This is a genomic window from Pannonibacter carbonis (genome assembly GCF_003012935.1).
In the GTDB taxonomy this organism is placed as follows: domain Bacteria; phylum Pseudomonadota; class Alphaproteobacteria; order Rhizobiales; family Stappiaceae; genus Pannonibacter; species Pannonibacter carbonis.
Genome location: NZ_PUDR01000013.1, coordinates 55,603 through 113,273 on the forward strand (window position 1 = coordinate 55,603; position 57,671 = coordinate 113,273).

41 protein-coding genes (1 of these 41 running past the window's edge) are annotated in these 57,671 nt (G+C 64.8%); 23 read left to right on the forward strand and 18 right to left on the reverse strand.

Features of this window, described 5'->3' with window-relative positions:
• Window positions 1-84 precede the first annotated feature (84 nt).
• The 14 genes from C8348_RS22440 to C8348_RS17385 all read left to right on the forward strand — a co-directional run bounded on the left by C8348_RS22440 (window position 85) and on the right by C8348_RS17385 (window position 13,732).
• Entirely contained in the window at window positions 85-1,317 is a 1,233-nt protein-coding gene (locus C8348_RS22440) for a DUF3363 domain-containing protein (protein ID WP_268877523.1), read from the forward strand.
• Window positions 1,318-1,492: 175 nt separating this feature from the next.
• A complete protein-coding gene (locus C8348_RS17325) occupies window positions 1,493-3,481 on the forward strand; it encodes a conjugal transfer protein TraG (protein WP_106754606.1) in 1,989 nt (662 codons plus the stop codon).
• Between the two features lie 14 nt (window positions 3,482-3,495).
• Window positions 3,496-3,957 carry a ribbon-helix-helix domain-containing protein gene (locus tag C8348_RS17330; protein WP_038146325.1) on the forward strand — a complete coding sequence of 154 codons (462 nt, stop codon included), beginning with the start codon at window positions 3,496-3,498 and terminating at the stop codon, window positions 3,955-3,957.
• A 146-nt stretch (window positions 3,958-4,103) separates the two neighbouring features.
• On the forward strand, window positions 4,104-5,096 hold the full coding sequence (trbB, locus tag C8348_RS17335) for a P-type conjugative transfer ATPase TrbB (protein WP_038148842.1): 993 nt from the start codon (window positions 4,104-4,106) through the stop codon (window positions 5,094-5,096).
• The gene (locus C8348_RS17340) at window positions 5,093-5,425 is read left to right on the forward strand and encodes a TrbC/VirB2 family type IV secretion system protein (protein WP_009450539.1); all 333 of its coding nucleotides are present in this window, start codon (window positions 5,093-5,095) and stop codon (window positions 5,423-5,425) included. Before trbB ends, C8348_RS17340 begins: the two co-directional genes overlap by 4 nt.
• Window positions 5,425-5,706 (forward strand): VirB3 family type IV secretion system protein, encoded by a 282-nt coding sequence (locus tag C8348_RS17345; protein ID WP_009450537.1) that lies wholly within the window; start codon window positions 5,425-5,427, stop codon window positions 5,704-5,706. Before C8348_RS17340 ends, C8348_RS17345 begins: the two co-directional genes overlap by 1 nt.
• A 10-nt stretch (window positions 5,707-5,716) precedes the next feature.
• On the forward strand, window positions 5,717-8,224 hold the full coding sequence (trbE, locus tag C8348_RS17350; protein ID WP_038148840.1) for a conjugal transfer protein TrbE: 2,508 nt from the start codon (window positions 5,717-5,719) through the stop codon (window positions 8,222-8,224).
• Window positions 8,221-9,003, forward strand: a complete 783-nt coding sequence (gene trbJ, locus C8348_RS17355; protein ID WP_038148837.1) for a P-type conjugative transfer protein TrbJ — start codon at window positions 8,221-8,223, stop codon at window positions 9,001-9,003. Before trbE ends, trbJ begins: the two co-directional genes overlap by 4 nt.
• Before the next feature lie 20 nt (window positions 9,004-9,023).
• Entirely contained in the window at window positions 9,024-9,311 is a 288-nt protein-coding gene (trbK-alt, locus tag C8348_RS17360) for a putative entry exclusion protein TrbK-alt (RefSeq protein WP_106754607.1), read from the forward strand.
• Window positions 9,312-9,314: 3 nt separating this feature from the next.
• A complete protein-coding gene (trbL, locus tag C8348_RS17365) occupies window positions 9,315-10,682 on the forward strand; it encodes a P-type conjugative transfer protein TrbL (protein ID WP_038148834.1) in 1,368 nt (455 codons plus the stop codon).
• Window positions 10,679-11,368, forward strand: a complete 690-nt coding sequence (gene trbF / locus C8348_RS17370) for a conjugal transfer protein TrbF (RefSeq protein WP_038148833.1) — start codon at window positions 10,679-10,681, stop codon at window positions 11,366-11,368. The genes trbL and trbF overlap by 4 nt, the downstream gene beginning before the upstream one ends.
• Complete coding sequence (trbG, locus tag C8348_RS17375; RefSeq protein ID WP_038148831.1) at window positions 11,365-12,378, forward strand: P-type conjugative transfer protein TrbG; 1,014 nt, start codon at window positions 11,365-11,367, stop codon at window positions 12,376-12,378. The genes trbF and trbG overlap by 4 nt, the downstream gene beginning before the upstream one ends.
• Window positions 12,379-12,407: 29 nt before the next feature.
• Window positions 12,408-13,508, forward strand: a complete 1,101-nt coding sequence (locus tag C8348_RS17380) for a TraB/TrbI/VirB10 family type IV secretion system protein (RefSeq protein WP_162178908.1) — start codon at window positions 12,408-12,410, stop codon at window positions 13,506-13,508.
• Between the two features lie 2 nt (window positions 13,509-13,510).
• Window positions 13,511-13,732 (forward strand): DUF2274 domain-containing protein, encoded by a 222-nt coding sequence (locus C8348_RS17385; protein ID WP_038148826.1) that lies wholly within the window; start codon window positions 13,511-13,513, stop codon window positions 13,730-13,732.
• Here C8348_RS17385 and C8348_RS17390 read toward each other — a convergent pair.
• On the reverse strand, window positions 13,727-14,356 hold the full coding sequence (locus C8348_RS17390; protein ID WP_038148824.1) for a TetR/AcrR family transcriptional regulator: 630 nt from the start codon (window positions 14,354-14,356) through the stop codon (window positions 13,727-13,729). The two genes, C8348_RS17385 and C8348_RS17390, sit on opposite strands and share 6 nt — an antisense overlap.
• 207 nt (window positions 14,357-14,563) lie before the next feature.
• Here C8348_RS17390 and C8348_RS17395 point away from each other — a divergent pair, with 207 nt between their 5' ends.
• Window positions 14,564-15,535 carry a LysR family transcriptional regulator gene (locus C8348_RS17395; RefSeq protein ID WP_038148823.1) on the forward strand — a complete coding sequence of 324 codons (972 nt, stop codon included), beginning with the start codon at window positions 14,564-14,566 and terminating at the stop codon, window positions 15,533-15,535.
• A gap of 60 nt (window positions 15,536-15,595) precedes the next feature.
• Here the strand turns inward: C8348_RS17395 and C8348_RS17400 are convergent, their stop codons facing one another.
• The 5 genes from C8348_RS17400 to C8348_RS17420 are packed head-to-tail and all read right to left on the reverse strand — an operon-like array spanning window position 15,596 to window position 30,332.
• Window positions 15,596-18,892, reverse strand: a complete 3,297-nt coding sequence (locus tag C8348_RS17400) for a DUF499 domain-containing protein (protein ID WP_106754608.1) — start codon at window positions 18,890-18,892, stop codon at window positions 15,596-15,598.
• Between the two features lie 13 nt (window positions 18,893-18,905).
• Window positions 18,906-21,710 carry a DUF1156 domain-containing protein gene (locus C8348_RS17405; RefSeq protein WP_100237045.1) on the reverse strand — a complete coding sequence of 935 codons (2,805 nt, stop codon included), beginning with the start codon at window positions 21,708-21,710 and terminating at the stop codon, window positions 18,906-18,908.
• Window positions 21,694-25,923 (reverse strand): sacsin N-terminal ATP-binding-like domain-containing protein, encoded by a 4,230-nt coding sequence (locus C8348_RS17410; RefSeq protein WP_106754609.1) that lies wholly within the window; start codon window positions 25,921-25,923, stop codon window positions 21,694-21,696. The genes C8348_RS17405 and C8348_RS17410 overlap by 17 nt, the downstream gene beginning before the upstream one ends.
• A complete protein-coding gene (locus tag C8348_RS17415) occupies window positions 25,920-29,423 on the reverse strand; it encodes a protein NO VEIN domain-containing protein (protein WP_106754610.1) in 3,504 nt (1,167 codons plus the stop codon). The genes C8348_RS17410 and C8348_RS17415 overlap by 4 nt, the downstream gene beginning before the upstream one ends.
• Window positions 29,424-29,447: 24 nt before the next feature.
• Window positions 29,448-30,332, reverse strand: a complete 885-nt coding sequence (locus C8348_RS17420) for a BrxR family helix-turn-helix transcriptional regulator (RefSeq protein ID WP_100237048.1) — start codon at window positions 30,330-30,332, stop codon at window positions 29,448-29,450.
• Window positions 30,333-30,553: 221 nt separating this feature from the next.
• On the opposite strand from C8348_RS17420, the gene C8348_RS17425 reads away from it, so the two are divergent.
• From C8348_RS17425 to C8348_RS17450, 6 genes are all read left to right on the forward strand, one after another.
• Entirely contained in the window at window positions 30,554-33,208 is a 2,655-nt protein-coding gene (locus tag C8348_RS17425; RefSeq protein ID WP_106754611.1) for a PD-(D/E)XK nuclease family protein, read from the forward strand.
• Window positions 33,208-36,618 carry a UvrD-helicase domain-containing protein gene (locus C8348_RS17430; protein WP_106754612.1) on the forward strand — a complete coding sequence of 1,137 codons (3,411 nt, stop codon included), beginning with the start codon at window positions 33,208-33,210 and terminating at the stop codon, window positions 36,616-36,618. Before C8348_RS17425 ends, C8348_RS17430 begins: the two co-directional genes overlap by 1 nt.
• 4 nt (window positions 36,619-36,622) lie before the next feature.
• Entirely contained in the window at window positions 36,623-37,801 is a 1,179-nt protein-coding gene (locus C8348_RS17435) for a DUF6361 family protein (protein ID WP_100238644.1), read from the forward strand.
• On the forward strand, window positions 37,791-39,647 hold the full coding sequence (locus C8348_RS17440) for a phospholipase D family protein (protein ID WP_198647109.1): 1,857 nt from the start codon (window positions 37,791-37,793) through the stop codon (window positions 39,645-39,647). Before C8348_RS17435 ends, C8348_RS17440 begins: the two co-directional genes overlap by 11 nt.
• Window positions 39,637-42,786 carry a helicase-related protein gene (locus C8348_RS17445; protein WP_106754614.1) on the forward strand — a complete coding sequence of 1,050 codons (3,150 nt, stop codon included), beginning with the start codon at window positions 39,637-39,639 and terminating at the stop codon, window positions 42,784-42,786. Before C8348_RS17440 ends, C8348_RS17445 begins: the two co-directional genes overlap by 11 nt.
• Window positions 42,787-43,052: 266 nt before the next feature.
• On the forward strand, window positions 43,053-43,283 hold the full coding sequence (locus C8348_RS17450) for a helix-turn-helix transcriptional regulator (protein WP_100237053.1): 231 nt from the start codon (window positions 43,053-43,055) through the stop codon (window positions 43,281-43,283).
• A gap of 228 nt (window positions 43,284-43,511) precedes the next feature.
• Here the strand turns inward: C8348_RS17450 and C8348_RS17455 are convergent, their stop codons facing one another.
• The 12 genes from C8348_RS17455 to C8348_RS17510 form a co-directional block, all read right to left on the reverse strand.
• A complete protein-coding gene (locus C8348_RS17455; protein WP_100237054.1) occupies window positions 43,512-44,447 on the reverse strand; it encodes a plasmid partitioning protein RepB C-terminal domain-containing protein in 936 nt (311 codons plus the stop codon).
• The gene (locus C8348_RS17460; protein WP_106754615.1) at window positions 44,440-45,342 is read right to left on the reverse strand and encodes a plasmid partitioning protein RepB C-terminal domain-containing protein; all 903 of its coding nucleotides are present in this window, start codon (window positions 45,340-45,342) and stop codon (window positions 44,440-44,442) included. The genes C8348_RS17455 and C8348_RS17460 overlap by 8 nt, the downstream gene beginning before the upstream one ends.
• Window positions 45,342-46,910 (reverse strand): recombinase family protein, encoded by a 1,569-nt coding sequence (locus C8348_RS17465; protein ID WP_268877522.1) that lies wholly within the window; start codon window positions 46,908-46,910, stop codon window positions 45,342-45,344. The genes C8348_RS17460 and C8348_RS17465 overlap by 1 nt, the downstream gene beginning before the upstream one ends.
• A gap of 326 nt (window positions 46,911-47,236) precedes the next feature.
• Window positions 47,237-47,938, reverse strand: coding sequence for a VIT1/CCC1 transporter family protein (locus C8348_RS17470; protein ID WP_038148821.1), 702 nt, complete (start codon window positions 47,936-47,938; stop codon window positions 47,237-47,239).
• Window positions 47,935-49,815 carry a heavy metal translocating P-type ATPase gene (locus C8348_RS17475; protein ID WP_038148819.1) on the reverse strand — a complete coding sequence of 627 codons (1,881 nt, stop codon included), beginning with the start codon at window positions 49,813-49,815 and terminating at the stop codon, window positions 47,935-47,937. The genes C8348_RS17470 and C8348_RS17475 overlap by 4 nt, the downstream gene beginning before the upstream one ends.
• Window positions 49,816-49,820: 5 nt before the next feature.
• Complete coding sequence (locus C8348_RS17480; protein WP_106754616.1) at window positions 49,821-50,801, reverse strand: FAD:protein FMN transferase; 981 nt, start codon at window positions 50,799-50,801, stop codon at window positions 49,821-49,823.
• Complete coding sequence (locus C8348_RS17485; protein WP_038148816.1) at window positions 50,782-52,983, reverse strand: PepSY domain-containing protein; 2,202 nt, start codon at window positions 52,981-52,983, stop codon at window positions 50,782-50,784. Before C8348_RS17485 ends, C8348_RS17480 begins: the two co-directional genes overlap by 20 nt.
• A gap of 12 nt (window positions 52,984-52,995) precedes the next feature.
• Window positions 52,996-53,463 carry a DUF2271 domain-containing protein gene (locus C8348_RS17490; RefSeq protein ID WP_038148813.1) on the reverse strand — a complete coding sequence of 156 codons (468 nt, stop codon included), beginning with the start codon at window positions 53,461-53,463 and terminating at the stop codon, window positions 52,996-52,998.
• A 60-nt stretch (window positions 53,464-53,523) separates the two neighbouring features.
• The gene (locus C8348_RS22170; protein ID WP_038148812.1) at window positions 53,524-53,904 is read right to left on the reverse strand and encodes a hypothetical protein; all 381 of its coding nucleotides are present in this window, start codon (window positions 53,902-53,904) and stop codon (window positions 53,524-53,526) included.
• 222 nt (window positions 53,905-54,126) lie between these two features.
• Window positions 54,127-54,336: a hypothetical protein gene (locus C8348_RS17500; RefSeq protein ID WP_038148811.1), complete on the reverse strand. Its 210-nt coding sequence runs from the start codon at window positions 54,334-54,336 to the stop codon at window positions 54,127-54,129.
• Window positions 54,337-54,503: 167 nt separating this feature from the next.
• Window positions 54,504-55,784: a ferredoxin reductase family protein gene (locus tag C8348_RS17505; protein ID WP_038148809.1), complete on the reverse strand. Its 1,281-nt coding sequence runs from the start codon at window positions 55,782-55,784 to the stop codon at window positions 54,504-54,506.
• Between the two features lie 124 nt (window positions 55,785-55,908).
• Window positions 55,909-56,217 carry a PepSY domain-containing protein gene (locus tag C8348_RS17510; RefSeq protein WP_038148808.1) on the reverse strand — a complete coding sequence of 103 codons (309 nt, stop codon included), beginning with the start codon at window positions 56,215-56,217 and terminating at the stop codon, window positions 55,909-55,911.
• A 152-nt stretch (window positions 56,218-56,369) separates the two neighbouring features.
• On the opposite strand from C8348_RS17510, the gene C8348_RS17515 reads away from it, so the two are divergent.
• Complete coding sequence (locus C8348_RS17515) at window positions 56,370-57,029, forward strand: response regulator transcription factor (RefSeq protein WP_106754621.1); 660 nt, start codon at window positions 56,370-56,372, stop codon at window positions 57,027-57,029.
• Window positions 57,026-57,671, forward strand: the 5' end (the start) of a protein-coding gene (locus tag C8348_RS17520) for a sensor histidine kinase (protein ID WP_038148806.1). Its footprint extends 698 nt past the window's final position; 646 of the gene's 1,344 nt are visible here — the first part of the coding sequence; it begins with the start codon at window positions 57,026-57,028; the stop codon falls past the right edge of the window. The genes C8348_RS17515 and C8348_RS17520 overlap by 4 nt, the downstream gene beginning before the upstream one ends.

Consider the following 57,671-nt stretch of genomic DNA (forward strand, 5'->3'; position numbering starts at 1 on the left):
CTCGGCCCCGTGACCGAGATCGAGCAGAGCCGCAAGCTGTCTGCCGAAATCGATCAGGACCGCTTCACGCGCATCGACCGCGCCATGACCGAGGAAGCCGAAGAAAGGTTCCTCGATCTGCGCCACGAACCGGCAGATGCACGCCGCCAGTTCAACCGCACACTTCGCCTGCGCCGTCTCGCCAAGCTGGAAAAGATGGGGCTGGCTACGGAACATGCACCCGGCGTCTGGGAGCTTGGCGCGAAGATGGAACCGGCGCTGCGTGAACTCGGTGAGCGCGGTGACATCATCCGCAACATGCACAAGGCGCTGAAGGCCGATGGGCAGGAACGTGATCCGATGACCTTCCAGCTTCACGATGCCGCACCCGCGGCGCCCATCACCGGCCGCGTCGTGGACAAATATCCCACCGACGAGATGGGCGAGAACCTGACGCTCGTGGTGGACGGCATCGACGGGCGAACACACCATCTTCCCGGCATTGATCCGGCCCGCGTCGAAGATGCCCGGATCGGCAGCATCGTGGAAGTCGGTCCCGCCGATACAGCACAACGTCCCTCTGATCGCACCATCGCTGCGATCTCGGAAAATGGTATCTACCGACCGAGCCGCCACCTCGAACAGGCGAAGTTCGAGGGACGTGTGCCGGGTGGCGATTATGAGGGCTATGTCGATGCCCATGTCCGGCGATTGGAATCGCTACGCCGGGCCGGGATTGCCGAGCGGATCGACGCCGACCAGTGGCACATCCCCGAAGACTTCGAGAGCCGCGCCACCGCCTATGATGCCGGTCGCAACCGGCAGGCCAGCATCCGTGTCGTCTCGACCTTCGATCTGGAAAAGCAGATTGGGTCCGATGGCGCGACCTGGCTCGACCGGCGATTGGTCACACCGGACGCCTCGGACCTTACCCCGGCAGGGTTCGGCCAGCAGGTGCGCGAGGCTATGGACCAGCGGCGTGAACACCATATCGCACAGGGCGATGCCACGCGGCAGCAGAATGGACGCATCCTCTATCGGCGCAACCTGCTCGCCAATCTGCGAGAAAGGGAAGTGGCCCGCGTCGGTGCGGAAATGGCCAGCAGCAAAGGCTTGCCGTTCCGGGCGGCTGCCGATGGCGAAAATATCAGCGGCAAGTTCACCGGGACCGCACATCTATCGAGCGGCAAGTTCGCCATTGTCGAAAAGAGCCACGAGTTCACTCTTGTCCCATGGCGGCCAGTGATCGACCGCCAGCTCGGCCGCGAGATTGCGGGCATCGTGCAGGGTGGATCGGTATCGTGGCAAATGGGGCGAACACGAGGGCTCGGGATTTGAGCCTTTGCCGATCTGGCACCTCGCAAATTGTTCTGTCGACATCGGCATCTGAAAGGGCCTGTCCGATGTGCCGCCGATAGTATCCGGCAACACGGCACCCCTGCTTTTCCTATTGCCGCTTTCGAAAACGTCTATTCTTTGATCGGCTCCGACTCTCTTGCCGATTGGAGCCTGTATGCGTGGTGGCCGAATACTCTGGGGCCAGATCATTGTCGTATTCACCATTGTCCTGGTGATGGTCTGGACTTCGACACAATGGGTGGCCTTCCGCCTTGGCTTTCAGCCCCAGCTCGGCAATCCATGGTTCGATGTTGCGGGATGGCCGGTCTATTATCCTCCGGCCTTCTTCTGGTGGTGGTTTTCCTATGACGCCTATGCGCCCGGTATTTTCACCGAGGGCGCGTTCATCGCCACGTCCGGGGCGTTGTTCGCTATCGCCGCCGCTTTTTTCATGTCGATCATCCGGGCGCGCGAGGCGCGCAACGTCGCCACCTACGGTTCGGCGCGATGGGCCGAAGACAAGGAAATCCATGCTGCCGGATTGCTCGGTCCCGATGGCGTGGTCCTGGGAAGGCACAGCAAGGACTATCTCCGACACGACGGCCCCGAGCATGTCCTTTGTTTCGCGCCCACCCGATCAGGCAAAGGCGTCGGCCTCGTTGTGCCGACGCTGCTGACCTGGCCGGGAAGTTGCATCGTGCATGACATCAAGGGTGAGAACTGGAATCTGACGGCCGGCTTCCGGTCCCATCACGGCCGCGTCCTACGGTTCGATCCGACCAATGTGCATTCCGCAGCTTACAACCCGCTGCTGGAAGTCCGTCAGGGGGAATGGGAAGTCCGCGATGTCCAGAACATCGCGGACATTCTGGTCGATCCCGAAGGCAGCCTCGACAAGCGTAACCATTGGGAAAAGACCAGCCATTCGCTGCTGGTCGGCGCGATCCTGCATGTCCTTTACGCCGAGAAGGAAAAGACGCTCGCCGGCGTTGCGAGTTTTCTGTCCGATCCCCGCCGTCCGGTCGAGGCAACCTTGCGCGCCATGATGGACACGCCGCATCTGGGCGAAGCGGGTGTGCATCCGGTCATTGCTTCGTCGGCACGCGAGCTGCTGAATAAGTCCGAAAACGAACGCTCCGGCGTGCTGTCCACGGCGATGTCCTTTCTCGGCCTTTACCGAGATCCGGTCGTGGCCCGCGTGACGGCCCGCTGCGACTGGCGCATTGCCGATTTGGTCGGAGCAAAAGAACCCGTCAGCCTCTACCTCGTCGTACCGCCCTCGGACATCAATCGCACAAAACCGCTGATCCGCCTCATCCTCAATCAGGTCGGGCGGCGGCTGACCGAGGAGCTGGAAACCACCGAAAAACGCCACCGTCTCCTGTTGATGCTGGACGAGTTCCCCGCGCTCGGGCGGCTTGATTTCTTTGAATCGGCGCTCGCCTTCATGGCCGGCTACGGCCTCAAAGCGTTCCTGATCGCGCAGTCGCTCAACCAGATCGAGCGGGCCTATGGACAGAACAACGCCATTCTCGACAACTGCCATGTGCGTGTCGCCTTTGCTGCCAATGATGAACGCACCGCCAAACGGATCAGTGATGCGCTCGGCACGGCGACAGAAATGCGCGATTCCACCAACTATGCCGGTCATCGCCTCGCGCCATGGCTCGGGCATCTCATGGTTTCACGGCAGGAAACGGCGCGGCCACTCCTGACGCCCGGCGAAATCATGCAGCTTCCGCCAACCGACGAGATCGTCATGGTGGCGGGCGTGCCGCCGATCCGCGCGGCTAAGGCGCGCTATTACGCCGATACGCGGTTTCAGGAACGGGTGTTGCCGCCGCCCGATCTGCGCAAGCCGTCGGTGAAGATGGTAACATCGGCGCCAGACGACTGGACGAGCCGTGTTGTTGCGGCCGCGGCCGGCCACGGCCCCACGTCGAACACGTCCGACGACGATCCTGCCAATGCCGGTATCCGTCGTGAGCCGGAGCTTCCCGAGCATGAGGAAATCATCCCGCCACCACCGCCGCCATCGCAGGAGTTTGATTTTCTCGATGATGAGCCCGACGTCGATGCCGCCAAAGCCCGCGCCATGCGTCAGCGGATGCGCATGGTCGCGCGGCAGGCGTCACTCGACCCAAATGACGGCATCGAGCTTTGAGAAGGAAGACAGGCATGACGAGTCGCACCCGCATGAATGTCTACTTCTCCTCGGATCTGCTGAAGCAGGTCGAGGGTCTGGCGCTGCGTCGCAATGTTTCAAAATCCGCAGTGATCGAGGCTGCGGTCGCATCCTTCCTGTCCGGTGACACGACCGAACGGCTAGAAGCCGCAATGTCGCGACGCCTGGATAAGCTTGGCCGCCAGTTCGATATGCTGGACGAAGATGTCGCCATCCTCGGCGAGACGCTTTCGCTGTTCGTACAATTCTGGCTCACCATGACGCCGCCGCTGTCAGATAGCGCGAAACAATCGGCGCGCATCAAGGGCAACGAGCGCTTCGAAGGCTTCATGCAGACGCTGGGCAAGCGCCTGGCTTCCGGCGACAGGTTCCTGAAAGAGTTGTCGCGGGATATGGATTCGCTTCCCGATCTTTCGTCGCAAGGCCAGTCTGAAGCCGATGGAAACCAGCCCTGAACGTTCGATCCATCCGATTTGCCGCCGTCAGCCGCCGATGCCCGCACGCGCACAAACATCTGTTGAAACGGCCCTAAATCAGGTTCTTTTAATCGACCCCAATCCGGGGTCCGTCTTTTGCGCGTCCCGCCATGAACGGGGCCGCCATGACCGCATCACATCAGAAACCCGAGACGATTGCGCGTGGTGCGCGGATGCTGCGCACCGCGCTCGGGGCATCGATTGCCCGGTTTCTGGAAGATCCCGGTGTGGTCGAGGTGATGCTGAATCCCGATGGCCGCATCTGGGTGGATCGGCTCTCCGAAGGTCTGGCCGATACGGGAGAGAGGCTGTCTGCGGCTGATGGCGAGCGGATCGTCAGGCTGGTCGCCCATCATGTTGGCGTCGAAGTTCATACCCGAAGTCCGCGTGTATCGGCCGAACTGCCTGAGACCGGAGAGCGCTTCGAAGGGTTGCTGCCGCCTGTCGTCACGGCGCCGACCTTTGCCATCCGCAAGCCCGCCGTCGCGGTGTTCACGCTCGACGACTATGTAAACGCCGGGATCATGACCAGCCATCAGGCCGAGGTGTTGCGCCTGAACGTCGCCACGCGGGCCAATATCCTCGTCGCGGGCGGCACCTCCACTGGCAAGACCACGCTGACCAACGCGCTGCTGGCAGAAGTCGCCAAGACTTCGGATCGCGTCGTGATCATTGAAGACACGCGCGAACTGCAATGCGCCGCGCCCAATCTGGTCGCGATGCGCACCAAAGATGGCGTGGCGACGCTCTCCGATCTGGTGCGTTCGTCGCTACGCCTGCGCCCGGATCGCATCCCGGTCGGCGAGGTGCGCGGGTCCGAAGCTCTCGACCTCCTTAAAGCCTGGGGCACCGGCCATCCGGGCGGGATCGGCACCATCCATGCCGGTTCCGGCATTGGCGCGCTGCGACGCCTCGAGCAGCTCATCCAGGAAGCCGTCGTCACCGTCCCGCGCGCCCTGATCGCCGAGACCATCGACCTTGTCGCCGTTCTTGCCGGACGTGGATCGTCCCGCCGCCTGGTCGAACTCGCCCGCGTCGATGGGCTGGGAGCGGACGGCGACTACGCCATCACGCATCCCATTACTTTGGCAACCACCCCGAAAGGAAACCCTTCATGATCCGCACGATTTCACGCGGCTGCCGCATCATGGCAACCGCCGCTGCCACTGTTTCCATCAGTCTGATGCTGGCGCCTGCCGCACACGCCTCCGGCTCCTCCATGCCCTGGGAGGCCCCGCTTCAGTCGATCCTCCAGTCGATAGAAGGTCCTGTCGCCAAGATCATCGCCGTCATCGTCATCATCGCCACCGGCCTGGCGTTGGCCTTTGGCGATACCTCCGGCGGCTTCCGCCGCCTGATCCAGATCGTCTTCGGCCTGTCCATCGCCTTCGCTGCGTCGAGCTTCTTCCTGTCGTTCTTCTCGTTCGGCGGCGGGGCGCTCATCTGATGGCGGGCGGGTTTGAACAGCTCGATGCGGTGCCGGGCTTCTCCATCCCGGTTCACCGGGCGCTGACCGAGCATATCCTGCTCGGCGGCGCACCGCGTTCGATTGCCATCGTCAACGGCACGCTGGCCGGCGCCGTCGGCCTCGGCCTTCGTCTCTGGCTGGTTGGCATCGCCATCTGGGCGGTCGGACATTTCCTCGCGGTATGGGCTGCCAAACGCGATCCGCTTTTTGTCGAGGTGGGCCGCAGGCATCTGCGCATCCCCGGTCATCTGTCGGTGTGAAGGCGCGCCCATGATGAACCTCACCGAATATCGCCGTACCGCCACCCGCCTCGCGGATTTCCTGCCCTGGGCCGCGCTCGTTGGCTCGGGCGTCGTGCTGAACAAGGACGGCAGTTTCCAGAGGACAGCGAAGTTTCGCGGGCCGGATCTGGATTCCGCTGTCGCCGCCGAGCTGGTCGCGGTCGCCGGGCGCATCAACAACGCCGTGCGCCGCCTCGGCTCCGGCTGGTCGATCTTTGTTGAGGCTCAACGAAGCGAAGCCGCGATCTATCCCGGCAGCCAATTTCCTGATCCGGCTTCCGCTCTGGTCGATGCCGAGCGCAAGGCTGCCTTTGAGGAAGCGGGCACGCATTTCGTGTCAGGTTACTTCCTGACCTTCCTCTGGCTGCCACCCGCCGAAGATGCAGCTCGCGCCGAGACCTGGCTCTACGAGGGCCGTGAGCAATCCGGCGTCAATCCATGGGAGCTGATGCGCGGCTTCATCGACCGCACCGACCGCGTGCTGGCGCTGCTCGACGGCTTCATGCCCGAATGCCACTGGATCGATGACGCGGGCACGCTGACCTATCTCCATTCCACGATTTCCACGAACCGCCATCGTGTCCGCGTACCCGAAGTGCCCATGCACCTCGATGCGCTGCTGGCCGATCAGCCGCTGACTGGCGGTCTGGAACCGCGCCTTGGTGACAAGCATCTGCGCGTCCTGACCATTATCGGCTTTCCGACAGCGACCACGCCCGGCCTGCTCGACGAGATGAACCGGCTCGCGTTCCCGTATCGCTGGTCCACCCGCGCCATCCTGATGGACAAGACGGACGCGACGAAACTCCTCACCAAAATCCGCCGTCAATGGTTCGCCAAGAGAAAATCCATCGCCGCGATCCTCAAGGAGGTGATGACCAACGAGCAATCGGCGCTGGTGGACACCGATGCGTCCAACAAGGCGCTCGATGCCGACATGGCCTTGCAGGAACTGGGCGCTGACGTCGCCGGCATGGCCTATGTCACAGCAACCGTCACCGTCTGGGACGCCGACCCCCGTATCGCCGACGAGAAGCTGCGTCTGGTCGAGAAGATCATTCAGGGCCGTGACTTCACGGCCATGCCGGAAACTGTCAATGCCGTCGATGCCTGGCTAGGCTCGATCCCCGGACATGCCTACGCCAATGTCCGGCAGCCGCCGATCTCGACGCTCAACCTCGCCCACATGATCCCTCTATCGGCCGTGTGGGCGGGGCCGGAACGGAACGAACATCTCGGAGCGCCCCCCTTGCTGTACGGCAAGACCGAAGGTTCGACTCCGTTCCGGCTTTCCCTTCATGTCGGCGACGTGGGCCATACCCTCGTCGTCGGCCCGACCGGCGCGGGCAAGTCCGTGCTGCTGGCGCTGATGGCGTTGCAATTTCGCCGCTATGATCGCAGCCAGATTTTCGCTTTCGATTTCGGGGGATCGATCCGGGCATCCGCGCTCGCCATGGGGGGCGACTGGCATGATCTCGGCGGTGGGTTGACCGAGGGATCGGAGGTTTCCGTTTCCCTGCAACCGCTGGCGCAGATCGATGATGCCTATGAGCGGTCATGGGCCGCTGACTGGATCGCCGCGATCCTGATGCGTGAAGGCATGACCATCACGCCGGAGGTGAAGGAGCACATCTGGACGGCACTGACATCGCTGGCATCCGCCCCGGCGGGGGAACGGACCATCACCGGCCTTGCCGTGCTGCTGCAATCCAACGATCTGAAACAGGCGTTGCGCCCATACTGCATTGGCGGCGCCTATGGCCGGTTGCTCGACGCCGAGGCCGAACATCTCGGATCAGCCGATGTACAGGCCTTCGAGATCGAGGGGCTGGTCGGCACTGGGGCTGCGCCTGCCGTCCTGTCCTATCTGTTTCATCGGATCGGCGACCGGCTCGACGGTCGGCCAACCCTGCTCATCATCGACGAAGGCTGGCTGGCGCTCGATGATGAGGGGTTCGCCAATCAGCTCCGCGAATGGCTGAAGACACTCAGGAAGAAGAACGCTTCCGTCATCTTCGCCACGCAGTCGCTCTCGGACATTGACGGCAGCAATATCGCGCCCGCCATCATCGAAAGCTGCCCGACGCGGCTGCTTCTCCCGAATGAACGCGCCATCGAGCCGCAGATCACGGCAATCTACCGCCGCTTCGGCCTCAATGACCGGCAAATCGAGATCCTCGCGCGGGCCACGCCCAAGCGGGACTACTACTGCCAATCGCGGCGCGGCAATCGCCTGTTCGAGCTTGGCCTCAGCGAAGTCGGTCTCGCGCTCTGCGCCGCATCATCCAAATCCGATCAGACCCGTATCGCCGAACTCGTCGCCGAGCATGGGCAGGACGGTTTTCTCGCGGCCTGGCTGCGCGATCGCGGCGTCGAATGGGCCGTCGATCTGATCCCGAACCTTACCAATCTTGTCGAACGGACAGAGCCTGCTCGGCCGGTCGCGCCGGATCAAATCCATCCAGATGACAGCCAAGAAAAGGAGACCCTGCCATGATCCGTATCCCCGTTTCCCGATATGTCAGTGCATCCGTGCTGGCGCTGACGCTCGCCATGCCTGTTGCACTGTCGCCCATGCTGACAAGCCCCGCTCACGCTTTTGGCTTCGGCCGCATCGTCTATGATCCGACCAACTATGCCCAGAACCTTCTAACCGCCGCCCGTACGCTGGAGCAGATCAACCACCAGATCACCTCGCTTCAGAATGAAGCGCAGATGCTCATCAATCAGGCGAAGAATCTTGCCAATCTGCCGTATTCCTCGCTCCAGACTTTGCAGCAGAACGTCCAGCGCACGCAGCAGCTTCTGGCTCAGGCGCAGAACATTGCCTTCGACGTGCAGAACGTCGACCAGGTGTTCCAACAGAAATACGGCAAGGTTTCGCTGTCCGCGACCGACGCCCAGCTCGTCGCCGATGCGCGGTCCCGCTGGCAGAATACGGTCGGCGGCTTGCAGGACGCCATGCGCGTGCAGGCCGGTGTCGTCGGAAATATTGACACCAACCGCGCTGAAATGTCCGCCCTTGTCGGGCAGAGCCAGAACGCGACCGGCGCGTTGCAGGCGACACAGGCGGGCAATCAGCTTCTCGCGCTCCAGTCGCAGCAGCTTTCCGACCTGATCGCGCTGATGTCCGCCAATGGTCGCTCCGAAGCCCTGATCGAGGCCGAGCGTGCCACCGCCGCCGAACAGGGCCGCATCCTGCGCGAGCGCTTTCTGACGCCGGGATCGGGCTATCAGCCTGGCAATGCCCGGATGTTCGGCAACGGCAACAACTGACCGGACAGGAGGGGCGCGACATGGACGGCAAGATGCTGGCGCGGCCGGGCGCGATCATATTCGTGGCCATCGCCATCACCGCGACGGTGATCGAAATGACACGCGAGGACGAACCAGCCCAGCCCCGTCCGGCCCCGGCGCTTCAGGCGCCTGCCGATCCACTGCGCCAGAGCCTGCGCCACTGCCAGCAACTTGGCGAGGCAGCCGTGAACGATCCCGACTGCCTCGCCATCTGGGCCGAGAACCGCGACCGGTTCCTCGGCCGGACGCCGGTGCCCGCCGCCCCGCATCAGAACGGGGGTCAGTGAACCATGGGCGGCACCGGCGTCATCGACAATTTCCTGGGCGTCTTCACCAGCTATATCGACAGCGGCTTCGGCCTGCTTGGCGGCGAGGTCGCCTTCATCGCCACCACGCTAATCGTCATCGACGTGACGCTGGCCGCACTCTTCTGGTCCTGGGGTGCGGATGACGACATCATCGCACGCCTCGTCAAGAAGACGCTTTTTGTCGGTGTCTTCGCATACCTGATCGGCAACTGGAACAATCTCGCCCAGATCATCTTCGACAGCTTCGCTGGTCTTGGCCTGAAAGGTTCGGGCACCAGCTTTTCCGCCGCCGATCTACTGCGGCCCGGCAAGGTGGCGCAGACCGGCCTCGATGCCGGTCGCCCGCTGCTCGAATCCATCTCGGATATGATGGGCTACTGGTCCTTCTTCGAGAACTTCATCCAGATCGCCTGCCTGATGTTCGCCTGGGCGCTGGTGCTGCTCGCCTTCTTCATTCTCGCCGTGCAGCTCTTTGTCACCCTGATTGAGTTCAAGCTGACCACGCTGGCCGGTTTTGTGCTGATCCCCTTTGGTCTCTTCGGCAAGACTGCCTTCATTGCCGAGCGCGTTCTTGGCAATGTCGTTTCCTCCGGCATCAAGGTGCTGGTCCTGGCCGTCATCATCGGCATCGGATCAACCCTATTTAGCCAATTCACGGCAGGCTTCGGCGGCGTGACGCCGACCATCGACGACGCCATGGCGATCGTGCTGGCCGCCCTTTCCCTTCTCGGCCTCGGCATCTTCGGTCCTGGCATCGCGTCCGGTCTGGTTTCTGGCGGCCCGCAGCTTGGCGCAGGTGCGGCTGTTGGAACCGGCCTTGCCGCTGGCGGCATGATGCTTGCCGGCGGCGCTGCCGCAGGCATGGCCGCGAAGGGAGGGACAGCGGCGCTGTCGGGTGGAGCTGCGGCTGTCCGTGGTGGTGCTGCCGCCGCAGGTGCGGCGAGCGCCGCCTACAGTGTCGGCTCGCTTGGCCAGTCCGGCGCTGCCGGTGTTGCCTCCGGTCTGGGCGGTGTTGCCCGTGCCGCAGGCTCTGCTGCCGCATCGCCCCTGAAGCGCGCCGCCTCGAAGGCATCGGAAAGCGTCACGTCCAGCTTTTCCGATGGAGCGCGTGCCGGCTTCGGCGTCACTGGTGGCTCTTCCACGGCTGGAACTGTCGGAGGTGCCAGCGAGGCCGCGAGTGCTGGCCCATCGCCCGCCGCGCAGGCTGGCGGCTCTCCGGCATGGGCAAAGCAGATGCAGCGCAAGCAGACACTCAGTCACGGCACGTCGATGGCCGCCCATGCCGTGCGCGCTGGCGACAGCCATGGCGGCGGCTCCTCCATCAATCTTTCTGAAAGTGACCGCTCATGAACATCTTCAAACGTCCATCGGCCCATTACGGCAAATCGCCCGAACCCGAGACGCCCTATCAGAAAGCTGCCCAGGCCTGGGACGAGCGTATCGGTTCGGCTCGCGTGCAGGCTAAGAACTGGCGCATCATGGCCTTCGGCTCACTGATCCTCTCGGCCGGTTTCGCCTCTGCTCTGGTCTGGCAATCGGCGCGCGGGACGGTCGTGCCCTGGGTGGTGCAGGTCGATAATCTCGGCCAGGCCCAGGCCATCACCGCAGCCACGGCCGATTACCGCCCGACCGATCCGCAGATCGCCTTCCATCTTGGCCGTTTCATCGAGCAGACGCGCTCGATCCCGGCGGATGCCATCATCGTGCGCCAGAACTGGCTGCGCGCCTATGAGTTCACCACAGATAGGGGAGCGGCCGCGCTCAACGACTATGCCCGCGCCAACGATCCGTTCACCCGTGTCGGCCGCCAGCAGATCGCAGTCGAAGTTTCCAGCGTCATCCGCGCCTCGAACGACAGTTTCCGCGTCGCCTGGACCGAGCGCCATTACGAGAACGGGCAGCTTTCCACGACCGAGCGCTGGACCGCGATCCTGACCATCGTGATCCAGACCCCGCGCGATGCCGAGCGTCTGCGCGCCAATCCGCTCGGCATCTACGTCAATGCAATTTCATGGTCGCGGGAGATGAGCCAATGACCATCGCGTCTTCCCGCAATTCCGCCTTGCCGGTTTTCCGTAAACCCGCCTTCGCGGCTTTGTTGCTTTCGGCCACCATGCTCGCCGGCTGCGCCACCAACAAAGCGCCGCAGTTCAGCTATGATGCCGATGTGCCGGCGTTGCCCGTCGTGCCGACCGCTGTCACGGATGACCGGCCTCGGCCGCTTCACACGCCGCCGGCCTGGACGGTCGCACGCGGCGGCACTGCTGCCGGAACACCGGCAGGCCGCGTCGAGAACGCCAATGCCGCCGCCCGCGTCGAGCCGCGCCGCGAGGGTTACTATAACGCCATCCAGATCTATCCCTGGTCGGAAGGCGCGCTCTATCAGGTCTATGCAGCACCAGGACAGATCACCAATGTAGCGCTGGAGCCGGGCGAAAGCCTGACCGGCGCGGGACCAATCGCGGCGGGAGACACCGCCCGCTGGATCATTGGCGATACCGAGAGCGGGAGCGGTACGTCGCGCCGGGTCCATATTCTCGTCAAACCATCCCGATCCGACATCTCAACCAATCTCGTGGTGACGACCGATCGGCGCACCTACATGATCGAGCTGCGCGCCCGTGAGGCGCTCTACATGCCGTCCGTATCCTGGTCTTATCCGGCGCTGCCTGCCGGTCAGCGCCAGACCGTTCCGGCAGCACCCATCATCCCGGTCGAGGCGGCACGCAACTATCGTTACAGCCTGACTGGAGATACGCCGCCATGGCGGCCGATTTCCGTCTTCGATGATGGCCGCCGTGTCTATGTCGTTTTCCCGCGCGGCATCGTGCAGGGAGAGATGCCACCGATTTTCGTCATCGGTTCCGAGGGCGAGACCCAGATCGTCAATTCCCGTGTTCACCAGAACATCTTGATCGTCGATCGGCTGTTCGGAGCGGCTGAGCTGCGTCTTGGTAGCGGCAAGCAGCAGCAGACGGTCAGGATCGTTCGCATCGAGCAAAGACAAGCTGCCCAGCCCGCTAAAGCCGGAGAGCAACCGTCATGAGTGAAGAGGCTACCACCAACCCAACGCCGATGCGTCTGCGTGCCGAGCCGCCGCGCGTCACGCGCCTGTCGCGCAAGATGCTGGCCGGTGCCGGAGCTGTTGCGCTCCTCGGCATCGGCGGGGCGCTGATCTATGCGCTCCAGACGCGCGATATGAGCGGAAACGGTGAAGAACTCTATTCGACCGAGAACCGCGCCACGGCAGATGGACTGGCAGGTCTGCCGAAGGATTATACCGGGCCGGTCCTGGGGCCGGCATTGCCGGGCGATCTCGGTGGCCCGATCCTGGATGCCCAGAACCGGGGTCAGCCCGTCACGCCGCCCGCCATGGCGACGCCTGCCCGCGATCCTGCCGAAGAGCGCCGGCTTGCCGAGGAAGAAGCCGCACGTCTTAGCACCGTGTTCTTCCAGTCCGGGCCAAGAGTGGCGACGACAGCTGGCTCAACGATTCCGGGGCTTGTGGGGCCGGACCTTGGTGCCCAACCTGAAACGCAGGACCGGCACACAGCTTTCCTCAATGGTCCTGTGGATCGGCAGACCGTTGCCATGGATCGGATCATGGCGCCTGCCTCGCCCTACATCCTGCAGGCCGGGGCAGTGATTCCGGCGGCGATGATTACCGGCATCCGCTCTGATCTGCCGGGGCAGATCACCGCGCAGGTGACGGAGAATGTCTATGACAGTCCGACCGGCAGTCTGCTGCTGATCCCGCAAGGAACCCGCATCATCGGCCAGTATGATGCGGGCGTGCAATTCGGTCAGCGCCGCGTGCTGCTGGTCTGGAACCGCCTGATCCTGCCCAACGGCCGCTCCATCGTGCTGGAGCGCCAGCCCGGTGCGGACGCTTCCGGCAATGCCGGGCTGGAAGATGGCGTTGATTACCACTGGTGGGATCTGATGAAAGCGGCGGGGCTGTCCACGCTGCTCGGCATCGGCACGGAACTGGCGACCGACGACGAGGATCGCCTGATCCGCGCCATCCGCGACGGAGCGCAGGATACCATCAATCAGGCCGGGCAACAGATCGTCCAGCGCCAGTTGCAGGTCGCGCCGACCCTGACGATCCGGCCGGGCTACCCGGTCAGGGTCATCGTTACCCGCGATCTCGTACTCGAACCTTACAGGAACTGACCATGACGAAGCTGAAACTCGGCCCCCTCATCGAAGACAAGCCCGTGAAGGTGACGGTGGAACTGCCGGGGCCGCTGCACCGCGATCTTGCCGCCTATGCCGAAGTGCTGGCTCGCGAAACCGGCCAGCCCGCTGCCGATCCTGTCAGGCTGATTGTGCCGATGCTGGAACGGTTCATTGCGACAGATCGGGGCTTTGCCAGCGCCAGAAGATCTCGCTCATGAGGTGCCGCGCGAGTCATGGCGCGTCGCGGCGATGATTTCCATCAACGTATCGACGGCCTTTCGTGTCGCATCCCATTTGGCGGACTGGTCCATTTCCCGGTTCTGAAGGGTGAGGCTCACCGCGCCGTGTACCGTTGACCAGAACATGAAGCTGTAGCGCCTCAGATCCATGCCGGGCAAAAAGCCTTGGCCCTGAGAGCAGCGAAGTCCCGTCAGCAATAGATTTAGTATCTGTCTTCCAGCTTCGCCCGACCATGGATCATCGCTGACTCCGAGCCGTGGCGGCGGTGTGAACATCAGCCGGTACAGCGTGGGGTTTTCCAGGGCAAAGCGGACATAGGCATAGCTGCCATCACGCAAATAGCCGAATGGATTGCCGCGCATCTGCTGGAAGACGGCCAGCTTTTCTCTGTAGAGCTGGTTGAAACCTTCGTCCCGAACGGCGCGCAATAAGGCGCTTTTGTTGCGGAAATGGCCGTAAAGCGCTGGCGCTGTGCATCCGATGGCATGCGCGACCGCAGTCAGCGGTACGTCGAGGTCGCCACGCTCCGACAGCAGCCGGATCGTTGCGTCGATTGTACGACGAGCAATATCAAGTTCTTGCTCTTTCCGGGGACGGGCCATTCCGATGCCTGTTGCAACTTGTCGTGAAAACTAAACGACATTTACTTTTTTCGTTGACGGGCCGGAAGTCAAGAAGCAGCATTCGGTAACTGAACGTCGTTTAGTTTGAGGATGTGCGGAGAGCCGATGAACGCACATAGATCGATTTTCGCGTTGATGATGGCGGGGTGCCCGTCAGAAACCGAACGCTGTTTCGGATGATGCACCATGGCTGTGATCGGGAACAATCAGACCTCGCCTGATGATAGCCTCACGAAGGTCGTTGAGGGGAAACCTGGCACATCTGCGGTCCGGCTGAACCAGTTGCGATATTTTGTTGCCGCCGTCGATTATGGGAGTTTTCGCAAGGCTGCTGCCGCGCTTTCGGTGCAGGAATCCTCCATCAGCCGACGAATCCGTGATCTCGAAGATGAACTCGGGGCGTCGCTTTTTATGCGAAATGCTGGCGGGGTGCGGTTGACCGTTGCCGGGCGGGAATTCCTGCGCAACGCTCGCCATGCTCTTCGCCAGATCGATATCGGGGTGACAAAGGTGGCAGCGGTTGGCCGGGCGGAGCAAGGGCTGATCAAGGTCGGGATATTCTCGTCCCTCGCATCCGGTTTTCTGTTCGATTTGCTTCGAGATTTTGGGTCACGCCATCCGAAGGTGCAGGTCGACATTATTGATGGAAATTCGCCCGAGCATGTCGCCGCTGTCCGCAAGCTTTATCTGGACGTCGCATTCATCACGGGAACGACAGCATGGGACGGATGCGAGACGGAGCATATGTGGTGCGAAAAGGTTTACGTGGTGCTGCCTGATGAACATCCTTTGGCGGGCAAGCCCGAACTTGGATGGGCCGATTTGGCTTCCGAGCGGTTCATCGTGAGCGATGTCGCGCCGGGACAAGAGATCCACGACTATTTGGTCGCTCACCTTGCTGGTCTCGGCCGCCACCTCGATATTCAGTCTCAGCAGGTCGGCCGCGACAATATCCTATCTCTGGTCGCTCTCGGTCGGGGCCTCACTCTGACGAGTGAAGCGACGACCGTCGCGCAGTTTCCGGGGGTCGTTTATCGGAAGCTTGCCGGTGAGGTGCTGCCGTTCAGCATGGTCTGGTCCGCGCAAAACGACAATCCAGCATGTCGGCGGTTATTAAGCTTGGCCCGGTCGATGGCGGGACCGGCCGGGAGAAAGTAGGATTTGTCGGCACATGCGATTGTGCCGACGTGTAAGGCTACCCCAAGTTGCGCCCATCGGCTATTCCAGCGACTTTTCGATGAAGCCGAGCGTATTGGCGTTCTCGACCAAGGTTCGCACCTTGGAGCGCTCGAGTCCTTCAGGCACTTCCGCCTCGATCTCGAGCCTGAGTTTCACCTGACTGCCCGGAAGCGTGGTGAGCTGTTCGACGATCGCCTCTACAATCTGGTGGATGTCCCGGGCCGGACGATCCGGCGAGATCATCACGGTGCCGGAAAACCGCGTCGGCTTCTTTTCCGGCGCAGGCGTGGTCGGCGCGTCGTCCATTGGCGGCCCATCGGGCCCCGGCGTGCCACCACCCGGCCCCGAGGCTGTGTCGCCCGATCCAGGCTGCACCGGCGCCGGGCGGTGGGCTTCGGCCACCTCCGGTGTCACGATGACGCTGTCGCTGTCGATCACGACCGCGGCGCTGGCCGCCCGCTCGATCGCCAGCCCCAGATAGGTGCCGGCCCCCTCCTCCCATCGCTCGGCATAGGCGAACGGACCGGGCAGCATGCCACTCACCGCCGCCTGCACCGCCTTGACCAGTACGTCCTGGCCCTTGAGACGCGGCAGGTAGATGTAGCGGTTGAGATATTCCCGCAGGTCCTTGAGCGACAAATGCGGCTTGTCGTTCCAGATGTATTTCTGCAGGTCTCGGTCGAGGCGCGACGGCCCCAATTCCGTCAGCAGGCCCTCCTCGGCCACCAGCTTCTTGCTCGCCCGGGCCAGCAGCCCGTCCTGCGCCGGAATCTTGCCCGACACCCATTCCCAATCCGCCTGTGCGCTTTCCTGGGCGGGATAGTGCAGATAGCACCACGCCTCTTTCAGGCGCGTCTTCATCGTCTCGTTCGCCTCGACCAGCTTCGCCTTGGCCAGCGCACTGTCGCTCTGGGTGAGGTTCAGCCGCTCGGTGTCGCGCACGATCTCGCCCCACGCCAGGGACGCGCGCACGGCGTCTTTCAGATGATCGAGCTGGCGGGCCTCCGCAGCGATGAACACCAGCATGTTGCGGTAGACGCGCGGCGTGCTGCCGCGCTGAGTGAGGATGTCCTTCGCCTCGACCAGCGCGTCCGAACCGTCGCGCCCGTTATGCGAATGCTGGACCCCCAGCACAACGACACGCACGCCGCCCGCCTCATCGGGGACTTCGGCTGACGAGGCCGGCGCGACCTGAACCGCGTCGAAATGCCCGCGATCGGCAAGCCCGTTCACGTATTTTCCGAGTTCGCTGTCGATCATCACATCGACCAGTGCCGCCTCGATCTGCGCCGCCTTGTCCGCTGCGATACGGTTAAGGCTCGCCGACATCGAGTACCAATAGCGGCCCAGATCGGCGTGCATGAACTTGGCCTGATTGGTCAGCCGGCGCAGCGCATCGCCGAAGATCGCCGGACGCTCGCCCGGCTGCACGACACCGAGATTGATCTGTTTGTCGTCGAGTCCGGTGTTCTGCTGCTGATGCGTCGGCGCCGTACCCATGAAGATCGCGCGGGCGACGCGGCGCGTCGCCGAATAGCGGTTAAGGTTGGGCGCCGATTGATCGACCTTGTACGGGGTGGAGGCCGTGCCATCGACGTCGCCGGCGATAATCGACTGCCAGGTCACGTCGAGATAATGGAGCAGTTCCGGCTCCACGCGCGGCGAACTCACCGCCACGCTGCCCGGCATGATCATCACTGACGGGTCTGCGTTCATCCAAAGTTCGTGGATCGCCTGCGCCATCAGGCGCAGGACGCCGCGCGTGCGCTGGAACTTCTCAAGCGAACCCCAGCTCGTATAGAGCTGGTCGAACAGCTCGGGATGGATCGGATAGGCCTTCTCCAGCTTGCGCCGATAATCCTCATCCGCGCAGCCTTGCGGGAAATCGTTGGCGTTTTCCCGGTACAGCTTGGCGAACTGCTTCAGCGTGTTGTCGCGATGATGGAACTTGTCGCCGGGGATTTCCTTGAACAGCCGCCGCCGGACGATCTCATAGCTCTCTTCCTGGCTCGCCGGCCGCCACGAGGATTCCACGCGGCTGAAGGTCTGCTTGAGGCGCGCGAGCGCCTCCTGGCCGCCTTCGCCGCCCACCTCGATCTGAGACGCCGGCAAGGAGGCGACCAGCAGCGTGCCGGGGCTGGCCTTAACCGCCTCGGTCAGCGACTGAACGAACGACAGGTTCGCATCGAACGAGCCGGACGGCAGGCCCTCGACCTTGTATATCTGGCGCAGATAGGCGACCCATTCATCGATCAGGATCAGGCACGGCGCATATTTCTTGAAGAGCGCCTCCAGAAGGTTGGAGCCTGGCGCAATGCCGCTGGCGTCATTTTCCGCCACCATGGCGAAGGCGTCTGCGCCGCCGAGCTGCCAGGCGAGTTCGCCCCAGGTCGTGCGGATCTTCAGGTCGCCTTCCGCGTGGAGCACGTCCTGCGGTCCTCGCGACGTGCCGACCAGGACCGCCCGATTGACGGCCTTCGGCACGGTCAGGCCGAGCTTGTCCAGCAACTGATCGAGGCCCGACAGGTCCTGCACCGGCGTCGGCCCGGCCATGTGATAGAGGGCCAGCATCGAGTGGGTCTTGCCGCCGCCGAAGTTGGTCTGCAGCTCGACGACCGGATCGCCCCCGCTGCCGGACAGCCGCTTGGCCGCGCCGATCAGCAGCGTGCTCAACCCTTCCGTCAGATAGGTGCGGCTGAAGAACTGGCGCGGATCGCGATATTCCGGCGGCGCGCTTCCCGAATGCACCTTGGCGAGGTCGGCCGCGAACTCTGCCTGCTGGAACTCACCGGTGGCGACATCCTGGTGCGGCTCGACCACCTCGCGCCACGGCAAGAGGCCGGCCACGGTATCGACCGAAATTTCGAGGCGCTGGGTCTTCCGGCGTTCCTCATTGCGCGCCAGCTCGGTGAACTTGGTGCGCAGGATGGTGTCGCGCATCTTGCCGAGCTGCTCGGCCGTTTCCCCCGCGCTGATCGCCTCCATCAGCCGACGCATGGAATCGAGCGCGCGCTCGGCGTCGTCATAGGTGAAAGTCTCATTGTGCGACAGCTTGTTGCGCACGTCGCCCAGTTCGTTGACCAGCGAGCGCTCCGCACGGCCAAGAACGGTCTTGAACGCCTCAGCCCAGAACCGATCCATCGCGTTGAACAGCGCGGCCTGATCCCAGCCGACCTCGCCGTTGCTGTTCGGGCGCAGGTTCGGCAGCTTCTCCAGAACCTGGACCTGCCAGTGCCCCTTGAGGGAGGTCTCCAGCCTCTTTTCGACGAAGGGGATCAGCGCCGACGGCAGCAGCTCCATCCCCTCAAACACATATTGGCGCGTACTTTTTGCCACGTCCCGTTCCCCCTTAAATATCCAACCGGATCTGACGATCGCCGCTTGTGTCGTGAATGGCCGCCGCGGCCTTTGTCAGCTCGGTCCAGTCGGCGATCAGGGCGTTGTAAGCCGTGGCCTCCTTGGCATCCTTCCGCTTGTTAGCGCTGATGTCGTAAAGGCAGTAGGCGAGATCCTTCACGGCCTCGGCCTGGGTGTTGATCTTCTTCATCAGGACGGCGGTGTCGTGGGAGATGCCGTCCTTCTCGTGCAGGCGGACCAGGTGCTGGAGGCATTCCCACACCGTCAGGTGGCCATCACTTTCCGGCTCCCAATCCCCGGCGAGTTCGTCGCGAGAGAGAATACGGACCTTGCCGGCGGCGCTTTCGACGATACCGGCGTGCTTGACGCTATCGACAGAGATACCGCGCGCGGTGGCGATGCTGTTGGCCGTACCGTATTCGCCCTTGCCCATGCCATTCTGCTCAAACCAGGTGATGGCGAACCGCGTGTCCGCGTCGAACTCGCCCTGGATGCCGCCGAGATATTCATCCAGTTCCCGGTTGATGAGCTGAAGTGCAGTTTTCACGCTCATCGGGCTGTCGTCGGATTCCAGCACGGCCTTGTAGCGCGAGAACACACCCATCCCGGGGCCGATGGCCGACTGCGGCATGTCTGCCGGCGCAATATTGGCAGCCTGAAGCTCGGCGATCGCCGGCGGCAGCTCGCGTTTCAAAGCACGGATGAATTCGGCACGTGAGATGATTTCGGCCGTGGCTTCCTTCTTTCGGCACACGAGAACGACCGAATTGGCGAGGGCGTTGGTGCCCTTGGCGATCAGCCGCCCGGGGCTTTCGGTACGAATGGGCCATGTGCCGAGCACAGAAAAACCAGCGGAAATAACCGCTTGCAGAAAGGTGGACCAGCCCGTTGAGCTGATTCCTTCCTGCTCAACTTCACTTTGCTTGAAAGCATAGTAGATCGTGGCGGGAAAATCTGCGGCCGTTCCGTCAGCCATTCTTCCAATTGCCGCCGTCATTCCTTCAAGGAAAAACTTCTCCGCTGCATCCGCACCGCCGTGCCGATAAGGGGTCGCAACCAATTCTTCAGTTTTCGGCGTCGCCAAAACACCGAAAATCGATGGATAGATTTCTTTTAGACTAGGCTTGAGCCAGCAAAAGAAAAAATCTGAAAGGTCTGCGTATCCGATGTTGTCATAATAGGGCGGATCGGATGAAATTACTGTTCCAGCCTCATAAATCACTTCCCCAGCATTAACTTGTTTAACAGATCCAATTCCTGACGCGGGGAAATCTGCAATTGCCCTGCTGATCTTATCGACCGGCGTCGACCAATTCCCCCCTGAGTTCGAGAAGAAGTTGACTTCAGCATAATCCCAGACCATCGGAATCGCTTGGCGAGCAAAGGTTTCGCGCAGGGCTCCTCGATCGCTCATCCAGCTTGTCACGGTTGAGCCGAGGTTTGTTAATTTCGAGATCGCGAAAGCCAAATATACACTCACCGCCTCCGCATATGCCTTTGCACCATCACCACCATCACGCAGCGGGGCCGTGTTGGAGGATTTGCTTGCAGCCGACGCATCAACCTCGACCTGCGCACGCACCTCATGCACTAGGCTGCTAAAGGTATTCAGGGCCACCAACTGACGATCAGTGAATAGATCACCGAAGGTCGTGAGTCCGTAGTCTACCGTCCAGAAATTGCGAGGATCGTTCGGCAGGCTGGCCTCGGGCTTCCACGCAGGCTTTGCCGACAAGGCCAGCGTTCTGTGCATATCCGTAGGTGCAACATAAGCACGGGTGCGATGGCCTTCGGCGACGATCGCGATCAGTGTCTGGCCCATTTTACCAGCGCGTCCGTTGCTCTTCACATAGTCAGGGGTGATGGCGGTATCCGACATAAGGCATCGGAAATTCGCGCCACGACCCGCCTTGGTCCCTTCCTTAGCCGCGGCGATCTCGGCTTTGGTTCCGCCATGCCTAATCCGATAGGAAATGGTCTTGGCCTGCTTATCGACCATAGGCTCGACCCAAGCCTCCTTGCCGGTCTTGGTGCTGAGCAGGAAGCTTGAAGCGATCGGCACCTGGACGTTGGCAAACGCAGGATCGGGACTAGGCACCGTTCGCGCCCAGATCCAGGCAACTACTGTCGCTTGGCCGCCACCATATTCCTTGGACAGCTCCACCTGCGGATATAGATTCCCGATGCGCTCCCACGCCTTCTCGCGCATCCACTCGCCATAATATTTGACGTCCTCGGCGAGCCCCTCGGCGTTGCGGTAGAATTGCCGGTCCTTCGCGCCCGGATGGATGGGCTGCTTGTCCTTGAACCTCGGTGGGATCTCGATCATCGCCTTGCCGATCATCACCGCGACCGGGTTCAGGTCGGACCCATAAGCGGGCAGACCGAGGCGTTGCGCCTCCAGCGGGATCGAACCGCCGCCCGAGAACGGATCATAGACCGGCGGCAGCTCGCCGCCGCAGCTCTTGCGGATCTCGGCGCGGGCGCGTTCCAGCACTTCCTCGTTGGTCGAGTTCTCCCACACCACAAGTTCCTCAATGATGCCGAACAGGCGCTTGCGTTCGGCCTCCTGCGCTTCGGGCGTGGGGAATTTCCCGGGGTCGCTCGACGGATCATCGACAAGCTGGGCGAACAGCACCGCGCGGCACGCCGCCAGTGGCCGCCGCGCCCACCACATATGCAGCGTGGACGGATGCCCATGCCGGATGGACTTTTCGCGTGCGGAGGCGGCGTTGATCGCTTCAAGCGGGATCGCAACCTCAATCAATTTCTTCTTGGTGTTAGTCGTCGAGGTCATAAACCAGCCTGTAGGTTGCGGGATGGATGGTCAGTTCGCCGCCGTCGCGCAGGGCGCGCAGGCGGGCGCCCGTCATCTCGACGGGACCACCCTCCGGGTTGATAAGAATGAAGGAATAGAGGTCCGGCTTCTGGTCGAGCAGCCCCCAGAGATCGGCCTCGAGCTGGAGCGGTTCGTGCTCCAGACAATGGTCCTTGGGATAATAATGCCGCAGAACCTCGCCGCCTGCCGAGCGGCGCTCCCACGGAAAACGTGTCCCGTTGGCGCGACCGATCCAGCTCCCGTCCGCATGGAAAAAACGGTCCTCGCCGTCAGCCTTGTAGCCTTCAGCCAACGCAAACCGCGCCATGACACTGGGGCGTGGCGGCTTCGGCGCGACGCGGGGCCTGCTCGCCATCTCCGTCTCGATCAGCTCTCGATCCGGTTCCACGGTTGGCGAGACGGGCTCAGGCTGCGACGCCGGCTCATCTTCGTCCGCCAGGAGGAGATCATCCGCATCCGCGGGCTCGGCATCACCGCGTTCGTCTTCCGCGACCTGGTCGACGCCATCATCATCGCCAGGCTTGGCAGGGAGTTGGACTTCGACGATCGGAGCGGCGGCGATGTGCTGGGGACCGAGCGTGAAATTCTCCTCGAGATATTCTTTGATATCCTCAGGCGAGCGCTCGAACGCATAGGCGAGCGCTGCGCGAATGTCCGCGCTCAGAGGCCTGCCGATCTCTTCCGGCACCCGCTTGGCAAGCTTGGCCTTGGATAACGGGCTGACAAACAGTTTGCGCTCGAGCCACAGAATATCGGTGAGACGCGCGGTCCCCGCCGGGACGCCATCGAGATAGGGTACAACCTCCAGCTTGGGTGTCTGGACCCAGATCGTCGCCGCGATCGCTTCCGCCAACGCCCGCACACGCTCGGTCTCGACCGCATCGGCAAGCTCAATCCGCCCGAGCTGGGTTCCGAAGGCCGTGAGCCAGGCGCGGTGATCGTCCATGCCGGCCAACAGCGACGGCTGGTGGAAGCGTTCTTCGACAAGGTCCGACAAGGCCGGCAACGCCGAGAACGGCGGCGCCTGCAGAATCTCGCCCGACAGTCGCTGAAAATCAGCGGTCTTGCGCTTGATCCATTCGTGCAGATGGCTCCACCGGAACAGGGTCTGCATGCTCAGCCCATAGCCGAGCGTCTCGATCGGCGCCCACTCGCCCACGAGGTTCAGCCAGTGCGCGCACTCTTCCCAGATGCGGGTCGGGTATCGGACCAACAGGGTGCGAACCCGCCGGGCGTCGTCGGTCGACAGCACCTTGCCCGAGGCCAGCGTCCCGAGCCATTGCAACGCCAGGTCCGCCGATGGGCGATCGGCGACGCCGATACGATGCCACAGACTGAGATCGAGCACGGACCCGCGCACGACCGCTGCGCCAGGAACATCCCCCTCGTCCCCCGCCAGGAAGACGCCGACTGACGTCACCCACGTGCCGTCCTGGGCGAGGATCAGTTTCTCCGCCTTGAAGGCGGTTCTGATGTTCTGCGCGTCGGCAGTCGAGCAGCCGTCGAGCAGCTGGTCGAGCCGACGATACCATTTCTCAACCTCATGGGCCGGAGCCTTGTCGGATTTCGCCAGGGCGCGCAGCCGGTCGAGCAAACGTCCGGGGCCGCTCGGCGTGCTGCGGACCCCGAGAAGATCGAGCAAGGGGCGCGTCGTCTCCCGGTCGAGCAGCCCATTCACAAAGGGCTCGACGTCGATCAAGGCTTCTGTCTCAGGCGTCCGGCGCACCAGGTCGGCCGGAAGCTGGATCATGTTGCGCGTGTCGGGAAGGCAGGGTTTTGCGCGCAGCTTCATCAACCAGTCCGCCAGCAGGCGTTCTGATGTGACCGATCGCGTTGAGCCCGTGGTCGCGACCTGCGACATGCGAGCGCTGACGGCGCGCGACCAATAGGCGTCGCGCTGATCCAGGATCTTGCCGGCGATCTTGGCCCAGATGCCGGCGTCCGCCTTCGACAACGCCTCCCAATGCCGCCAATAATCGGACGAGAAGTCCCAGTCCTCAATGACGAACTGGTTGGTGACATAGGGATAGTAGAGCGCGCCGCGCGCACCGCGCGCCTGCGCCTCCGCGGTAAGTTGCTGCCGACCATAGGCGCTCTGGCGCTTCTGAACGAGCGGCGCGAATGTCAAAAGCCCCGCACGACCGGACGACACCCAGCGGAGCCAATCTTCGCGCGAGCAGGATTTGAAGCTTGCTACATAGTCGCCGTGCAAAAGCTGCGCCGCCCGCACCGTCTCGGGCAGCAGCTCTTCCAGCGCGCCATTCTCATCAAACAGAACGCCCTTGCCGATCGGCCGAAGCGTCCGATCGGCGCAGGCATAGCGGAAGGATTCCCCAACGGTGACGCCGAGCTTGGCCGCGATCTGAGCGAGCTGGACGCACTCGGCCAGCTTCGGCTGCCCCGAGCCGAAATAGTCGGCGGCGACGCGTTCGATCACGGCATTGACGTCACTCGTGCCGTCGAGACCGATCTCTTCCAGCACCGCGAAAGCCGCCTCGATCGGGTCGTTGCGACCTTCTCCCTCCGCCTTGTCACGGCGCTGTTCGGCGAGGAACCGGGTCCAGTTCTGGTTAAGCACGATCAGATGGCTGGCGAGGAACTCCCAGTCTTCCTCAGATTGAAGCAGCTTCTTCTCGCCAAGCCGAACGATCTCCGAGGCCGCGTAGAGCACGTCCTTGCCCTGAACCGGCACAATCCGCAGGCTGTCGGTGTCATGGCACTGCCAGCCCGTCACCTCGGGCGCGATATAGGCCCACAGGTTCAATAGATGCCGCCAGGTCGAGGGCCGAGGGAGGTGGTGGCTCCGCAGGCGTGTCAGCAGATCGGACTTCGAGAACTCCTCGACCAGCCCCCAATGGACCAGCTTGGTCCGATCCCTGGACGAGACATGCTGGCACAGGGCGGGACGGGCCGTGGCGTCGAGCAACGCCATTGCTTGGTCAGCCGGCCAGATGTCGAATATCGGCTGCGGAACGGTGACGGCGCCCCTGGCGGCGACAAGCTGTCCCTCTTCGGTCAGCAACAGCGAGCGACCATCGATCGCCGCGTCAAACGCCAGCTCGACGATCGCACCACACGCCCCCTCGAGCGTCGTCGCTTCCCGGTCAACCTCGGGAAGCAGGCCATAGGCGTCCGCCCGATCCTGCGCGCTGGCGCCGGCCTTCTCCAGCCACTCCATCATCGCGCTTGCGGCGAGTTCGCCGGCCCGGTTCAGAAGCCAGCGATTGGTCGGCGAGGTTTCCGGATCCTTGATCTTGAGACGCGCCGGGTCCTGGATGAAGGGCGCATTACAAGCGAAGGGAAGCGCCGTTTCAACCCCGGTCGGCAGCACGACATAGAGTCTGCCCTTCGCGCCCAGCACGATCTCGACCCGGCAGGGCGGGAAATCACTACTGTCTTCAGCGCCCAGCATCCGCTCCTTACGGATCTCGTCGAGCGCCTCGTCCGGAAAGGCTTCCTCGCCCGATCGCACCAACAGGAAGGGATCGTCCGCCTTCTCATCGAGGGCCATCCATTCGCTCCCTGCGATGGGGCCGGGTCCAAGGCTCTGCCAATGCACCTCGCTCTCGCCGATCCGCAAGCGTCGGATTGTCTTGAAGAAGAGCAGTGAAACCGGGCTCTTCAACCATTCATCGAGGTTCTTTTCGACCTCCCGCCGCAACCGCGCATCGGCGATCGCCACTTCAACGCGCGTGACGCCCGACGTCAGATTGCGGCCGTCGATCCAATGCGGCTGGGTGAACCGTGCGCGCTCGAAGGCGACCGCCAGAGTCGGCGTGACAAGCTCGACACGATCGCCCAGGCTGAAGGTGCTCTTGAACCCGATCCCTCGAAACCCGATCGTGTGAAGGGCCCGCTTGTTGGAATAACCGAAGCGGCAGATCGAGGCGAAGTGGGCCTCGATGAAATCATCGCCATTGTGCTCGAACACGAAGCGCTCATTCTCGATCGACACACAGGCTTCGCTGGCGCCGGCATCGTCGGCGTTCTGGAGCAACTCAGAGAGGATATGGCGAGGGCTCTGGACCTGCTTGAAAAGCTGGTGCCAAGGCCCTGCAAGTTCAGGATCAGCCTCAAGCTGATCCCATCGCTTGGTGGCGCGGTCCTGGATCGGCTGGAAATAGTCGGGCCACGCGACCGGCGCCGTCGCCATCTGGGAGGTCGCGGTCATAACGGCGCCTCTGCGCGCTCCAGCAAGCGCCGCAGATCGAACTGGATCGCCGTTTCGAGGAACGACGGTTCCCGCTCCACAAGCGGACCGCGCACGTAACGAGGCGCCTGAGCGACGTCGGCGTTGACGGAGACGATCGCCAGGATGAACTTCTCCGGCTCATGCAGGGAGGTGATGACCTCCTGCCGCGTAACCATCACGCTGTCCGCGCCGTCGATGCGACCCTTGACCTCGATGAAGCGCAGATGCCCCGACCTCGGATCGTGAGAAGCGATGTCGTAGCCGATCTTCTGGGCCGAAACATCGGCCGGCACATTGCCCAGCGCCCGCTCCGCGGCCATGACCGCTTCCATCGCCGCAAGCTCGATCCGTCGGCGCGCGGTGGGATCTTCGGCGAAGTGGTTCGGGCTGCCTGGCGCCTGACGCGCTTCGAGCAGGCCCCGCGGAATGACGACCATGCCGCCCCGCACGCGCGGCGGCTGCGATGAGATGAACCGCTCGCGCTCAAGCTGGTCCATTCGGCGCTTCTGCCGTTCCGCCAGATCTTCCGCCCGGCGTTGGGCGTTCTGCCAGTTCACTCGCGTCTTCTTGCCGGCGCGCTCTTCCTCCTTCAGCTCGAAGGCGCGCGCGTCCCAGTAGTTGATCTCCTTCTTGAGCCGCGCGCGAACTTCCTGCTCGACCTTTTCGATCTCGGGCAAACGCCGCGCCTTGACCTCGCCGACATGCCCCTGGGCCAGCTCGACCGTCGCAAACCGGATCGCAGCCTTTTCCAGATCCGTGGTCAACCAACTCTCATGCAGAAGCTCGCGGACGCTTTCGACCTCCTCCGGCGTCGCTGGCCGCAGATTCAAATGCGGCGCGATGCCCGCATTGACAGTATTGCCGGCCTTGTCGATGGCGGCGAACTGCAATCGCTGCGAAATCACATGCGGCTTGCCGGCGCTGGTCACACGCCCGTCCTGGACGCTGTGCTCCAGCAGGAAGATCGCCGACAGCGCGTCACCGGCATCGGTGTCGTCCACCAGGATCGCCCCCTGGCGCATGATCTGCTCATATTGCTCGCGGATCAGGCTGATCACGGCTTCGAGCAACGGATGGCCGGGGCAGACGAAGGCGGCGACCGGCTGCTGGTTGATCTTGTCCTTCTCGAAGCAGATCCGCTCATATTGCGTCTGGATCGGCGCGCCGGTCCCGATCTGGCGATCGCGCTCGCGAATGCGTACCGGCACATGGCTGATTTCCCAACGCCCTTCCTCTCGGCGCTTGATCCGGCCGCCCAGATGCTGGAACGCCTCGACAAAGAAGCTCTGGATATGGTGCGGCTGCAGGCGCAGCGCTTCGGCCCGCTCCATTTCGAGGCGCAGTTCCTCGACCCTGGCCTCCGGCATGGTGTCGTTGGTCAGCGCCCGGCGGCGCAGCAGTTCCAGCAGATGTCCCTGATCGACGGCGCCATCGACCTGCTGGAAGAGGCGCGCTTTGACGTCCTCCTGCTCGCCGTACTGGATCGCCTCGAACAGCAGATCCTTGAGCGCCACGCCGTCGAACAATTCGCCGAGCACGTCATAGACACGGCCGCCCAAGGCCTCGCGCGCCGCCTCAAGCTTTTCCAGCAGCCGCGCATAGACCTCGCCTTCGCGCGTATCGGCGGCGACGAGATTCCACAGATGACACACCTCGGCCTGGCCGATGCGATGGATACGGCCGAAGCGCTGTTCGATCTTGTTCGGGTTCCACGGCAGGTCATAGTTGACCATAAGGTGGCCACGCTGAAGGTTCACGCCTTCGCCCGCCGCATCGTTGGCGATGAGGACGAGCATGTCCTTGTCCTGCATGAAGCGCTCGACGACCTTGCGTCGCTCTTCGCGCGACACCCCGCCATGGATCACTTCGACGGCCTCGGGATTACCAAGCCGCGCCCGCACCTTGTCGAGCAGGTAGTGGAGCGTGTCCTTGGGCTCGGTAAAGATGATCAGCTTGCGGCGATGGCCTGCCGCATCGATCATGAGATCGTCGTCGAGGATACGATTGAGCTGGCTCCACTTTGTGTCCACGCCCGAGCGCAGCACGCCCAGCGCCATGCTTTCGAGACCCTTCAGCGTCTCGACTTCCAGGGCGAGTTGCTCGACCGTCTCGGCCGTCGTCGCGCCCGTCGAGATCAGATCCTCAAGCTCGTCGATCTCCTCCTGGCCATATTCCTCGATATTGCGCAGCATGTCAGCGTTGACCGCCGGTTCGCCCATGCCCGACCGGCGCCCCTTGGCGGCAAGGCGCGCCTCGCCCAGTTCGTTCTCGAGCCGTTCGCGCCGGCGCTTGAGCGACTGGTAGATGGCCGCCGGCGACGAGGCGAGACGCCGCTGGAGAATCTGCAAGGCGAAGCCGACATTGTTGCGCTTCTTCCCGTCGCCCTCGGCGAAGCGCTGCACCCGGTTCATCTCGGTGCGGACATATTCGGTGACGGCGGTGTAGAGCGCGGCCTCCCCTTCCGAGAGTTGATACTTGACCGTGCGCGCCCGCCGCTCGGGGAAGAGCGGTCGGCCATCGAACTTGAGCAGCTCCTCCTTGGTCAGTCGCCGCATCATGTCTTCGGTATCGGCATAGTGGACGCCGTCGCGGAACCGGCCTTCGAACCGGTCGCCGTCGAGCAGCGCCATGAAAAGCTGGAAGTCCTCTTCCTTGCCGTTATGCGGCGTCGCCGACATGAGCAGCAGATGCCGGCAGACCTGGCCGAGCTTCTGACCGACCTGATAGCGGCGCGTATATTTGACCTCGCCACCGAAATAGGTGGCCGACATGCGATGGGCTTCGTCGCAGATGATCAGGTCCCATTCGCGCGCGCTCATGAGCTTCTCCTGAAGCTCCTCGTTGCGCGCCAGCACATCGAGACGAACGATCAGCCGATCTCGGTCGCTGAACGGATTGCCCGACCGCGAGTTCTCGATCATGTCGCGAGAGAGAATGTCGAATTCGAGATTGAACTTCTGGCCGAGTTCGTCCTGCCACTGCTCGACCAGGCTGCCCGGCGCGACGACGAGACAGCGCTCAAGATCGCTGCGGGCGATCAGCTCCTTCATCAGCAGCCCGGCCATGATCGTCTTGCCGGCGCCGGGATCGTCGGCGAGGAGGAAACGCAACGGCTGACGCGGCAGCATTTCGCCATAAACGGCGGAGATCTGGTGCGGCAGCGGATCGACCAGGCTGGTGTGAATCGCCAGATACGGATCGAAATAGTGCGCGAGCTTGATGCGGTTGGCCTCTGTCACCAGTCGCAGCAAGGCGCCATCGGCGTCGAACGACCACGGCCGCCCGTTCTGCTCGACCTCAAGACGGTGCTCGTCGTCCCTATAAAGAACCGCCTCGGCGACCGCGCCATTGTGATCGCGGAAAACGACATTGACCGCCTGATCGCCGATCCAGTCGACCGAAATGACATGCACAGCCTGCGCCGAGGCCACGCCCCGCACGGATGCGCCGTTCTTTATGTCCTCAAGCCTTGCCGCCATCAGTCCGCGCGCCCCCCGTTTCGTTCATAGCTGAAGCTCCGCCCGCTCGAGCGCGGCCTCAGTTTCTTTGCGGTTTATTGTCACGATATGCTGGGTATGGGCGCTCTGTTTCGCAGCATCGCCCAGCAACCCCAGGCGCTTCAAAACATAGAAAAGCATCGCATAACGCACCGTGAGCACGCCGTTACCCTGATCGAGCCCGTAATCTTTGGCCACGACCTTCTTCTGGCTCGCCGTCAGCGCGGGGTGCGGGCCGATCATGACGTCGAAATAATTGTTCCACAGCCAGTCCTGATCGCCAGTCTCTCCCGGCTCGCCCTTCGCCCCCACATCCAGAATGCGCGGCAGCAGGAAATCCTTGAACTTGTGCTCAAGGTGGCAATAGGCCCGGGTGTGCCAGCGAAAGCCGTCATAGCCGAAGGCGTGGGGTGTGATGCGCCGCCAGAGCGGGTCCGGTCGCGCCGTGTTCATCGACTGATAGAAGACCTCGATGGAGACACCCTCACGGCTGGCGTCGAGGATCTTGCGCAAAACCTCTATGTCGATGTCCCGCCTCGGCGTCAGCGCGACATCAGCGCTGGGCAGGGCCGCAATCCAGGAATCATGTGACGGCACAGCCCCTTCGGCGACCGAGCGAAGCTGCGCGAGATAGAAGTAAGGATCAGGATCGAGGAAGCGCAACATGAACTTCTCGGCGGCGACATAGCGCTTGGCGCGCGTGTCATATTCCATGTTTCCAGGCGCCCGCTCCTGATAGAGCGTCAGATCCTTCGACGCCTGAGGAACCGATACGCCAAACGCCTCCACCAGGCCGGCGCGATTGATCGAGCCCTCCCAAAACAGCCGGAACTCAATGAATTCGAGCCGGCGCTCCACCCCCCACTTCAACGTCGTCGCTGCCTCTGCCATCGCTTCCGTCTCGGTTTAATGAGCGTAAAAACTATATGGACAACCAATGTCCGTCCGTGTAATTATTATTCCCATTAGGGGCTTTCGTCAATGGACGATCGGATGCAGGCGGGAGGGAGCATGTACGGCAGCGCTCGGGACAATACACCGGCCGTCAGGCGGCGTTCGCCGCCGCTGACGCGGCACCCCAACGTCAAGAGGCGCCCGGAAGGAGAGCGGTCATGACCATCGCCTATCGATCCACCCTGGTCGTTCACGGCCGCCTCGCCATGCGGGAAGGCCGCCTGGCGGCAGGGCGTGACGGCCGTCACGGTCTCCAGATCATGTCGTTCGAGCAGGCCGCGGTGCGGCTGGCCGGCGGTTTCGTTCGTCCGATCGACGACGAGAGTCTGCGCGCGGCCATCCAGGCCGCCCTGCCTTTGACGCCGATGGCCGAGCTGGAAAGCATCAAGGCCCTGCCAGGCATGATCGATGCGGCGGCTGACACCCTGCATAAAGCCTGGCGCGCCGGCATCGACCTTGCCGCGCGCGCCGCCGATCATCCTCGTCTCGGCGCAATCGCGCGCCTAGAGGCCGCCGTCCTCGACCATCTCCCGGCCGGCATGATGCGCCCCCTGGACATCGTCGCCGCCGCAACCACCCGCCTCGCGCATGCGCCGGCGGTACTCGGTCCGATGGAAATCACCGGCCTGACCGAACTCTCGCCCTGCTGGCGCCCGCTGCTTCAGGCGCTCACCGCCCATATTCCCGTGCAGTGGACCGCCGGCCCAAGGAACGCGCCGGCATGGCTGGAAGGCATGGACGTCGCCGTTTCGCGCGCGTCGGCGCAAACGCCCGAAGTCAGCGCCATGAGCGCGGCGACGGCCTATCACGAGGCCATCGAGGCGATGCGCTGGGTGCGAAGCCTCCTGGCCGCAGGCGTATCGCCCTCACAAATCGCCCTCGCGACCGCTTCACCCGCAGACTATGACGATCACTTCCTGGCCCTGCGCGCGGACGCCAATATCGACCTGCACTTCGTTCACGGAGTCCGGACCGTCGCCACGCGCGAAGGCCAGGCCGCCGCCGCGCTGGCCGACATCGTCGTGCGCGGCCTGTCGCAGTCGCGGCTGCGCCGCCTGGCGACGCTGTGCCGGGACAGCGGACCTTTCGAAACTCTCCCTGAAGGCTGGCTGCGCGTCCTGCCGACCGATGCCCCGCTTTCGACGTCGAGCGCCTGGAACCGTCTGCTCGCCCGCCTGACGCCTAAAGACTGGCCCGATGGCGCCGATCACGCCCCGGCGCTGCGCGCAGGCGTCGAGCTTCTGGCTCAAGGCCCCGTCGCCGCCGCCAAGATCGGCGACGCCTTCCTCAAGGGCCGGGCGCTCGCGATCTGGCGCAAGGCGCTGCTCGCCGGACCCGCCGCCTCGATCGACGCGACGCTGGAAACCCTGAAGCAGGACGACGGTCTGGAAGCGTGCGTCTGCGTCGCCTGGATGCCGGCCAGCGCGCTTGCGGCGTCGCCGCGCCGCTTCGTGCGGCTCCTGGGCCTCAACTCCTCGCGCTGGCCACGGGGGATCGCCGAAGACCGGCTGATCCCGGACCATATCATCCCGACCCCGGTGCTTGATCCGCTGCCGGTCAATCTCGCTGACCGCCGCGACTTCGAGACGATCCTCGCCACGACCGCCGGCGCGGTCGTTCTGTCACGCGCCCGGCGCGATGCCGACGGACGCCTGCTCGGACGCAGCCCGCTGCTCGCCGGGCATGGCGATGAAACCTACCTGCGCCGCAACGCGACGCCGGCCCACGCCTTCAGCGAAACCGACCGTCTCATGGCCCGGCCGCAGGACTTCGCCGTCGATCCGCAAGCGATCGGCGCGCAGGGCTGCTGGCGTGACTGGCGACAGACCGAGATCACGTCCCATGACGGGCTGATGCGCGCCGACCATCCCCTTGTGCTCGCCATCCTCGATCGCACCCAGTCGGCCAGCTCGCTGCGCCGCCTGCTGCGCAACCCGCTCAGTTTCGTGTGGATCTATGCGTTCGGATGGCGCGAGCCGCAGAGCAGCGCTGAACCGCTGGTGCTCGACGCACTCGGGATCGGCGATCTCGTCCATATGGTTCTCGACAGCGCCTTGCGCGATCTCGAAACCGGCGGCGGGCTCGCCTCCGCCGACATGGAGACCATCGAAACAGCGGTCGCCCGGGCCGCGCATGCCGTCGCCGCCGATTGGGAAAGCGAGCGCCCCGTTCCCCCCTCCGTCATCTGGGGCCGCACTCTCGACGACGCGCGCCTGATGGCCGGCCGCGCCCTGGCCTACGGCGACGAAGTCCTGCCCGGCGCACGCGCTTTCGGCGAGGTGCCGTTCGGCGGCTCGCAGCCAAAGTCGGACGCGGCGACGCCATGGGACACGAACGCGCCGGTCACGATTCCCGACACCGGCTTCAACATCGCCGGCTATATCGACCGGCTCGATATTTCGGGCGACGGCAAGCGTGCGCTCGTTCGCGACTACAAGACCGGCAGGCCGCCGCGCGGCGACATTCGCCTGAACGGTGGACGCGAGCTTCAGCGCTGCCTCTATGCCTTCGCGGTGAAGGCGCTCCTCGGCGACGACGTCGCCATCAGCGCCTCGCTGCTCTACCCGCGTGAACCGGTCGATCTCCAACTCGACGATCCCGAGGCGGTGCTTACCGAGATCACGGGCTATCTCCGGGCGGCCAGGACCAGCCTCGCCGGCGGCGCGGCCCTACCTGGCCCCGATACCGGCGGCGACTATGACGATCTCGCCTTCGCCCTGCCGGCCAACGCCGGCGCAACCTATTGCAAACGCAAACTCCCGGCCGCGACTGAGCGGCTGGGCGAAGTCGCTCGGATCTGGGAGGTGGAATGATGAGCAGCGTGTCCACAGGGCTGAAGGACGATGGCGCGCGCCGCGCCGCGATCAGCGTCCACGACCGGTCGATCCTGGTGGAGGCCGGGGCGGGATCGGGCAAGACCGCCGTCATGGCGGGACGTATCGCCGCCATGCTGGCCGAAGGCGTCTCGCCGCGCGCCATCGCCGCTGTCACCTTCACCGAACTTGCGGCGAGCGAATTGCTGTCCCGTGTCCGTGAATTCGTCGCTGACCTCTCGATCGGCAAGATCGCGACCGAACTGCGCATTGCGCTGCCCGACGGCCTCACCCAGACCCATTGCGACAATCTCGCCGCCGCCAGCGCCGCGATCGACGAAATCACCTGTTCGACCATTCACGGCTTCTGCCAGCGCCTGATCAAACCCTATCCGGCGGAGGCCGACATCGATCCCGGCGCCGGCGTCATGGATCGCAACCAAGCCGATCTCACCTTCCTCGAAATGGTCGATGACTGGCTGCGCGAGCGCCTGTCCGGCAACCAGGGCGGTATCCTCGCCGAGATGGTGCTGCACAGCCCCGGCGAAACCGTGGCGCTGGTCCACAAGATCGCCGAAAATCTGCGCCGCCGTCGCACGCTCGCAGCGCCGCCCATCTCCCCGCTCGACGGCCACCTGACGGCGTTCCGGCAGGCGACGGCGGATTTCGCGGGGTTCATGGACGCGGCGACGGCGACCGAACCTGAAACCGTGACGATCGTCGAACGGCTCATCGAGATGGCGACCGCCTTGGCCGGCGGACCTGATCTGGCGACGCCCGCTGGGCTCGTCGGGCTCCTCACCTCGCGGCCCCACCCGGACCTTTGCACCAAGGCCGGCACCTTCACCTCTTACCGCAAGAAGGGCAAATGGGCGGCCGCGGCGAAGCAGGCCGGTCTCTCCAAGGCCGATGGCGAGCGGCTGAACGACGCCGCCGACGCCCACTACACGGCCTGCTGCGACGCCTGGGCCCTGCTTCTCCAGGCCGCGGCGAGCCGGACCCTCGCGGCCCTGATCGAGGAAGCGCGTCCGATCCTGGACCGCTACCGCGCCCACAAGCGCGCCAGCGCTCAACTCGATTTCGACGATCTGATTTTCGCCGCGCGCGATCTGCTGCGCGACCATGACGACGTTCGCCGCGCGCTCGGGCGGCGTTTCGCCCACGTCCTCGTCGATGAATTCCAGGACACCGACCCGCTGCAGACCGAGATTTTCTGGCGTCTGTGCGGCGAGCCGGTCGACAGCGATGACGACTGGACCCAGTTCCACATCCGGCCGGGGGCGCTCTTCCTGGTCGGCGACCCCAAGCAGGCGATCTATCGCTTCCGCGGCGCCGACGTCGGCGCCTATGTGCAGGCCCGCGACGCCTTTCGCGCCCAGGACCCCGACAGCCTCCTGTCGATCTCCACCAATTTCCGCTCCTGCGCCTCGATCCTCACCTTCGTCAATGAGCGCTTCGAGGCCGTGCTCTCGGCCGATGGACAGCCGGGCTTCACCGCTCTGGACCCGTTCCACGACGACCGAGGCGGTCTGTGCGTAGCCGCCATCGACATCGCCGTCGCGGACGAGAACGGCAAGGCGAGCGCCGAGCAGCAGCGCGACGCCGAGGCTGACGCCATCGCCGAGCTGTGCGCGCGGCTGATCGACAGCCAGCCCGTCATCGACCGGCGCAGCGGGACCGAACGCCCCTGCCAGCCGGGCGACATCGCCCTGCTGGCGCCGACCGGTGCGGAGCTGTGGCGCTATGAAGAGGCCCTGGAGCGCCGGGGCATTCCCGTGGCGACCCAGGCCGGCAAGGGCCTGTTCCGCCGTCAGGAGATCCAGGACCTGATCGCGCTGACCCGCGTCGTCGCCGATCGCCGCGATACCCTGGCGCTCGGCGCTCTGCTGCGCGGACCTCTGGTCGGCCTCACCGAGGAAGAATTGCTGGACGTCGTCTGGGGGCTTCCGCGCGCCGAGGACGAACCCGCTCGAATCCCGCGCCTCGACCTCGGCGTCGACCCGGCGGTCATCGCCCATCCGCTCGTGCGCGAGGTTATCGAGCGGCTGCAATCGATTCTCCGGCGCGGCAACAGCACGACCCCGCACGCTCTGCTCTCGCAGGCCGTGGACGTCATGCGGGTTCGCCCGATCCTCCTTGATCGCCATCGTGGTCAGGCCGAGCGCGCGCTGGCCAATGTCGATCTCTATCTCAGCCTGTCGACCGGCTACGCCGTGCGTGGCCTGCGCGCCTTCGCCGAGGCGATGACAGCGGCCTGGTCCGACGAAGCGCGGGCGGTCGAAGGCCGGCCGGACGCCCAGGAAGAAGCCGTCGCGCTCTTCACCATGCACGCGGCCAAGGGGCTGGAATGGCCGATCGTCATCCCCATCAACACCATGACCGGCGTCATGGCGCCGGACAGCGCCGTCATCGACCGCCAGACAGACACCTTCTATTGCCCGGTCCTCGGCGTCGCGCCCGATGGCTACGAGACCGCGCGCCAGGCGGAAAAGGACGAGCTGGATCGCGAACGCATCCGGCTTTGGTATGTCGCCGCCACGCGGGCCCGCGAACTTCTCGTTCTGCCGCGGCTCGATACGACGCCATCGAAATCGGCCTGGATCGGTCTGGTCGATCTCTCGCTTGCCGAGCTTCCCGGCCTGGATGCCGCGCATCTGCCTGCCGGGATCACGACCGCCGGCGCCGGAGCGGTCAATGACCAGACGCGCGCAAGCTTCGCCGCGGAAGCCGAAACCATCGCCGCCGGACAGACGCGGCTGACCTGGCTTGCACCCAGCCGCGACGAAAACGCCGCCGGTGCCGTCCTTAGGGAAGAAGAGACGGCGATCTGGACCGGGACGGCCGACGACGCGTCTCCCGAGCTGGACGCCGCCGCCTTGGTCCAGGGCGGCCGTGAACGGGGCCTGATCCTGCACAAGCTCATGGAAGAGGTGCTGACCGGCGAAACCGAGCGGACAGTGGCGGCCCTCGCCGAACGGGCCGGCGTGCTGATCCGCGCCCTCGGACGAACCCCGGTCGCCGATCCGGCGACGGGCCTGTCGAGCGCAGAACTGGCGAGCTGCGTCGCCCGGACCCTGGCGCTGCCCGACATCGCAGCCCTGCTGCCGAAGCTCCAGGCCGAGTTTCCTGTCTATGCCGTGCATCAGGCCGACGGGGCGGAGACGGCGACGGCCGGGATCGCGGACGCCCTGACCCTGACCGACGCAGGCCGGCCCGCCGTCGTCGTGGACTGGAAAGGCGATGTGACGCCGGCGCCTGGAACGCTCGATCACTATCGGGCGCAGGTTCGGGCCTATCTTGACATGACCGGCGCCGAACGCGGCCTGATCGTGCTGATGACGTCCGGCAACGTCATTCCCGTCCAACCGACGAACCCGCCATCGTCCCTTTCTGAGCATGGGGCCGGCTGAACCCATGTCATCTCTTGGATGGATCGATTTCGATGAAGCCGAGCGCCAGCGCGCCCAACGCATCATGGCGCTCTTTCAGGAGCGCGAGACCCGCGACGAGTTGGGATTGGGGGCGATCCGAGATTCCATCGCCGACCACCTCTTTCCAGGCACCAGCACGATCCAGACGCGCCTGCGGTACATGCTCTTCATTCCCTGGCTCTATCGGGCGCTGGAGAAGCGAGAAATCCCCGAGGCCCAGCTCCGCGCCGAGGCGCGCGACACCGAGATCCGGCTTGCCGACGCCTTGAAAGCCGGCGGCGAGTCCAATGGCGTCATTGGCCGCGATGCGGGCCCACGGCTCCAGCGGCTGCCCAGCTCGGTCTATTGGGCGGGGCTGGGCGCGTGGGGCATTCGGGCTTTTCCCGGCTCGCTCGACAGCCTGTTCGTCGCCCTGCGCGGCCGTGGCCGCTCGCGCGGCGCATCCGGAAGCGAGGACGCCCTGGCCAGCGCCCCGGCGCCCGCCGTCTGGAATCCGGCCCTGCCGCGGATGCCAGACGACCTGCTCGATCAGGCCAACTTCCGCCTGACCGCCGACGAGGCGCAGTTCCTCATCGACCGCCTGGTCGCCAGTCAGCCGACCGCTCTGCTCACCATGCTGGCGCGCGAAGGCATCGACGCGGACTGCGACCATATCTGGATGCATCCCCATCTGTCGGCCTTTCCTGCCGCCGCCCGCCGTCTCGTCCAGCACGGCGAAATCTTCTCCCACGTCATGCACGGCGCGGCGTTGCTCTATAACCTCGCACTCAGCGAGCTGCGCCAGCGCGACGACTGGATCGAGGCGTATCGCGAGCGGCTTGCCGCCTGGCGCGACGACCTCGACCCCGGCGCCGTCCGCGCCTGGTCGCTCGATGAGTTCTGGTCCGTCGTGGAGCATCCGGCGCACGCCGTCCGCCCCGCAGCCAAACGCTTCGTGACCGAGTGGCGCGAGCTGGTTCTTGGCGGGGTCGGCCAGGTGATCTCGGCGCCAGGGGCCCGCCAGCTTGTCGAACAACGCGAACGCCGCCTCAAGACCAGTCAGTCCCGCTTCGGCAATCACGCCGTGCGCGACCGCTGGACCGGCGCATCGGGCGCCGATCGCCTCAGCTTCCGCTGGGCGCAGGCCAAGTCTCACCTGCGGGATCTTGCCCATGCTGAATAGACGCAGCCTCGATCCCGAGCAGCGCATGCTCTACGGCGCCAATCTTCAGCCGCCCGCCGGCTATGTCTTCGACGCGGCGGTCGCCACGACCTACTCCCTCGACTTCGAGACCGCGCTCGCCGTGCCGGTCAGCCTGGCCCTCTTCGCCGCCGAAAATCGCGACGATATCCTCTCCCATCCCCTGGCCCTGCTGGAAGGCGCGGAGCGGATCGCCAGTCGGCTCGTCGTCTTCACCGACGCCGGCCACATCCAGGCCAGCGCGCGTCCGCATTCCCGCCTGTGCTCCTTGCTGGAACGCATCGTGGTCGAGGTCGCCGCGCCGCAGGGCGGCGCCTTCCATCCCAAGATGTGGGCGCTTCGCTTCACGCCGCTGAGGCCCGAAGATCCGGCGCGGCTGCGCCTGATCATCCTGTCGCGCAACCTGACGCGCGACCGCTCCTGGGATATCGCCGCTTCCTTCGACGGCGTGATCACGAAGCAGCCAAAGGCCGCCAACCGTGGGCTCGCCGATTTCCTTCGTCGGCTCCCCGATCTGGCGACCGCGGGCGCGCCGGACGGAACCAGCACCCTTGTCGGTGAAATCGCCGAAGACCTGCGACGCGCCGAATGGAGCCTGCCAGAGCCGTTCCAGAGCGTCACCTTCGCGGTCAATGGCCTCGGCGGCAAGCCATGGCGTCCCGACCCCTGCGCGCGGCTCGGCGTCGTCTCGCCTTTTTGCGACGACCAGACCTTGGAGATGCTCGCCGGCCTGGCCAGCGCCGACAAGCCCGTCTTCATCGGACGGTCCGACGAACTCGTGCAGGTGTCGGGCGCGACACTCGACCGTTTCGCCCGCGTCACCGTGCTCGACGAAATGGCAGTCGCCGAAGACGGCGAAGAGGCCGATGCGACGACCTTGCAGGGCCTTCACGCCAAAGCCTTTATCGCCGAGCGCGGCTGGGACACCGCCATCACGGTCGGATCCGGCAACGCCACACGGCCGGCGCTGGTGACCGGCCGCAATGTCGAGCTCTTCGCGACCTTGACCGGCAAGCGATCGCGGGTCGGCAGCGTCGAGGAAATCCTTGGCGACAAAGGGTTCGGCCGGTTGACGCGACCATTTGTCCGCGACGAATTGAACCCTGGAGACGCCGCGCAACGCGCCGCCGAGGCGCGATTGGATCAGGCCCGGCGCGAGATTTGCCGCAGCGGCCTCAGGCTACGTTGCGAACGCGCCGAACCCGCAGATGACGGCGCGCCGCTCTGGCGGGTCTGGCTGGTCCCGTCCGAGCCGCTCTCCCTTGCCGGGATCGGTAGCTTGCATGTCTGGCCGATCACGCGGGGCGAGGGTCACGCGCGCGATGGGTTGGAGCGGCTTCGGCAGGGACAGCCCGCGGACTTGGGCGCGATGCCGCTGGTCGACCTCACCCGTTTCCTGGCCTGCCAGCTGACGGACGAGCAGAAGGACGTCTCCATCCTGTTCAGCACCGGGCTCATCATGGAAGGGCTGCCTGCCGAGCGCCACGCCGCCATCCTGCGCTGGGTGATCGACAGCAAGGACGCCTTCTTTCGCTATCTGCGGCTGCTGCTTTCCGAATTGGGCGATCCGTTCGCCGCGGCGCTGGCGGCTCAAGACGGTTCGGGCCAGGGCGCATGGCGCGCGGCAAGCGACGATGCGCCGATCCTGGAGGAGATGGTCCGCGCCTTCTGCCGCGGCGGCGACCAGCTGCGCGCCATCGAAAGGCTGATCGCGCGCCTGGAAACCGGAGACGGCGCCGATACCGATCCGATCCCGCCCGAATTCCGCGCCCTGTGGAACGCATTCCGGGGCGCGCTCGCAGCCGAGGACGCCGCGCATGGGCAATGAACGGTTCCGCGCCGAAACGGCGCTCGCCCCTCTCAAGGTCTTCCAGCGGCGGACCGTCGACTATGTGTTCGACCGGCTCTACGGCCAGGACGATCCCGTCCGCCAATTCCTGGTCGCCGACGAGGTCGGTCTGGGCAAGACGATGGTGGCGCGCGGGGTCATCGCCCGGATGATCGAGCACCTGTGGGACAGCACCAAACGCATCGACATCCTCTATATCTGCTCGAACCAGGCGATCGCCGCCCAGAACCTCAACCGGCTGAATGTGCTCGGCCGGCGCGAACTGGCCCTGCCGACCCGCATGACCCTCATTCCCTTGCAGCTGCGGGACCAGACGGGCCTCGACGCCAACAAGGTGAACTTCATCAGCCTGACGCCGGGCACGACCTTCGATTTGCGCTCCGCGACGGGCGTGACGCAGGAACGCGCCCTGTTGTGCCACCTCCTGCGCGATCTCGTTTCGCGCCCGCGCGGCCTCCACAACCTGTTGCAGGTGACGGCCGGCGTCGATGGCTGGAACCGCGCCGTGGAAAGCCTCACCCTTGAAGGCGTCGACAAACGCATCATCGCGCGCTTCCACCGCGACGTGCAGGCGGACCGCGACCTCTTCGAGGAGCTCGAACGGGTCTGCGACCTCTTCCCGCGCCGACGGGACGCCTATCCCCCGGAGATGACCCAGCCGCGCAACGCTCTGGTCGCCCGGCTCCGCGCCAAACTGTCCCACGCATGCGTCGACGCCCTCCAGCCCGACCTGATCATCATGGACGAGTTCCAGCGGTTCCGGGACCTCCTGCATGGCGATAGCGATGCGGCGATCCTCGCACGCGAACTGTTCGACTATTCCGGGGCCGACGGACACGCTGCCCGCACCCTGCTGCTGTCCGCCACGCCGTACCGGATGCTCACACTCGCCGGCGATGAGCCGGACGAAGGCGACCACTATCAGGACTTCCTCGAAACCTTGAGCTTCCTCTATGGCCGGGAGAAAGGCCCGGAGGTGGCCGCCACCCTGGCGCACGAAATGCGCGCCTTCCGCGGCCTCCTGCACGCCCTCCCGCAATCGCACGCTTCAGCCGTCGAGGCCCGCAAGACGATCGAACAGCGCCTGCGCCGCGTGATCGCCCGCACCGAACGGATCGCTTCCACGGTCGAACGCGATTCCATGATGAGCGAGCCCGCTATCGCCGTCTCGGTCGCGCCCGCCGACCTCGCCCAGGCGTCGGCCCTGTCGCAGGTGGCGCGCGCGCTCGACGCCCCGGAAATCATCGAATATTGGAAATCAGCGCCCTACCTGCTCAACTTCATGCGCCATTACAGCTTGAAGCAGCTTCTGGCGGCCCAGGCGCAGGCGCCTACGGCGAGCCTGTGCTACGCCATCCGGACGGCGCGTCCAACCATGCTCGATCGGGAGTCCATCGACGCCTACGCACCGCTGGAGCCAGCCAACGGCCGTATGCGGGCGATCATGGATGACATGTTCGGCCAGCATCTCGAGCAAAATCTCTGGATCCCCGCCGCCATGCCCTATTATGGCGCGACGCCGTCTGGCCCGCCGCTGACCAAGGCGCTGATCTTCTCATCGTGGTCCATGGTGCCCGACGCGGTCGCGGCCCTGCTGTCCTACGAAGCCGAACGGCGTATGGGGGTTGGGGACTCCGGCCGCCGCTATTTCGAGCAGCATCGTCTGCGCCCCTTGCAGTTCCGTCAGGATCAGGGACGTCTCGCGGGCCTTCGCGCCCTGCTGCTCATCTATCCATCGCCGGCGCTGGCGGAACTGGCTGATCCGCTCGCGGTGTTCGCCGAGCAGGACGCCGCCGTTTCGCACGAAGCGATGCGCGCCGCGATCAGGGATCGGCTCAAGCCCGCGCTGGACGCGATCCCGCACGCCACAGGATCAGACGGCGATACGGCAGGCGCGGAATGGGCCGCGCCCGCCGTGATCGACGATGCGCTCGGCAAGCACGTCCGCGCCTGGCTGGAATCGTCCCACGGCATGCGCGCCTTGGCTAGCGAAGACGCCTTCCAGGATCACGTCGCCGAACTCGCGGACGCCGTAAAGACGCGCACGATCAGCGCCGCTTCCGCCGATCTCCCGGACCTGCTGGTTGATGTGGCGCTCGGCAGTCCGGCGGTCTGCGCGCTTCGCGCCCTCAAGCGGATCGCGCCAGAACTAGCGTGGGATGACCCGCGCTTGCTCAGCGCAGCAGCCGATGTCGCTTGGTCCTTCCGGACGCTGTTCAACCAGCACGACGCCGTGGCCCTGCTCAGGCGCAACGCCGACGATCGATACTGGCATCGTGTGCTGACCTATTGTGCGGATCACAATCTACAGGCCGTCCTGGACGAATACGCCCACTACCTCGTCGACGCCGAGGGTCTGGGAGCGCGTCCCGCCGCAGAGCGCGCGATCGGCGTGGCCCGGGCCATGGCCTTGGCCTTGGCCGTCCGCCCCTCGCAGATCGACGTCGATGACGTCCATGTCGATGGCGACGCCCTCACGATCGGCAAATTCCAGATGCGCGGGCGCTTTGCGATGCGGCTCGCCGACTACAAGGACGAGGACGGCGCCGTCGCGCGGCTTGGAGGGGTGCGCGACGCCTTCAATTCGCCGTTTAGGCCGTTCGTTCTCGCCACGACGTCCGTCGGTCAGGAGGGGCTGGATTTTCATCCCTATTGCTATCGCGTCTACCACTGGAACCTGCCGGGCAACCCGGTGGACCTTGAACAGCGCGAAGGCCGGGTTCATCGCTTCAAGGGCCACGCCGTGCGCCTCAACCTGGCGGAACGCCAGGCCGCTGTCGTCAGGGCGCGCGGGCAGGTTCCCGATGACCCGTGGCGGCTGATGTTCGAACAGGCGCGATCCGAGGCCACGGTCGATACCGACCTCATCCCCTACTGGATCTACGAGGGCTCCGTGCGGGTCGAACGGCGCGTGCCGATGTTGCCGTTCAGCCGCGAAGTCACGCGGCTCGCCTGGCTCAAACGCAGCCTCACAGTTTATCGCTTGGCCTTCGGTCAACCGCGGCAGGACGATCTGCTCGACTACCTGCAAACCCTGGCCGGTGACGGCATGGACTCCAACCTGCTCGTAGACCTGCAAATTCGGCTCGAGCCAGAGTCGTTCGACAGGTCAGCGTGATGACCTCACTGCATCTGGCATCAAAAGCCTTTGCAAACGGGAAGACCACTACGCATCCCCGCCTATTTGTATCCTCGACTATCCGCGTTCCCTACGCCTGACGATTGATACTTCCCTGACCACTTCCGCGCGCTCATGTTTGGTCATGCAGGAGCGTGCACCATCAAAGCACGGCCAGCGTGCCGGTGCCTCTGAATGACCGACACATCCCGAAATGCGCATCGCGCTCGACCATCAACGGCAGGTCTTCTGCCGAAGGAGGGATTATGCCAGAGACCACATTTCTCACGCCGGAAGAGGTAGCCGAACGCTATCGTGGCTGCGTTTCCGTTGGCACCCTTCGGAACTGGCGTGCGATGAAGATCGGGCCGTCGTTCGTAAAAATCGGTAAAGCGGTCCTCTACCGGGTCGATGAGCTTGAGGCGTGGGACGACAGGAATCGTGTGCAGTGCTGCGCCCCAAAGCGAGTTGAACAAAGCGCCATGGATAGTGCTTGATCGCTCAGCACAAATGGCGGGCGCGCCGGTCGGCGCTTCCGACGCACCCGCCCACCTTCAGTTCATGCGAGGCAAACCACCCCTCATGCGGCTGGACCATATGACGGCCAACCTAGTGGGCCTCATGCGGGTTCGCCGCCATTCCCACCACCATGATTGATCCGCCCCACGGTGCGGCTTCTCCCATGGTCCCCGCGCTTATCGGGTCCGGGTCCCCATATACCTGCCTCAGGCGCTCGGCGTTTCCGCGATCGGGCCGAGCGTGTCGATCTCGGCGATCTTCTGAAACTCGCTGAGATAGTCCTGCTGATGAGTCGCTAACCAACGAACCACCCGATTGTTCGCCAACAGCTTGGCGATGTATCCGCGCGCGACGGTCAGATGAAGATTGTCGATACCGTAAGTCTCCTCAACCGACTTCACCTGGGTCTGGAGCGCCGCCAATTCGCGCTCCATCCGGGCGATCTGCTGGCCTGAAGGCGTCGGCTTGCCGCCGCCCTTCCCCTTGCGGGCAGTGGCAAGCTGGTTTTCAGAGGTCGCCGCACGCAACGCGCGCGCAAACATGACGGTGAAATTGTTCTGACCGATCATTAGGTCGGCGGCTTCGATTTGCCTGACCGACGTCATCTGGCGCAGAATGTCGAACACCTTCATCGAACAGGGCGTGTCCTTCAGCATCTCGGCCGCCTCGGGGCTGATCCCTTCCAGCAACCGAAAACGCCGCAGCACCGACTCGACCTGAAGGTTCAAGGCGGCGGCGATGTCCGCCGACGACACACTCCGGTCCATTGCACGCGCGATCATTCGGTGTTCCTGGATCGGCGGTATGCGATTGACGCGCTTGTTGTAAGTATAGGTGTCGTCATCGGTGGCGAGCAGGCATTCGACCTCGACGACGCCGAGTTCCTTCAACGCCTCCAGCCGAAGATGGCCATCGAGGAGAAACCAGGTTCCGGGATTCTTTGTGTCGGCCATCACGACGGGCGCTTCAATCAAGCCGATCGCCCTGATGGAACTCAGAACCTGCGCATAGGAGCGGCTCGCCCTGGCGCCGTCCGGCAGCGTCTTGAGCGGCACGATTCCCGCCACAGGGATCGTCAGGAAGTCTCGGTCAAAAGCGAGATGGATATGGCCATCCTCCCGGTCTTTCGGTTCATCAGCCATGATCGTCCCCCGATATGCGAGCCTTGAGCGCCCGCGGCATGGTCGCCAGCCCTTCGGCGCGCAGCAGATTGATGAAGCCGTCATTGGCGAGCAGGTCCTTCAGCGCCTCGACCACGAACAACAGACGAACCTGGGTGAAATCCGATTTCTTGACGAGCAGGCGCTGGCGTTCCGCCTCGCGCTGGTAGACCTGCATCAGATCGGCCGCCGTCATCCGCCGGCTACTGGCTTTGCGCCCCAAGCGCCCGGTCGGCAATCCGCCCTTGCGCTGGCTCTGCAACCGCATTTCGAGCAGGCGACGAACAGCGGCCAGCCGCTTGCCCCTGAGCTTGCCGGTCTCGTAGGCGTCGAGGAGCAGATTCTGCGCCTCCTCCGTCTCGGCTTTGGAGATTTCCATCGCCAGGGTGATCGGAATGAGCCCCGTTTCGACCGCGGAGACCAACCGCTCCTCGCCGCGATCGAGGAGCGAGCCGATCATGTTGACCCAGGACGCCCCGACGCCGATCTTTTCTCCGATGGTCGCATCGCTATAGCCGCGCGAGCGAAGGGCCCCGATCTCGCGCATCAGGTCGATGGGACGCGGGGTGCGCCGCGCGATATTTTCAACCAGGCTCATCACGAGGCATTCGCTCTCGCTGGCCTCGATAACCACGGCCGGGATCTCGGTCTGCCCCAGCATCTGGAAGGCCTCCAGCCGGCCTTCCCCGCAAACCAGATCATATCGGGGACCGCCGGCCCCGTCGCGGCGGCTTACCGTGATAGGGCGCTTGAGACCAATGGCCTCAATATTGTTCACGATCTCCCGATGCTGCCGCTTGTTGCGGGCGCGGGGATTGAGGACGGTGATCCGGGAGATGGGGATCATCTGGATCTGGTTGGGACGGACGACTGGCATCAGATTTCCTCCGCGAGAGGAACGGGCTTTGCGATGTCATAAAGAAGATCGAGGCCATCAAAACGGTAGGCGTCGAGCCCCAAGGCATTGTCCTCCGCTAGGCGCAGTTTCTCGGAAAACATGTCGATCCGCGGGAGCAGATAGTAGTCGAGCGGCGCCCGATTGGCGCTGTCCATGCGCACCACGATCGTGATGTCGGGGGCAAGCGAGGTGTCGAAGCGCAACTGCCAGCGCAGAAGTCCGGTCGGCGTCTCGACGCATCGCGCCACCACCACGCAGAGGCTGAACTCGTTGTTGACGATCACACGATCGGTCTGGAGATCCTGCCAGGCATCGCTCCCCGTGACTTGCAACCCGTCGAGCACCTGGCGCACAATTTCGGGATGGAGCTTTCGCAGCTCGCGATTGACCTGAACGTAGCGATAGTCGCGATCCGGCGTAAAACCGATGAGGCGATAGGCGCGCAGCAGACTGCCAAAGCGAGAGCTATAGGCGCTGCTCGATGGGAGGCCGTCGCATTCGTCGATCACGATGCCCGATAGCAGGCCCTTCTGCTGGTAGAGCTTGTGCAGGGATCGCAGCATCTCCTCGTCGCTCAAACGAAACGAGCGCGCGTTGATGATGGTTCTCGCCGCCTCGAACAGCTCGCGCTCGACGACGGCCTGAAACACATCCTGCGCCCTGATCCACATCTCGGGCTCATTGGCGACGCGCTTCTTCTTGAGCTTGAAGGAGCGACGATTCCAGACGTTGTCGCCGACATATTTCTCGTTGATCAGAATCTGATGGACCGTGCCCCGGGTCCAAGGACGCCCAAGATCGGTCGGAACGCCGCGTTGATTGAGATCGTCCGCAATTTCCCGCTCGCTGTATCCTCGATGGACGAAAGCCCGGTAGATGCTGCGAACCAGATCGACCTCTTCGGCAGGGCCAAGCGTCAGGATCACCCGATCTGTCTGAATGCTCTTGTGCTCGCCCCGTTCGAGAAGCCCCTTGATGACGCCATGCTCGTCAATCAACGTCCGGCGCAGGCCGAAGCCGGCGGGCCCGCCCTGGCGGTAGCCCTTCTCGATCAGCCGGCCCTGGCCGGCGAACACCTTGGTTGAAAGCTCGCGGCTGTATTCGCCAGCCATCGCTCGTTTGACGCCCTTGACGATAGTCGAAATCGGGCTGCCGTCATTGTCGAATTGCTCGGCGCAATATTCGACGGCGATGCCGGCGCGCCGACAAATATACTCGTAGTAGGCGCTTTCGTCGGCGTCCTGGAAGCGCCCCCAGCGGCTGACATCATAAACGAGCACCAAAGTGAAATCGGTGCTGCCCGATTGCACGTCCTCGATGAGTTGCCTGAGCGCGTCGCGCCCCTCGATCTTTAGCCCGCTTTTTCCAGCGTCTTCATAGGTTCGCACGATCTCGATTCCACGCGCCTCAGCATATTGCTTGATCGCGTCGGATTGGTTTTCGGTCGAATACTTCTGATGATCCGTCGACATGCGGACGTATTCGGCAGCCCGAAGTGGACGTTCAGGCTGCCCTGACCGGTCATCATCGTAAACTCTCCGGCTCATCACATGACGCCCTCCTGAAATCGGCTGCGGCGGTCCGGGCGACCTACCGCCGCAGCGCATGACGGGCCTGTGCCGCGACTCCGCAATGAAACCAGTCTAACTGCGGAGAAAACGGAAGATGTTGCCGAAAACGGGCAGGAAATTACCCCAATGGAGAGAGCACAATCCCTTTGGGTGAGGCTTCGGCCTCACTTCCCGGCGGCTCGGGCGCGGCGCAGTCGCGCCGCCAGGTCTACCTTTGGCCGCGTAATCGGCGATGCCGATCCGAGGAACGCAGCGCTGCGAGCTGCCTTTGCCTGTAGTGTCATCACTCCAGGCGGTTCTTCTTATCCGACTGTGACCCCAAAGATTGATCCGACCAGCGCGGTCGCGGCCATGGCAAGGGCACCCCAGAACGTCACTCGGACAGCGCCTCGCAGGATGCCGGCGCCGCCAGCGGTCGCGCCAAGACCGCCCAGGATGGCGAGCGACAGGAGTGTCGCGATGGCTACGAACGGCACAATTTGCGCTGGCGGAGCAAGCATGGCCACCAGAAGCGGGACCACAGCACCCACGGCAAAGGTCATGGCGGAGACAAGGGCCGCTTGGATCGGATGAGCGGTCACCGTCTCGGATATGCCCAGCTCGTCGCGGGCGTGGCTGCCAAGGGCATCGCGGTCGGTGAGCTGGACGGCCACCTGTTCGGCCAAATCGCGGGTCAGCCCGCGCGCCTCGTAGATTCGGGTCAGTTCCTCGAGTTCGGCATCAGGCGTCTCTGCAAGCTCCTTCTTCTCGCGGGCAAGGTCGGCCTGCTCGGCATCGGTCTGCGAACTGACCGAGACGTATTCGCCCGCCGCCATCGACATCGCTCCAGCGACCAGCCCGGCGAGGCCCGCGATCAGCACCTCCGTCCGCCCTGTGCCGGCTGCGGCGACGCCCACGACGAGGCTGGAGGTTGAGACAAGGCCATCATTCGCGCCGAGCACCGCCGCGCGCAACCAGCCGATGCGGTGCACCATGTGGATTTCGGAATGGGACAGGCGGCTCATGCGGGAATTCCTTCAAAACGGGTTTGCGGTGCTGTGAGGCCCGCGGGTGAAATGCGCAGGGCGCGCAGCGCGTTCAGGATAACGGCGACGTCGATGGCTTCCTGCAGCAGCGCGCCCTGAACGGGGGTCAGGTAGCCGAAGGCCGCAGCGATCATGCCCAGAACCGACAGGCCGATGCCTGCGACCACGCTTTCAAGCGCGATCCGGCGCGACCGGCGGGCGATCTCGATTCCCGGCGCGATGCGGTCCACCCGGTCCACCAGCAAGACCACATCGGCCGCCTCGGCACTTGCCGCCGCCCCGCGTGCGCCCATGGCGACGCCCACATCGGCGGCAGCCAGTGCGGGCGCGTCGTTGACGCCGTCGCCCACCATCATCACCGGACCGTTCTTGTGCTCGGTCAGGACCAAGAGCACCTTTTCATCTGGCGTCAGCCCCGCGCGGATGCCGTCAAGGCCAAGCCCTTCCGTTACCCGCGCCGCAACCTCGGCCCGGTCTCCGGTGGCCAAGAGGATGCGCGCAACCCCTTGCCGCCTCAGGCTGGCCAGCATCTCGGCTGCCCCTTCGCGGAGGGGGTCGGACATGACCAGATGCCCCGCCAAACGGCCATCGAAGGCCACGGCCACCATGACCGACCCTGCCGCCAGTTCCGGGTGATCACCCGACAAACGGCCCACACGCTCCGCGACGAAACCATCGCCCCCGACGATGACCTGCCGTCCGTCGATGAAACCGATGACGCCTTCGCCCGGGATTTCAGCCACATCTTCGGGGATGGGTAGGGTGAGCCCCCGGTCCCTTGCTGCAGCCACGATGGCCTGCGCGACGGGGTGTTTTGATGCCTGATCCAGCGCCGCAGCATAGCGCAGGATGTCGTCAGCCCCCATCCCGTCATGGCTGTCGATACTGACGATCTGCGGGCGCCCGTCGGTCAGCGTGCCGGTCTTGTCGAGGATCAGGGTGCGGATGCGGGCCATCGCCTCGAGGGGTTTGGCCCCCTTCACCAGCACCCCGAAATGCGCCGCCCGGCTCAGCCCGGCCACCAGCGCCACCGGCACGGCCAGGATCAGGGGGCAGGGCGTCGCCACGACCAGCACCGCCACCGCGCGGATCGGATCGCCGGTAAACCACCATGCGGCAAAGGCGATGGCAACGGTGACGGCCAAAAACCCCAGCGACCAGCGATCAGCCAGCCGCGCCATGGGTGCTTTCGACGCCTGCGCCGCCTCGACCAGCCGGACGATCCCGGCATAGGTGCTGTCCTTCGCCTCGCGCGTCGCCTCCAGATCAAAAGCATCACCGGCATTGGTCGATCCGCTCATCGCCTCAGACCCGCGGTCGAGCCGCACCGGCAAGGATTCGCCCGTCAGCGCCGATGTGTCGACGAAAGCCGCGGCGGATGCGATGCGCCCGTCCACCGGCACGACATCGCCTTGCCGGATCAGCAGCCGGTCGCCAGGCGCGATGTCTTCCAGTGCCACCTCCTCCAGCCCGCCATTGCGGTGGCGCGTGGCGGTGCGGGGCACGCGCGACAGAAGATCGCGCATCTCGCGCCGCGCGCGACCCTCGGCAAAGCTTTCGAGGAAGGTGCCGCCCGAATACATGACGGCGACCACGGCGGCCGCCAGCGTCTCGTCAAAGGTCAGGGCCGCCGACATGGACAGGGCGGCCACGATGTCGAGCCCCACCTCGCCGCGGGTAAGGCTGCGGATGATCTCGACCACAAGCGCCGCCAGCACGGGGACAACCCCCGCAAACCACGCCGTTTGTGCAAGGTCCGTGCGCCCGCTGAAGTGCAGCCCGAGCCCTGTCACCAGACCTGCAAGGGCGATGACCAGGAGCAGTGTCTTTAGCCGATCTGTTTGAGTATGATCCAAAGGTGTCAATCTCCAACGGCCGGGGCCGTCGCCGCGGACTTGCTCGAAAATAGTTTGCCAACGCCAATGCCTTGAACGACACCCGTATCATCGCGCGTCAGGAACAGCGCGTCGATCCCTGCCTGTCGCGCAAGGTCTGCGCCCGCATCGACACCCTTCACCATCAGTGCCGTCGCCCATGCATCGGCCTCGGCGCAGGTGGGGGCGATCACGGTGACAGATGCGGGGGGCGCGAGAAGTGGCGCACCGCGCGCGGGGTCCATCGTGTGGGACAGATCACGCCCCTGCACCGTGACCCAGTGTCGATAATCGCCCGAGGTGGCGACAGCAGCATCCTGAAGCGTCAGGATGGAATGGGGCGCGCGGCGGTGATGATCGGGGGCCTCAACCGCAACGGTCCAGGGCCTGCCGCCCGGGCCGAGGCCCATGGCGCGCATCTCGCCGTCGATGCCGACGAGGGCGTCAAGGATGCCGTTGGCTGACAGGACTTCGGCCAGACGATCCACCCCATGGCCTTTGGCGATGCCGTTCAGGTCCAGAGAGATCGGGGCAATCTTGCGCACCCGGCCGCCGTCCAGCTCCAGCACCGCATGCGCCGGGCGATGTGGGGCCTGCATCGCGGCGCGAATGGCCTGCGGATCGGCGGTGGCGGGGCCAAAGCCCCAGGCGCGCACCGCCTCACCCTGCCCGATGTCAAAGGCCCCGCCCGAGGCGCGGCCGATTGCCAGCCCGACGGTCAGCACCCGCGCCAGATCGGAGGGGATGTCCTGCCATGCCCCCACCGGCGCGGCGTTCAGGCACATCAGATCGCTGTCGGGTCTCCACGTCGACATTTGCGCATCGACCGCATCCACCGCCGCTTGCAGGTCTGCCTGCACGGTGGCGGGGTCGAATTCTGGCGGCGCAAAGAACAGCGCGCTCCACCTTGTGCCCATGGTGGGGCCGTTCGGCGCGTGGCGAACAGGGTCAATAGACATCTTCGACATAACGCCCCCCGGCCTTGAGCATCGCGGGCGTCAGGCCCATGGGCGCCAGGATATCCTCCAGCGCGCGACCCACGCCGCGGCCCATGTCACGCCCCCCGCAGACCATCACCTTTGCACCCTGCCGGATCGCCTCGGCCACCTGCGCGGCCTCGGCGCGCAGGGCGTCCTGCACATAATGCGGCCGCGCCCCGCGCGAGACGGCGGTGGAGAGCTGCGTCAGACGCCCCTCGGCCTGCCACGCGGTCAGATCGTCACCATACAGGAAGTCGCTGTCCGGGTGGCGCATCCCAAAGAACAGATGCACCGGACGGTGGCGGGCATTGGCGCGGATGATCCCGGCCAAGGGTCCGATCCCGGTGCCTGCCCCGATCAGGATCAGGGGCGCCCGACCCCGCCCGGCATGAAAGCCCGGATTGCGCCGCAGGAAGGCCTGCACGGCGTCACCCGGTTCCAGTGCCAGCAACTGGCCGGAACACAGGCCCCCCGGGTGTTTCTTCACCACGATCTCGACAAACCCGTCCCGGCTGCCCGAGGCCAGCGAGTAGAAGCGCGGGACTGTGGAGCCTTCGGGCAGGATGCCGAGAAGGTCGCCCGCCTGAAACCGTGCGAAACCCCGGCCTGTCAGCCGTGCCCAGAGGGTCGCTTTTGGCAAGGCAAAGCGCAGGATCGCGGTCGGGGCCTGCACCGCCTCGCCATAGTCGCGGCGCGAGATGAGCGTCAGGCCCTGCGCCTCGGGGCGGGCGGGCTGGTGGTCAAGGTCGAGCGTCAGCCCATTGGCCTGCCCCAGTGCCCGGCCCCAGCGCGCGAAATCCTGCGGCGACTGGCGGTCGACCGTGTCCATGGGCAAGAGGGTGGTCCAGCCCATGGCGCGGGCGGCGGCGTCCACCTCTGCCGCAAAGGCGCAGTAGGCCGGAAAGCTGCGGTCGCCAAAGCCCAGCACGGCCAGCGGGGCGGTCGGGGCCATCCGCGCCAGCCGATCGAGGAACCCGCGGGCCGAAGCGGGTGCGTCGCCTTCGCCATAGGTGGCGGCGAGGATCAGGAAGCGGTCCGCGCGGGGGCAACGGGCCGGGTCGAAGGCTGACATGGGTCCCACATGCACCGCTTGGCCCGCATCCCGCAGGGCCCGCGCCAGCGTTGCGGCAAAGCCCCAGGTGCTACCGCCTTCGGAACCCACAAGGATCACCGTCTGCGCCCGGCTCGCCCGGGCGTTGTCGCGCAGGTGGGGCCGACCCCGCCGCCCTGCAACCCAGATCAGCGCGCCGGTCACACCCATCACCGGGACGCTCAGCGCGATCAGGCCGAGGACCAGCCCCAGGACCGCCGCACCCTGACCGGTGTGAAGCATGTAGATGGTTTCCGAGACCTGCTGCCATGGCGTCAGGTCTGCCCAGGACAGGAGCTCGCCGGTCCCCTGATCGATCAGGCCGGTGCCTGCATCGGTGGAGAGAGTGAACACATCCTGCGCATCGCCCGCATAGGGAAAACTCAGCTTGCGCAAGGCGCTGACCGGAACATCCTGCAGCGCGGCCATCTGCCCCAGCGGGAAGGCCATCTGCCCGCTGACTGCCGCAGGGTCGGCGGGGCGCACCGCGCCATCGGGCAGCAGGTCAAAGGTCGAAGCCGTCATCCACAGCGCCGTCGCCGCCGACAGGGCAAGGCCCATGACCGCAACGCGCGCCAGTTCCACATGCAGCCGCCCCACCAGCGGCCCGCGCAGCCGCGCGAACCCGCGCCGCCAGCCGCCCGTGCGCCGCGCCACCAGCGCCGCCCCCGACAGGGCCAGCACCAGCATGGCGGCGGCGCCTGCGGCCATCACCAGCCGCCCGGCATCGTCCAGAAACAGCGACCGGTGCAGGTTCGTCAGCCAGCGTTCGACCGGGTTGGGGTCGGCCGAGCCGACATCCGCGCCTGTCGCCGGGTCGATCACGGCGGAACCTGGCGTGCCGCCGTCGAACCACCAGGCGGTGATGGTGCCCGAGGGGGACCGCCGGATCTCTTCCAGCCCCGGATGCGTCGCGGCCACACGGGCAGCCATATCGGCCACGCTCTGCCCCGCCACCGCCTGCGGCGCGACCAGCCGCTCGGCCATGGGAAAGACCGACAGCGCCGCACCGCTGAGCGCAAGGACGGTCACAAGGACAAGGGCCAGAAGCCCCGGCCAGCGGTGAAGCGCGCGGATCATCAGTCCGTTCCCTTACTGATAGACGAAGCTGGCGATGTAGCGACGGCCCTGCACGGGCGTGCCCGCGCCAGCACTGGTCAGCGGCACCGCAATCTCGTTCGGGCTGTCGCGCATATCCTCGACCGCCGCGTCGATGTGGAGCGTATAGCCCGCATCGAACAGGGCATCGGCCAGATCGAGCGTGATCTCCAGGGTCCGGCCTGCCCCGACACTGGCGCCCGTGATGCCGTTGATCTGGGCAGGGTCGGCCCCGGTGGCGGTATACCAGTCGCTCAGGTGTTCGTAGTATTTCGACTTGCCGCCCGCCATCCAGAGGCTGCCGACATAGGCGCCCGAGGCATCGGTGACGTAGAGCGCCAGGTAGGCGCCATCGCCGCCATAGCTGTTCATGGTGGTCGTCAGCGTCACGGGCCGGGCCATCGCGAGCCCAGGAAGGGTCAGTGCGGTGGTCAGGGCAAGGGTGGCGAGAAGGGATTTCATCGGGTTTCCTTTCGGTGATGGTCTGCGCCCCGCACGGGGCAGGGCGCGCGATGGCCGGGATCAGTTGGTCACAGCCACGGGCGGCGCGCCGTTGCCGAAGAGCCCGTTTGCCGGAGGTGCGACGGTGCCCGCAGGAGCAGGGTTGCCGAGAGCGCCGATGCAGCCATCGTCGTCATCATCATCATCATCATCATCATCATCGTCGCAGTCCTCGTCGTCCTCGTCATCGTCGTGCCCGCGACGGACCCATCCGCCGTCGTCATCATCTCCGCTCACACGAATGAGGGGCATGGGCTGGTCGTCGGCACTGACCACGGCGGCGCAAACGCCGCTGCACGCGCCTTGAGCGTTGCCCTGGTCCTGCAACGCGGCAAGGGCAGGCAGGCCGAGTGCCACGGTCAGCGCCGTCGACGCGAAAAGAAGGGAAAGTCGGAATGTCATGGCGTGGTCTCCTTGGATCTGATGCTGCCAATCTGTGCCTCGGACCTGAGCTGTTCCTGACGCCGCCCCACTTTCTGCTTCAGCTTGGCGTCAGGAAGAAAAAGGCCCCGCCGGGACAGGGCGGGGCCAGTCAGACCACGAGGGACAGGCGTGGTCGGAGAACGGGGTCAGGCGATGTTGCCGGGCATGGAGGGATGGGTTGATGCGGACTTGCGGGGCATCTCAATCGTCATCGTCGTCGCCCTGATCCGATGTCTGTTGCGTCGCCAGATCGGCACCCGCAGGCGTGGCCGCAGTGTCGCCGGGCTGCGCCGGTGCCGTGACGGTGGCTGGCGCAGTGCCGGGTCCGCGACCAAGGGCTGTCAATGTGGGCGCGGCAAGGACCGCGATAACGGCGGCAGTTGCGAGCAACACGAGAATTGTGGATTTCATGGCGGTAGCTCCTTGATTGGATGAACCGATTCTGTCGTGTGCCGCTGAAGCCTTGCTGATGGGACGCCGGTTTCTGCTTCAGCCTGGTGTCAGAAAACACGCGCCCTAACCTCATGCCGGGCACAGGCCGGAACCGATTGTACACCCGGTTCCGGCACGGCTGCGTGTCAGCGCAGTTCGAACGCTTCGGAGTAAACGCGGCGCGGCGCATGGCCCATCGCCTTGAGCCCGTTCTGGATGCCGTCGCGCAACCCGCAGGGCCCGCAGAAGAACAGCTCCGACCCGGCGATCTCGAAGGGCACCATCGCGACCAGGCGTTCGGCCGTCAGTCGCCCCTCGGTGCGGCTGGCCACGACCTGCACGCTCAAGCCCGGATGACCTGCGGCGATGGCTTGCAGACGGTCGGCGGCAAAGGCTTCGTCCTGGGTGTTCACGGCCCAGATCAGCGCGATCTGCTGGCGGTCTGCCTCGGTCAGCGCCTCGGCCCATGCCAGGAAGGGTGTGATGCCGATGCCTCCCGCCAGCCAGACCTGACGCGGCACCCGGCGTCGGAACAGGAACCGGCCATAGGGCCCCTCAACGCGCAGCCGCTGGCCCGGCACCAGCTTGTCCGGCAGGCTGCGCGTCCAATCCCCCAGCGCCTTGATCCCGAAATGCAGACTGCCATCGGCGCGCGGGGCCGAAGCGATGGTAAAAGGATGCGCCTCGTCAAGGCCAGCGCCGGGGCCCGAGCCGGGAACCGAGACAAAGGCGAACTGGCCAGGACGCCAGCGCATTCCGCGCCCTGTGGGCCGCAAGGCAATCTCGGTCGCAGCACCGTGTCGCGTGACGGAGTCGAGCGCATAGTCGCGCGGGCGCAGAAAAGGGTTGATGAACTGCGTGAACACCCAGGCCACCAGCCCCGCAAGGCTGAACGTGTTGAGGTAGAGCGCCAGCATCGGGTCCACCCCTTCGGGCTTGTCGATGGCCAGTTGGTGAAACGCGGCAATCGCGAACAACAGCCCCATGAACCGGTGCGTGAAACGCCACAAGGGCCAGGGCAATTCCAGATTGGTGAAGGGAACCCGCTTGATCCAGCTGATCGCGATCAGCGCGATGAACCCGTAGAAGGCAATTTCTCCGACCTCGGCGGCGAATTCGCCAAGGTTGGTTTCTGCCACAAAATCCTCGATCTCCGGTTCAAGCTGGTCATGCAGGACCATCAGCCCCAAGGCCGCGATCCCCAGCCACTTGTGGACGGCATACATGCGATCCAGCCCGCCGAAGAACGGTTCGATCACAGCCGGGCGCGCCGACAGCACCAGGGCTATGCCCATGGCCACAATCGCGGCGGACCCGACCGCGATGCTCATGGCGGACTCGATGCCGAACGGGGCATAGGTTTGCGCGCCAAGGGCGGCGCCTAACAGAACGGCGATGGCGGCAAATGCCGGACCGGAATACAACATGTCAGAAAACCTTCCGTTCGGGCCGACTTGAGGAATGGTACCCGGCGTCACAGGGGACTGGTCGTGGGCCCGGCGCTGTGGATCTCGCCCTGTCACCGTGGCCTTTTCATGCACGGAAACATGGTCAGTCATCTTCCTGTCCTTCGCGGTCGCGACCGTGGTCGTCATCCTCGAATTCGAATTCGACGATCTGCAGCGTGCCGGGATGCAGCTTGACCTCGATCGCGCGGCCCGTCGCGTCGCGGCCGTCGATCTCGTAGCAGCCGTCGTCGATCTTGATGCGGCGCACCTCCCAGCCTTGCCGGGTGGCGAACTCAGCCACCGCCTCGCGCGGTTGCCAGTCGGCCATCGGAACGAAGCAATCATCATCAGCCAGTGCGGCACCGGCAGGCAGGGCTGCCAGAAAAGCAAGAATTGTCAGCGTCTTTCGCATGGGCCACACTCCGGGTTACGGCCAGTCTGGATGATGTGATGCGCGCCGAAGCTGACGGCAGCCTGAAGACGGCTGATCCAGGGCTTCAGCCTGCTGTCAGGAGAGAGGGTCAGAAGCAAACCAACCCGGGGCCAAAGGGACGGCAGAAGACCATGCGCATCTTGCTGATCGAGGATGATACAGTTCTGGGAGCTGCCGTGCGGGACCAGATAGCCGCCGATGGCCATTCGGTCGACTGGGTCCAGCGGCTGGATGCGGCCGGGGACGCGATGGCCGGGGCGAGCTTCGATCTTGTGCTGCTGGACCTGATGCTGCCCGATGGCCGGGGCATTCCGTTTCTGCGCCGTCTGCGGGCCAAGGGCGATGTGACGCCCGTCATCATCCTGACCGCGCTTGACCAGATCAGCGACCGGATCGAGGGGTTGAACGCAGGGGCCGACGACTACCTGGTCAAGCCCTTCGATCTGGCGGAACTGTCCGCCCGGATCGGCTCGGTGGCGCGCCGCTATGCGGGGAACCCCAACCCAATTGTCACCCACGGGCCGCTGGAGATCGACCTTGCTGCGCGCAGCATCCACCGCGACGGCCGCCCAGTCGCCCTGACGGCACGCGAATGGGCGCTGTTCGAGGCCTTTCTGTCCCGGCCTGGGCAGCTTCTGTCCAAGGCGCAGCTTGAGGACAAGCTTTACGCCTTTGGGGCCGAGATCGAGAGCAACACGATCGAGGTCCATCTCAGCCGACTGCGGAAGAAGTTGGGGGCGGAGGTGATCGAGACGGAACGCGGCCTCGGCTACCGTCTGGGCCGGGCATGAGGGCGCCGCGCAGTCTTCAGGGTCGCCTTGGGCTCTGGCTGGGCGTGGCGCTGACGGTTCTTTGGGTGCTCGCGGCCAGCGTGACGGCGCTGATCGCGCGGAGCGAGATCGAAGAGGTGTTCGATTCCGCCCTGCAGGAAACCGCACAGCGCATCCTGCCACTCGCCGTCGTTGATATCCTGAACCGCGAGGAAGCAGGGATCAGCCAGCGTCTTGCCGCCATCCGCGAACATGACGAGTTCTTCACTTACATCGTGCGGGATGATCAGGGGCGCATCCTGCTGCAATCCCATGCCGCCGACCCGGGCGTGTTCCCCGCCTGGGAAGGGATCGGGTTCCACCAGACTGCAACGCATCGGCTCTATAGCGACGAGGCTGTGCAGGGCACGATCCGCATCACTGTGGCCGAGCCGCTGGACCATCGCGCAAGCGTCGCGCGCGAGATTCAGATGGGGCTTGGCCTGCCACTTCTGATCTTGCTGCCCGTGGCGCTTCTGGCCATCGTGCTGGCCGTCCGCGCCAGCCTTGCGCCCCTGCGCCAGTTCCGCGACCGCCTGTCGGCGCGGGGCGCGCGCGACCTGAGCCCCGTCGCCAGCGCCGATCTGCCCACCGAAATCGCGCCCCTCGCCGATACGATGAACG

Coding starts and splice junctions, on each gene's coding strand:
- C8348_RS17405 (WP_100237045.1), bottom strand. CDS start 21,710: ATGACCTCGACGACTAACACCAAGAAGAAATTGATTGAGGTTGCGATC.
- C8348_RS17390 (WP_038148824.1), bottom strand. CDS start 14,356: ATGGCCCGTCCCCGGAAAGAGCAAGAACTTGATATTGCTCGTCGTACA.
- trbG (WP_038148831.1), top strand. CDS start 11,365: ATGACCATCGCGTCTTCCCGCAATTCCGCCTTGCCGGTTTTCCGTAAA.
- C8348_RS22170 (WP_038148812.1), bottom strand. CDS start 53,904: ATGACATTCCGACTTTCCCTTCTTTTCGCGTCGACGGCGCTGACCGTG.
- C8348_RS17470 (WP_038148821.1), bottom strand. CDS start 47,938: ATGAGCCGCCTGTCCCATTCCGAAATCCACATGGTGCACCGCATCGGC.
- trbL (WP_038148834.1), top strand. CDS start 9,315: ATGGGCGGCACCGGCGTCATCGACAATTTCCTGGGCGTCTTCACCAGC.
- C8348_RS17455 (WP_100237054.1), bottom strand. CDS start 44,447: ATGGCTGATGAACCGAAAGACCGGGAGGATGGCCATATCCATCTCGCT.
- C8348_RS17510 (WP_038148808.1), bottom strand. CDS start 56,217: ATGCGAAAGACGCTGACAATTCTTGCTTTTCTGGCAGCCCTGCCTGCC.
- C8348_RS17395 (WP_038148823.1), top strand. CDS start 14,564: ATGGCTGTGATCGGGAACAATCAGACCTCGCCTGATGATAGCCTCACG.
- C8348_RS17325 (WP_106754606.1), top strand. CDS start 1,493: ATGCGTGGTGGCCGAATACTCTGGGGCCAGATCATTGTCGTATTCACC.
- C8348_RS17330 (WP_038146325.1), top strand. CDS start 3,496: ATGACGAGTCGCACCCGCATGAATGTCTACTTCTCCTCGGATCTGCTG.
- C8348_RS17380 (WP_162178908.1), top strand. CDS start 12,408: ATGCGTCTGCGTGCCGAGCCGCCGCGCGTCACGCGCCTGTCGCGCAAG.
- C8348_RS17435 (WP_100238644.1), top strand. CDS start 36,623: ATGTCATCTCTTGGATGGATCGATTTCGATGAAGCCGAGCGCCAGCGC.
- C8348_RS17410 (WP_106754609.1), bottom strand. CDS start 25,923: ATGACCGCGACCTCCCAGATGGCGACGGCGCCGGTCGCGTGGCCCGAC.
- trbE (WP_038148840.1), top strand. CDS start 5,717: ATGATGAACCTCACCGAATATCGCCGTACCGCCACCCGCCTCGCGGAT.
- C8348_RS17430 (WP_106754612.1), top strand. CDS start 33,208: ATGAGCAGCGTGTCCACAGGGCTGAAGGACGATGGCGCGCGCCGCGCC.
- C8348_RS17425 (WP_106754611.1), top strand. CDS start 30,554: ATGACCATCGCCTATCGATCCACCCTGGTCGTTCACGGCCGCCTCGCC.
- C8348_RS17505 (WP_038148809.1), bottom strand. CDS start 55,784: ATGTTGTATTCCGGTCCGGCATTTGCCGCCATCGCCGTTCTGTTAGGC.
- C8348_RS17460 (WP_106754615.1), bottom strand. CDS start 45,342: ATGCCAGTCGTCCGTCCCAACCAGATCCAGATGATCCCCATCTCCCGG.
- trbB (WP_038148842.1), top strand. CDS start 4,104: ATGACCGCATCACATCAGAAACCCGAGACGATTGCGCGTGGTGCGCGG.
- trbK-alt (WP_106754607.1), top strand. CDS start 9,024: ATGGACGGCAAGATGCTGGCGCGGCCGGGCGCGATCATATTCGTGGCC.
- C8348_RS17515 (WP_106754621.1), top strand. CDS start 56,370: ATGCGCATCTTGCTGATCGAGGATGATACAGTTCTGGGAGCTGCCGTG.
- C8348_RS17420 (WP_100237048.1), bottom strand. CDS start 30,332: ATGGCAGAGGCAGCGACGACGTTGAAGTGGGGGGTGGAGCGCCGGCTC.
- trbJ (WP_038148837.1), top strand. CDS start 8,221: ATGATCCGTATCCCCGTTTCCCGATATGTCAGTGCATCCGTGCTGGCG.
- C8348_RS17485 (WP_038148816.1), bottom strand. CDS start 52,983: ATGATCCGCGCGCTTCACCGCTGGCCGGGGCTTCTGGCCCTTGTCCTT.
- C8348_RS17415 (WP_106754610.1), bottom strand. CDS start 29,423: ATGGCGGCAAGGCTTGAGGACATAAAGAACGGCGCATCCGTGCGGGGC.
- C8348_RS17385 (WP_038148826.1), top strand. CDS start 13,511: ATGACGAAGCTGAAACTCGGCCCCCTCATCGAAGACAAGCCCGTGAAG.
- trbF (WP_038148833.1), top strand. CDS start 10,679: ATGAACATCTTCAAACGTCCATCGGCCCATTACGGCAAATCGCCCGAA.
- C8348_RS17500 (WP_038148811.1), bottom strand. CDS start 54,336: ATGAAATCCACAATTCTCGTGTTGCTCGCAACTGCCGCCGTTATCGCG.
- C8348_RS17465 (WP_268877522.1), bottom strand. CDS start 46,910: ATGAGCCGGAGAGTTTACGATGATGACCGGTCAGGGCAGCCTGAACGT.
- C8348_RS17480 (WP_106754616.1), bottom strand. CDS start 50,801: ATGTCGAAGATGTCTATTGACCCTGTTCGCCACGCGCCGAACGGCCCC.
- C8348_RS17340 (WP_009450539.1), top strand. CDS start 5,093: ATGATCCGCACGATTTCACGCGGCTGCCGCATCATGGCAACCGCCGCT.
- C8348_RS17450 (WP_100237053.1), top strand. CDS start 43,053: ATGCCAGAGACCACATTTCTCACGCCGGAAGAGGTAGCCGAACGCTAT.
- C8348_RS17490 (WP_038148813.1), bottom strand. CDS start 53,463: ATGAAATCCCTTCTCGCCACCCTTGCCCTGACCACCGCACTGACCCTT.
- C8348_RS17445 (WP_106754614.1), top strand. CDS start 39,637: ATGGGCAATGAACGGTTCCGCGCCGAAACGGCGCTCGCCCCTCTCAAG.
- C8348_RS17440 (WP_198647109.1), top strand. CDS start 37,791: ATGCTGAATAGACGCAGCCTCGATCCCGAGCAGCGCATGCTCTACGGC.
- C8348_RS22440 (WP_268877523.1), top strand. CDS start 85: ATGACCGAGGAAGCCGAAGAAAGGTTCCTCGATCTGCGCCACGAACCG.
- C8348_RS17345 (WP_009450537.1), top strand. CDS start 5,425: ATGGCGGGCGGGTTTGAACAGCTCGATGCGGTGCCGGGCTTCTCCATC.